The sequence below is a fragment of the Streptomyces sp. NPDC127119 genome (assembly GCF_042677425.1).
GTDB lineage: Bacteria > Actinomycetota > Actinomycetes > Streptomycetales > Streptomycetaceae > Streptomyces.
The window spans coordinates 1-57,671 of record NZ_JBHXTO010000024.1; the positions used below are offsets into that span (position 1 = coordinate 1).

The following is a 57,671-nucleotide window of genomic DNA, read 5'->3' on the forward strand; positions in this document are numbered from 1 at the left end:
ACAGCAAACCGCCCCGCACACAAGCCCCCGGACCAGGCATCCAGCGCCACCGCTCCGCTGACACCCACCCAATGCCACCAACACGCCCACTCACAGGCGGATTGACCCCTCGCAGCGAACGTCGTGCGATTCACAGCAAAGTCTGGTGACGGGCATCCGTTCTCACTGATGGATAGGCGCCCTGCTCAGAGGATTGCTTCGAACTGCGGGAGAGGCAGTTGACCAGATCACCTGCCGACCCACAGACCCCGGCAGGGTGAATGCCATGCATTCCGCCACGCCGGGCTAGCTTCAGTGAGTAGGAAGGGAGGGATATCCCCCTCCCCGAGGACGCCACAACTGCCCATGATGACCACGGACATACGGTGCCGGCGCGACGGCTGGGTCTACTTCAGTCTTGCGCTGGTCGGGACAGCCGGAGCGGTGTGGCTCGCCTACCGGTTCGACCTGCCCGTCGCAAGCACCATTACCGCGTTCCTGCCCTCGCTTGCCGGGATGTACCTGGCATGGGCGACGTTCCGCAACGCCTCGCACGGACAGACCCGAGGTCCCGCAGAGCTGGGCCTGCTCGCCGACCGGCTCGCTGCAGTGGCGGGCGAGCAGTGGAACGCCGAGATCAGGCTCCGCGGAGTCAACAACCCCTACCCGCTGCCGGTCTCATGGGACGCCGCCGACCCCGCCCTGTCCGAACCCTGGGAACTGCTGTGCCAGATCGCACTCGGCTGGCCCGGAGGACCGCCTTCGGACGCGGGCGGCTGGGCGGGCGGCCCGGAGCAATTAGCCGGCCGCGACGGGAAGATCGCTGAGGTCTTCGCGCGGCGCGTACCCACCCGCAGGCTGGTCGTCCTGGGAACGCCAGGTTCGGGCAAGACCGTGCTGCTGATCCGCTGTCTGCTCGGCCTGATGCACGAGCGTGCGGCCGGCGGCCCTGTACCAGTGCTGTTTCCCCTGGCCTCCTGGGACCCCACTGCGCAGCCGCTCGATCGCTGGATGGCCCAGCGGCTCACCCGTGACTACCCGCTTCTTGGCCAGCCCCTTGACGCGCACGACGGGGCTTCGGAGTCCGCTGTCGCCCTGGTGCGGGCGGGCCTTGTCCTTCCGCTACTGGATGGCTTTGACGAACTGCCCGTCACAGCGCGGGCTCTGGCACTCGATCTGATCAACGAGACGCTCGCACTCGGGCAAGCCGTGGTGCTGTCCAGCAGGGCCGACGCCTACCGGGAGACTGCAGCTCCCGGTACAGCTCCCCCGGCCAGGCTGGCCGCCTCGGCAGCTGTCGAACTGCGGCCACTGAACGTCTCGGCAGCCGCCGACTACCTCCTGCGTCACGCCGATACCCCCGGCGACGGCACGGCAGCGCGCTGGCATTCAGTCGCTGCCGACCTCGCGGCCCCCACGCCAACCATGCTCCACGACCTCCTCACCAATCCTCTGATGCTGACGCTCGCCGCCGGCGTGTACAACTCACGCCGCGGAGAACACCCGGCTGAACTGCCCGATCCTGAGCAACTGTGCGACCGCACCCTCCTGCCGGACCGCCGCGCGGCAGAACGCCATCTGCTGGGTGCCTACGTGCCCGCCGCCTACCGGCCGCATCCGCTCCACCCATGCAGGTGGAGCCCGCAGCAAGCAGCACGCACCCTGCGCTTCCTGGCCTGCCATCTCCAGCGCACACTCAGCGGCTCCACCGACCTCGCCTGGTGGCAGCTGCAGTCCGCCCTCCCCCGCCGCCTCTGCCCCCTGATCACAGGCATCATGATCGGACTGAGCGCCTGGGCCACCGCATTCCTCGCCGCCTTCGTCGGCTCCAGCCTCACGCCTGAGGCAAACCTGTGGTGGGTGCTGGGCGCGGAACCCGCAATCGTCGGCGGACTGTCCGCGGGACTCGCCTCCGGAATCACCGCGGGCGTAGCCGCAGGGCTCACCAGCACCTTGATCGACGGTGCCGCCTTCTGGCTGGTCGACCCCGCCTCGGCAGAACCACGCTTTCCCTCCGATTACGTTCCCATCGGTGGAATCGCTCTCGGCTTCGCCAGCGGACTGATCGGCAGCCTCATCACCACCAGCACCGCCCGCCGTGACACAACCAATGCCTCAGCTCGCAGACCCTCGTGGTCCTGGCACTGGAGAACGTGCCTGACAGGCCTGGCAGCAGGCCTGTCGCTATGGTTCCCCTTTGCCTGGTTGGGCAGCACCACAGCTCTGGCAACAGCTGGCGTCAACGCCCTCGTATACGCCTTTGCCGGAGGGCTGCTCGGCTCAGCCACCCGCCGCAGCAGCGAAAATCCCGCACCGGCCAGCGCACTGAAATGGTCCTTCGACGGACGCGCCCTGGCTCTTGGCCTGCTCGCAGGCCCGGCCGTCGGACTCGTCCTGCTCCTCATGGACACCATGCCCGCACTGCTGAACAGCGCGCACTTCTCCCTCGCCGACCACCCTGGCAACTACATCTACTACACCGCCCTGTACGGCCTCGGTGTCGGGCTCGCCGCAAGCCTGCACGTCCGACCTGCTGACGAGGGCACACCGCAAGACCCGGCAACGTCACTCGCCCAGGACCACAGCACGTTTCGCAAGCTGGTCCCGCTCGCAGCCGCCGCAGCCGGTCTCGGATTCGCCGGCATCTACACCGTGTCCGCTCTGGGCTCGGATGGCCCGGTTCTCACCCATGGCGGACCACCTGGTGCGGACCACCCGATGGAACATCTCCCGCTCGCCGTACGGGCACTCGCGTATGCCCTTGCCCTCGGGTCCGCCGGACTCACCGTTGGACTGGCCACGGCCCTCAGCCGCACCGCCTGGTGGCCCCACACCCTCACACGGGCCTACCTCGCCCTCAGATACCGACTCCCCTACGATCTCGCAGCCTTCCTCACCGATGCCCACGAACGGCGCTTCGTGCTGCGCCAGGTCGGGGCCGTCTACCAATTCCGCCACCAAAACCTGCAGCACCATCTCGCCGCGCACCCAAATCTGCCGTGTCAGGCCCATTGCCGAACCGGAGGAACACGGCAATCAGGGGAGCCATGTGGTGCACGGAGCACCTGAGGTCCTTCGGGCCTGACGTTGGGGTCAGCGATCCGCCTCAGGCTGCGGTAGGTCCGAGGAAGACGGGCGCGACGTTCGCCTGCAGACCGACGTCCCGCGTCTTCGGAAGCTGCGCCCCGGGCCCGTCACCGCGGTGGAAGGCAACGGGCCCGATCTGCTGGCGCGGTTTCCCAATGCGACGCAGCCCGGTCCTACGGAATCACCGTCCAGGACCCGGCCATGCATACATGCCAACGAACTCCTTGAGCATCCGTTCTCCAAGTCGGTCCGAGTGTAGGGGACTTGTGTGCGGTCCTGGACGCCGTGGCCGACCCAACCCGACCCGCACGGCAGGGCGGCCGACGACCACCTGACGGCGTGCGCGGGGCCTAGGGACTGTTTCCTGGATCATGTTCGGAGCCAGATGAGGAGGGCTGCGAGGGTGACGGTGCCGAGGTAGATGGCGGCGCGTTTTTCGTATCGGGTGGCGACGGCCCGGAAGCTCTTCAGCCGGTTGATGGCTCGCTCGACGGTGTTGCGTTTCTTGTAGTGCTCGCTGTCGAAGCCGGTGGGACGGCCGCCGCGGGAACCGCGGCTGCGCCGATGTCTTTGCTGGTCGAGGCGTTCGGGGATGGTGTGGGCAATGCCGCGTCGTCGCAGGTAGCGGCGGTTTTCCCGAGCGGTGCATGCCTTGTCTGCCAGCACATGCTCTGGCCTGGTGCGAGGACGTCCGACGCCGGTGCGGGGCACGGAAATCTGCTCCAGGACCCGCATGAGCTGCGGGCCGTCACCGTAGTGTCCCGGTGTCAGGAGGAGGGCGAGGGGCCGGCATCATCCGTCGGCGGCGAGGTGAATCTTGGTGGTGAATCCTCCGCGGGAACGTCCCAGGCATTCGCCGAACCGACCACCTCCTCCAGCCGGTTGACCAACTTTCCCAGGACTGGATCGACCCGGTTCGTCCCCCGCACGACCCCCTTTTTGAGGGGCGGCGTCCGAAGGCGTCTTCCTCGCACCGGCAGCATGCTGGTGAGCCCGCACGGCTGTCGAGTCCACCGACACGTCCCAGTCGATACCGCCCACGGCATCTTCGGCACCCTGAACACGAGACAGCAGCATCTTCCACGTTCCATCAGCTGACCAGCGGCGATGACGTTTATAGACCGTCTCCCACGGCCCGAACCGTTCCGGCAGATCCCGCCACTGCACCCCCGTCCGCACCCGGCACAGCACATCGTTGATCACCCGCCGGTGATCACTCCACCGGCCTCCACGCGCACCACCAAGAGGTAAGAACGACTCCAGCCGATCCCACTCCGCATTCGTCAGATCTCCGCGACCCATGCCACCAGACTGAACCCAACACCCCACACTCGTCGGGAGATCCGAGAAACAGTGCCTAGCGCTGAGTCAGAACCGCGTGGCGTGGGTGTGAGGCGGCGCTGAAGCCTTCGAAACGCAGGGCGCCGCCTCACAGCGCGGGCCTGGACATGCTATGCAACCCCGGCGTCAGCCGGCGTTGGGAAAGACGTCCCGCTTCCTGCGGGGAGATGCAGGTGCAAGGCCTGCCCGCCGCTGCGCAACGCAGCGGCGTATGTCACAGCTACGACCAAGCCTGACCCGTGTGGTTCCGCGGAAAGCCAGCCACGGCTGCCGCGCCCGCGTCCCCGCGTCCAGCACTGCCGCGGTCTCCGGCGGCAGTACGTGGTGACGGATGAAGCAGCCCAGGACACGGGCGGCGTCGGTGGCATCCTGTTCGGGGCGTCCTGGACGATAGTTCCAGGGCGAGGGCGCCGCCGATACGTACGTAGACCTCGGACGAGCCGAGGCGCGTCGTCGACGCACGCGCCGTCGATCTCATACGGCCCCTTCCGCAGGAGCCAGGGCAGCCCGGCCGACAGCGGGGCTGCACCTGCCGCGATGACAGCCCACATGCCCCAATGCCGGGAGCGTCCATCTGCCGAGCACGGCTGCGGCGAAGCCGCAGACGGAATTCGTGATGTGTGCTCCCAACGAACCTGTGACAGCCAGGCGTTCAGCGCGCCAACGTCACGGTACTCAGCGCACGGCAGGCTGCAACCAGGACGCGGGAGCGGCGATGGACGCGGGAGCGGCGATGGACGCGGGAGCGGCGATGGACGCGGGAGCGGCGATGGACGCGGGAGCGGCGATGGACGCGGTGAGGCGCGTTTCGGTATTCCTGCCCGCTGCATGCGTGCGCTATCGGCCTGTTCGGGCCCGAGAGCTCACCGCCGTCCACCCTGAAAGCGGTCACCTTCATGGCGCGGTCCTGGTTCTGTCGGTCAGGGGCGGACCGCGCCCATCTCCCCCATGAAGACGGCCGGATCACTGTCGGATCCACGGATCATCTCGTGCATGGTCCAGTGACCGGAGTCGTCACGGGTGAACTGCGCAAGAGTCGTCGCGGCCGCGTGCGCCACACCGGAGAAGTCGTCAGTAAGCAGTTCCTGATAATCCTTGACGATCAGGATCCCGGCGTTCGACATGTCTGCGAACGTCCTCGCATCCGGCTCCTGATGGATGACCACACCCACGACAACCCTGCTATAGGCGCTCGACAGGCGGTCGAACTCCAGCGACATCTCTTCGACGAACCCGAATCCCTGGCCGGTCTGGCTGTGACGGCTCATGTTGATCGTGCCGTCCGGTGAACGGCTGTTGTAGTGCACCAGATACACCGGCTCCCCGAACGGATCGTCCGCCGCGTACGTCGCCGCCACAATGTCGAGATGCCGCGGAGACTCACCCAGAGGACTCGGGTCCCATTTGAGCCGCACCTCCACCTTGTCCAGTCCACCCACAACAGCTCCCACCTGACACCCCTCACCCGAACCAGAACCACACAGACACGTCAAGTATCCAAAGCATGTCCCCAGACACGCTTCTTGATGCCCGACCTCACCACAAAGATCCACTGCCCCACCAGCACGCGCTACAACCACTCAGTTTCCCCGGGCGGCCCCGTACATCCCCAGCATCATCGTCCGGCCGCAACGGCGATCACAGGGTCCCGGACGGTACATCCCAGTCCCACACTGCGGGCGCGCCCTGCACCTCGTGCCCGCGGTCAAGCGCCGCCCAGGATGGCGCGGTGGTACTGGCCGGGGCCCATATAGGCGGACTGTTGGACTGCAGCGGGGCGCAACTGCACAACTCCGGCGGTCCAGCTCTGAACGCCGACAGCATGCAGGTTGAGGGAGACGCCTTCCTCCGGGAAGACTTCCGGGCGGCAGGCAGCGGCGAGAGCGGCGCGGTGTGCCTGGCCGGCGCTCAGCCATCGGGTGGATCGCGAACACCTTCCGCTACCCGGGCAAGCACGGCCGCTGGGACGGATCTGCATTCCTGGCCGACGGGCACGAGACCCCGATGGAGGAATCGCGCTGGGGGTGCCCCAGTGAAGGGCTGCCGATCGCGTGGGGGCAGCGCTGGCGACGACTGGTGAGCGCGCGCTGACTGGCAACCACGTGCGCCCCGTACAGTCGGGGCTTTCCCGCTGCTCCGGGCCAGTTGAACCTCTCTCCTGGGTCTACACACACTTCAGTGCGATGCCGTGGGCCGAAGCAGCGGCATCGCACTGAAGTACGTTTCAGGCCCGGGATCTTGGGCCGTTCCCCGTGCGGGCCATGTGCCGGCCGAGAACAGTTCTGCGATGGGGTCCACCCCGCAGAGGGCCGCAGGAGTCGGGCGCGGTTCTGGACGTGCCGGGCGGCGCCTCGTCTCGGTTTCCAGGAACGCCCGCCGCCGCTACTGGCAGTTGGTGATCGAGTGAACCACTGTCCAGTTCATCGTGTAGCCCTGAATCGAGGGCGCGGCAGGCATGTCCGCATAGCCCCCGGCTGCGTAGTGCACCCTGGGAACTGTGCCCGTGGTCTGGTTGTTCTGCCACGAACCGTTGTTGTACCAGGGAATGAAGTAGTTGTCGCACGCGTACATGCCGATGGAGTCGCCGTTGCCCCACTCGCGCTCGTAGGCACAGAACCATCCATAGGGCACTGGGCTGTTGGTATCCGCCCAGTTCTTGCAGACAGTCGCCTGCTGACTAGCCTCGGCGGCAGGCACGAGCTGTCGGGGCAGTTCCTCCCCAGGAACGGTGACGTTCAGCATTGCCCCGTTCATGTCGATCTGATTCGGCGAAACCTGCGTTCCACGCCCGCGCAGCTTGTCGAGGTAACCGTCGACCTTGCGCTGCAACGCCTGTGCCTGGTGCGCCGACAGCCCCGCTGCCCGCGCCTGCGCCGTGTACCGCAGGGGGGACGGCTCAGCCGTTGCGGCGCTCTGTCCGGCAGCCGCGAAGAGCAACCCCATCACCACAACGCTTACGAATACTCGGATCTTCGATCTCAGCACACGACTCCCCGTCCAGTTCCTGTTCTTCGATTGCGACCGCTGAAGGCGGAAAGGACATGCGACGCCCTCCGGCCGCAGAACCCGCCGGCGCTCTCGCCTGTTTTCCCTTCCCGGCCCTCTCGGTTCCGTCCTCATGAGGGTGCGTGCCGGGGCCAGGATTGTCGTTGCCTGTGAGTGCACAGGTCTTCAGTCTGCGCGCACTGTCGCGAGTTGCTGGCGGTACTGGCCCGGCGGAACGCCGTAGGCGCTGCGGAAAGCCCGGCTGAAGTGCGCGGGGCTGGAGAACCCCCACCGGGCGGCGATCGCGTGGATCGGGCGAGCGGCCAGCCGGGGGTCCGCGAGGTCGCGCCGGCACTGTTCCAGGCGGCGCTCGCGGACCCATCCTGCGACCGTGTGCCCGTCCTGGTGGAACAGCTTGTGCAGGTAGCGCAGGGAGATGTGGTGGGTGGCGGCAATCGCGTCCGGAGTCAGACCCGGATCGCTGAGGTTGTTCCGGATGAAAGCGTGGATCTGGGCCATCAGCGCGCGCCTCCGTGTGTGGGACGGCACGGATCTTTGGGCATCGAGTGCGTCGGCCAGCGCCGTGGTCAGCACGTCGAGAGTCAGGGTGGACAGCCGGGCCGTGTCGGCCGGGCTCAACTCGTGCATGTGCCGGGCCAGGTGCAGCAGGAACTGTGACGAGATGGCACCGATGCCGTGGGTGCCCGGGATGCGCACGGTGCTCAGACGCCGCAGGTCCTGGGCGGGCAACGGCAGCAGTGAGCGCGGGAAGCGCAGGAGCAGTAGCTGGTGCACAGGAGTGTCCGGCGCAAACTCTGCCAGATAAGGATATGACGGATCGTACAGAGTCATGTCCCCGGCTCGGAAAATCGTATGCCTGCCGTCTTTCGTCATGGTGCCGCCGCCGCGCACGAAGCAGCCCAGCTTGAACACTTCGGGATCGGCCGTGCGAATGAGCCTGGATGTGCGGTGGACCGAATGCGGCATCGTGGTGATCAACGCCGCCTGCACGGGGCCGAACTCGCTGGTGCCGACCTGAGCTGTGAATCCGCTCTCCACCTGCCGATCGCAACGTAAGTCGTAGGGCACCCAGAGCTTCGCGTTCACCTCGCGCCAGAAAGCGAACCGCTCCCCCGCCGGAACTTCTGCCGTGCTGGTCACGTCCATGAGCCCAGTGTTGTCATGGCGAGCCTGACATGGCGTCACCCGCAAGGAGTAGCGGGTGGAAGCCGCCAGCGCTTGTGGCGGTGCGGCGCTCACGGCGATACGGGAACCTGTGGTGGGACGATGCTCCTCAGCACGGGACTCCCAGCCTGGTTACGGCGGGGAAGCGAGACCGGCGCACGTATTCCCCTACTAGTGATGGGGGAATACGTGCGCCGAGTCGGGTCATGGCAGACGAGACGAGCATCAAAGTGAGAACGGCGGCGCGCGACCGGCCGACGCAGCTGGCGGCCGAGCACGGTTGGAGGAGTTCGGCATGCGCGCCGGAGTGCGCGACGATCAGGGACAGTCCGGCGGAACGCTGCAGCAAGCAAGCCGACGAGCGCGACGGACACGGCGGAACGGCGTACGCCCCCACGCACGGGGCGTCCAGGGCGACGTACGGGGCGGAGCGCCGGCTCCGCCCCCGAAGCGCCCGGCGCTGGATGGCAGTCGCCAAGGACGCCGAAGCCCCGATCTTCGACCTGGTCGGCTACGGCGTGGTCGGCGACCTCTTCGAGGTCGTCCCGCAACTCACCGAGGAGATCAAGACCCGCCAGGGCTGACCCTGAATCGGCGCCGGGCAAACTCGTCCACATCGGCGTGCCCACCATCTTCCTCGAACCGTGGCCTACGCCGCACTGAGCGAGCCAGTGCTGGGGGCCGTACTCTGCCGTGCCCAGAGGACGATTCGTCGTGGGTCGTTGATCCAGATCATGGAAGCTCGGAGAGAGGGTCCGGCAACGTAACCTTCGCACGGCTGGGGACGTCACAGTGCCGTCCCAGTCACGGCGAACCGTGCCCATCCGGGCGGCAAACTGCGCGCCGGCTGTCTCGCGGGCCACCCCTCGCGGCCGCAGTCTTACGCCAGGAGGAGAGGTCCTTCAGTTCAACCCCAGCGCACTCGATGCTTCCTCGCCCAGCAGCGCGGCCAGTTCGCCCGAGGTCGGCCCGGTCGCAGGGCCCCGCCGTGTCACCGCCAAAGCCGCTGCCGCGTTCGCTCCGCGCGCCGCGTCGTAGGCGGAAGCTCCCCGCCCCAGCAGCGCCAGGAACGCGCCCACATGCGCGTCCCCAGCCCCGTTGCTGTCCACCGCGTGCACCCGAAACCCGGGGACATGCACGATGTCATGAGAACCCGGTGCCGACAGCCAGCAGCCGTCCCTATCGGCCCGCACGACGATCCCGGCCCCGCTCCGCATGCGCCCGCGCAGCACCTGCGCCGCTTCCCGCGGGTCCGCCACCCCCGTCATCAGCCGGGCCTCCCGCGCATTGCAGCTCAGCCAGTCGGCCCGGGCCAGTACCGGGTTCAGTACCCCGGCCGGGATGTCCGCCACCAGCGGCGCGGGGTCCAGACAGACCCGTACGTCTTCCGCGAGGTTTGCGACCATGCGGGACAGCAGAGGGCCGTTCACCTCCATCACCAGGCTGTAGCCGGAGACCTGCACCAGGTCGCGGCCCCGCACGGACGCGGCGATCGTCGCCGTCTCATCCGGCGTCATCCGTGCGTCGACGCCGAAACTCGTGACGAAGGTCCTCTCGCCTCCTTTGTCGACGAGCGCCACGCAGAACCCGGTGTCGCCGTCCGAGCGTGCCGGAAGGACCAGTCCGATCCCTTCTGCCGTGAGCGAGGAACGCACCAGCTCTCCGTAGGGGCCGGTGCCGTGGAGCCCGGCGTAGACGGCCTCGGCGCCAAGCCGGCGCGCCGCGGTGAGTGTGTTGAAGCCACCGCCCGCGTACAGCTCGGTGCGGGTTCCGATGACATCGCCCCCGCGCTCGGGCAGGCTGGGCACCTCGATGACGAGGTCGACGATGACGTTCCCCGCGAGGACGACACGGTAGTGGTCGTTCATCGGGTGGCCTCCTCGAACGTGGTGGGACCGGGGGCGGAGTCGGGGGCCGATTCGGCGCGCTGCGGTGGGCGCCGTCCGAGCAGCAGGTATGCCGCGCCTGCTGTGACGATCGCGATGAGCCAGCCGAGGCCGTTCGTGCCGAGCCAGGAACCGGCCAACGGCCCCGCGAACCACACGTCGTCGGCGCCCGTCGCGGCCCTGGTGAAGGTCAGCCCGGCGGCGATCGCGGCCAGCCACGCGAGGACGGCGGGCAGATTGAACCCGCCGGTGTACCAGTAGCGGCTGCCGCGTCCCGTGTCCATCAGGCCGGCGGGGTCGTACTGCCGGCCCCGGATCATGTCGACGGCGATGACACCGATCCAGGCGGAGATCGGTACGGCGAGCAGCGTCAGGAAGGTGCTGAACGGGCCGTAGAAGTCGTCTGCGATGAGCATGAAGTAGACGCCGCCGAGGAACATCAGGATGACGTCCAGAACGACCGCCCACGCACGCGGTACCCGGACACCGAGCGTGATCATCGTCAACCCGGCCGAGTAGGTGGAGAGGTGATTGGACATCAGCAGCCCACCGAACGCCGCAATCAGATACGGCACTGCCATCCAGGACGGCAACATCGCGTTGACCGCCGCAACCGGATCGGCGGAGGTGGCGAGTGCGGGATCACCGGCCGTGAGGAGCGAGCCCAAGGAGATCAGCAGCACGAGAGGAATGCCGGCCCCGAACGCCGAGGCGCGCACGAGCCGTATGCCCGGGATCGCCTGCGGCAGGTAACGGGCGTAGTCCGCACCGGCGTTGGCCCATCCGATGCCGGTGCCCGCCGCGATGAATCCGATGCCTGCGATGACGCCGCTGGCAGGACCGGCCGGGTGGTCGAGCACCTTCGACCAGTCGACGGTCGCCACGAGGAAGCCCATCACCACGAGGTTGAGGATTCCGAAGACCACGGTCGCCCACTTGTTGATCCACATGATGGTGGCGTGCCCGAGCCCGCTGATCATCAGCGTGCAGGCAATGAAGACCAGCAGACACAGCAGGGTGAGGACCGTGCCCCGCTCGACGCCGAAGACCGTGTTGAGCAGGGCGAGCAGCGCGTACGCCGCTGTGGTCGTGGTGATCGTCTCCCAGCCGACCCGGCTCAGCCAGGTCACCAGGGTCGGCCCGTGGTTGCCACGCTGCCCGAATACCGCACGGGACAGCGTCAGGGCTGGGGCGCCGCCCTTCTTGCCCGCGATGCTCAACGCACCCACCAGCGCGAACGAGCCCACCGAACCGGCGACCGCGACAAGAACGGCCTGCCAGATGTTCAGGCCGCGGAAGGCGACGAGAGTCGCGCCGAGCGGCAGCCCGAGCAATGAGATGTTGGCGGCGAACCACGTCCAGAACATCTGGCTCGCGTGACCGCGCCGCTCGCTGTCCGGGACCGGTTCGATCCCACGGGTCTCCACGGTGCCGACGCGGTCGTTCTTCGTTGAAGCGGCCATCGCGGGACCTCCTTGCCTGTGCTCGGTACAGAGGGAAAACAGAGGAAAAAAACAGGGAAAACAAAAAGGCGGGGAACTTCAGCGAGTGCGGTAGGTGAGCAACTGCCTGGTCACAGGCTCCAGTTCGAGATCGTTGACCTCTCGCAGGGTGTGAACAGCGTCGACGGGCAGGGCACCGAGCCCTCCCATGGCTCCGGCGATCGCACCCGCGATGGCACCGATCGTGTCGCTGTCACCGCCGAGGTTCGCGGCCAGCAGCGCGGAACGCCACGGGTCACCGTTCGTGAGCGCCAGCACCGCGAACGCGGCCGGGATCGATTCCTGGCTGGCCACGCTGGTGCCGATGAGCGAGTCGATCCGGTCGAGCGCCGTCGCTGTGTCCAGGTCGGCCACGAGGTCGCGTGCCCAGCCGATACGCGCTGAGATGCTGGCGCCCGCTGTCCAGTGCCCGCGCCTGGCACCGGCCACCGACATCGCGACCGCGGCGTCGAAGACGTCGTCGAGTGAGCCGCCGGCCATGCCTGTGGAGACGGCTGCGGCGACGGCCGACGCTCCCGCGATTCCGATGGTCGTGTCGTGTGTGACCTGGCAGGACTCGACGACCCGGTCCAGGAACCGTTCCGTGTCGTTGACGCCGAACGCGATACCGACCGGTGTCACCCGCATCGCGGCGCCGTTCGTCGTGCCGTGCTTGCCGGCTTCCGTGAGGGCGACGCCGCGTGTCACCGCGTCCAGGGCCGCCTTCGTCGACGGACCGAGCAGGTCGAACGACCCCTTGGCCTTCATCTCCTTCTCCCAGGACAGGAGTTCCTCCGCGAACCGCAGAGGATCGACGTGCCCGCCGCCTTCGACCAGGAGCCGCGCCACGATCACCGCCTGTTCGGTGTCGTCCGTGATGGACCCGGCCGGCATTCCGGCGCTCACCGGGTTGTCGGGCCGCGCGGGCTCGAATCCCTTCAGCGTGCCGTAGACCCGTACGACATCGGCGCGGGACATGACCTGCGTCGGCATCCCGAGGGCGTCGCCCAGAGCGAGCCCGTAGAAGGCGCCGAGCGCGCGGTCGAGCAGGGCGGGGTCGGGTGTGGAGGTCACAGGTGGGCTCCTCGGCCAGTCCGTACGTGCAGTTGGAACCTGGACGGATCGAGCAGGCTGGTGACCTGCTCGACGACGTCCCCGTCCGCGCCCCGGAACACCTGGGCGACGCGGAGGAAGGACTCTTCCGGCGAACGGTGCAGGATCGCGGCCTCGTCCGTGGTGAGTCCGACGACGGAGATGTGCGCCTCGCTGGAGTCGGGAACACGCCCCGCTGCGGCGAGGGTGCGGCTCAGGGAACCGTCGTCGAGTCCGCGCTCCGGCAGGTCGAGGAGGGCCGCGACGGCGGGTACGCGGCTGAACTCCAGCGAGACACCGTGTCCGCCGACCAGCCGGCGGACACGGTCGAGAGCGATGAACCGGGGTGACTGCAAGCTCAGCTCGCCGGCCAGAGCCTCGTCCCGTATGCGCTCGAAACGCAGGGTCTCGGTCGTCAGTTCGGTGCCCTGCGCGGCAAGGGCACGGGTCCAGCCGAGCCGCTGGTCAAGGGGCGTGCCGTCGAAGGTGACAAGCGACCCGATACCGGCGTGCGTCTCGATGAGCCCCTGCTCGCCGAGGACGTTGAGAGCCTGCCGCACGGTCGTACGGCTCACTCCGAACCGCTCTCGCAGCGCGTGTTCGCCGGGCAGCTTGCTGCCGTCGGCATGTACCCCCGCTCGGATCTCCTCAGCCAGCACATGAGCGACACGATGATGCTTATAAACCTGTCCAGGCATGTCTGGAACCTAGACCCGGACCACCCGACCTGTCTACACCTGTCCAAAAGCTGAGCCGGACCTCCCGCAACGAAAGCTGAGCCGGACCCTCGACCTCAAGCAGGTCAGCCGCCGTCTCACCGACCCCGACCAGCGCACCGCAACCCTGGCCCGGGTCACCGACCGGATCGGCGAGGACGCACGGGTCGTGGTCGCGCACTCGCTGGGTTCGGCCGTCGCCTACGAGGCGCCGTGTGCGCGTCCGGGGCATCAGGTGCGGGCGCCGGTCACGATCGGATCGCCGCCGGGCATGGGCAAACCGCCAGGTCGCAGTGCGCATCACCCAATGCCGCACGGGTGCGTCGAGGAGATCACCGTCGCGCCCGCCAGCCAGGACGGGGTGACGCTTGCCGCGGGCGTCGAGGTGCTGTCGCCGACCGCCCAGAGCTGGCGGATATATTTCGCAGCTCGATATATGCTCGATGCATGACCAGACAGAATCCGCCCCTGACGGAACCGCAGTACTTCATCCTTGCCGCACTCATGGATGGTCCTTTGCACGGATACGGCATCATCAAGGCTGCCGAGCAGGCCACCGACGGGCGGCTCCGGATCGCTGTCGGCACTCTCTACGGCGCGCTGGAGCGGATGGAGCGGGCCGGGCTGGTGGCCGCCAGCCACGAGGAGATCGTGGACGGACGGGCGCGGCGCTACTACCGGCTCACCGAGGACGGCACCGAGGCGCTCGGCCGGGAGGCGCTCAGGATGCAGCGGGCAGCGGCCGTCGTCATCGGACGCTCGCGGAACACCGGGGCGGCCCCCGCATGAACCGTCTGCTGCTCGCGGCCTATCCCGAGCCCTACCGTTCCCGGCAGGGAGAGGAGGTGCTGGCCTGCCTGTCCGAGGCGTATCCCGGGCGCTCCTGGCCCCCGCCGCGGGAAGTTGCCGCCCTGATGCGCGCCGGGGTGCAGGCCCGCGCCCGCGCCGTCGTCGACGACACGGCCCGGCCGTGGTGGCTGGACGGCATCCATCTGACCGCTCTCGTCCTCGCCGCGCTGGCGCTGGTTCCGTACTTGCAGGATGTGTGGCACTGGGCCCTGCACATCGACCCCGGCCAGAACGCCATCGCCTTCCCCTTCTCCGGCTGGTACCCGTGGGCGCAAGGCCCCGCCGGCCGGACACGACTGCTTCCCTACGGGCTGCTTCCACTGGTCTGCCTGATCGCGCTGCTGCGCGGCAGGGCCTGGATCGCCCTGCCGGCCACAACGGTGATGATGTACGCCGGTGCCACGTTCAACAGCAACACGTTCTTCGGCGACGAGGGCAAGTCAGGCCTGAGCTACTACGGTCTCGGCGCCCCGATAACCGCCCATGACCTGGTGCTCTCGGGATCACTGTGCACCGCGTGCGCCGTACTGGCGCTCTGCCGTCCCGGCCGTCTGCGACGCCGCTCCTACCGCTGGCTGGCCCCTGTGGTGCTCGCCATGTTCGTTGCCGGGAGCCTGCACATCATCTCCGTCAGTCCGGCCTTCCAGCGCGGCCTGTTCGCCATCGAAGCCACCGCGCTGATCGCCGCGTGGGTGGCGACGGCCGCCACCGGCGACCACCGGTGGCTGATCCCCGTCGCGGCGGTCGCGATCGTCCGCACACAGGCGATCGTCGTCCGGCCGGACGCGTTCATGCAGTCCTTTCCAGACCTGGTCGTCCTCCTCCTGCTGATCACACCCCTCCCCGCCCTGGCGATCACCGCCCGGCGCCGACAGGTGCAGGCACCCGCCGAATAGGAGCGGACCCCCGGTGGACCGGCCGAGCCCGGCGGCCCACCACATGCCGCATACCGCACGACGTGCGTGACCGAACTCCCCCAACGGAAGAACCAGAGCGATGACCCAGCGCGACTCTCCGATCATGCCCGTGCACCGTCCGGGGGCCTCACGGCAGGCCCCCGAGGCCCCCAACTTGTCGCGTACGACACGGTCGTGGATGCCGACTCTGCTGTACACCCTGGGATTCCTGACGGTCTACCTGCTCGCCGTCTGCACCCCGTGGGGGCAACGAGCCGAGAACGCCCTGTTCGATCTCGGCAACGGGAACCCCGAAGCTGCGTGGATCTACCCCCTGTCAGGAGCGGCCTACGGCTCAACTCCCCTGCCGCCGATGGAACTGAGCGCCAAGCCCACCCTGATGGCGGGCCTGGCCGTCATCGTGGTCCTCACCCTGGTACGGCGGTGCTGGCGGCAGGGGTGCGCGGCGCTCGGGGTCGTCGTCCTCACGACCGGAGGCAAGGAGGTCCTCAAATCGACCATCCTGCCCCGCCCCGACCTGGTGGGCGCGCCCGAGAATCTCCTTGATCAGGGGTTCCCCAGCGGGCACACGACCATCCCCGCCGCGCTGACCCTCGCCGCCGTCCTCGTGGTCTCCCCCCGCGTCCGCCCCTACGCCGCCACGGTCGGTGTGCTGTGGCTCGCCTGCATCGCCGCCTACAGCACGACCATGGGCGGCCACCGGCCCAGCGAAGTGCTGGGAGCCACGCTGTTGGCCTGTACCTGTTACGGCCTCGCAACCTGGCTGCTGCCGCCGGCAGCCGTACCGGACGCCGCGCAGACCCCCCGTGCGCTGCCCGTCATCACCCTGACGCTGACACTGGCCGTCGCCCTCGTTTCCGGCGCACGGAACGACACCCTCACAAGGTCACTCGTCTCCGCGGCGACGGCCTTCATATGCGCTGCCCTGGTCTGGTACGCCGCAGTCGGGCGGCCCGCGCACACCGGATGCCGCACACGCCCCGACCTGGACTGACCAGATGGTCGGCTCCGGGCTGGAACCGGCGCATGCTGGCAAAGCGGCGGTTCGACGCCACCGGCCAGGCGTAGAAGCCGTCGACGCCCGAGCGGGGATGCGCTAACGCACGGCGTGTCTTCCCGTAGTCCGGTCAACAGGCCGGTGTCGCCCGGCGCGGCAACCGAACGGCCAGAATGATCACACGGCTGAACGAGTGCAGGTCCGGGAGATCGACGATGACGAGGGCCGGCGGCTGCTGCAGATTATCCGCAGGGGCACCGGGTCCGGTGGTGACCTGGCGGCGGGCCCCAATGGTTCTGCCCTTTCCACCTTGAGTCCGTCCAAGCTGGCGGACTTCCTGGTCGCAGAGGGGGTGATCGACGACATCATCCCCGAGGGCCCGCGCATCCTGCTCCGTAAGGAAGGCGTCTTCTCTCACCGCCTGAAGTCCTGGAAGACCTCCCGCGACCCGGACTATGCGGCCAAGAGGGCTCGCGTCGAGCACCTCTACGCGCTCGCCGACAGGGAGGCTCTGCCCGAGGAGGCCGAGCCCGAAGTCATCTTCTGCGTGGCCGAGTTCGGCCCGCTCCACCTCATGCCTCACCCAGGGAAGCAGTTGGCCGAGCGCGGCAGCAAGCACAAGGACTCCGACCGTAGGCCGCGCCGCGAGCCGGGTCGCAGGCAGCGGGCGACCTTCAACGGCTACGTCGGAGTACGGCACTTGCTCGCCACCCTGGACCTGGCCAAGGCCACTCTCCACAGCCACATCAAGCCGGTCGAGTGGCGGACGCCGTTCCTGGAGTTCTGCCGCTGCCTGCGCATCCTCTACCCGAACAAGGTCCATGCCGCGATCGCCTGCGACAACTTTTTTCCCCCCGCTTCTGACCGCGAAGAAGTGCCAGCGGGTCGGCACCTGGATCTCGGCAAACAACGTCGACATCACCTGCACCCCGACGAACTCCGCCTGCCTCAACCACATCGAGGCCCAATTCACCGCGCTAACGTTGTCTACTACGGCACTAACTACTCATTGGGCGACTGCTCTTCGAACGTGGTACTTCCAATGTGCAAGACACCGCACAACAGTCTCGGCCCCGATGGGGTTGGCACTGTGCACGTAGACAATGCCGATCTGGAACGGCAGTCCATGAAAGGCGGTCTCCTCCAGGAGGGTCACCACCGGCATGATGCTGTCATCCCCGCCGAGGTCATGGTCGAGCCAGAGCTCGTCGATGAAGATCGCCCGGTGTTCTTGGAGAAGTTGGATTCCTTCGCGGCTCGTGCGGGCGAGCCGTGTCGCTCGGGGCAACGCCCTGAGGTCGTCAATGGCGAGAATGATCGGTGCTGGTTGAGGAGAAGGCTGCTGCACCCGCCCATCATCCCCGGAGGGCGACGGTGTGCCAGTCAGCACGCCAGCAGCTCTCCCCATGAGCAGACACTCAGCATCTCGTCCCGTTGACGCCCGTCCAACCGCCACCAACGCACCCGCTCGCAGCTGTGTCCGGCACCTGCGGCGCTGAGGCGAAGCCGACGCGCAACCGCCAAGCCGGCGCCTTGGTTCCCGAGGCACGCCGCCTGCCCCGTCCCGCCGTCCCGTCTGGTCGGCACTGGCAGCCAGTACCTCAAAGCAGTGGTCAGTAGCATGGCGTTCGCTGGCTTCACCGACATCACAGCGGGTAACAGGTAGTTCGGTCTACGGGGAGGTCTGGAGGGCACAGAATGACGGGCGGTAAACAGGAGATCGCGCTGGTCACGCCGGTGGCCGCAGAGGTTCAGCAAGAAGCTCTTGCCTTCGTGGCGGACGGACGCGAGGCCAAGGCCGTGAAGTGCCTGCGCAAGGCAACCGATCTCGGCCTGCCTGAGGCGCGGGCTGCACTTCAACTGCTCCGCTCCGGCAAGGCTCTGCCTGTCGGCTACCCCCAGGCTCTGGAAAACCTGGAGGCGCTGGACCCGGAACTGATGAGCGAGTTGGGCTCTCTGCTCGCCGAGGGCGACAGCGTGAAAGCCGTCAAAGTGCTGCGCGAACGGATGGACCTCAGCTTGACCAGCGGCTACCGCCTGGTCAAGCATCTGGAGGACCGCGAAGCCGACTGATGCAGTACAGCGCAAACGTAGTCGTGCGTCTCGAAGGGCCCGGCGGTGCAGGCATCCCCGGGCCCCGGCTCGCGAGCAAGCTGGCGGGATTGAAACCTTCGACCGACTTGACCGGCGTCGTTGGGTAATCGGGCGCACGATGTCCTGGCTGAACGGCTGCCGCCGTCTGCACCGCCGCTTCGAGCGCGAGTCCGAGCACGTCCTTGCCTTCGTCCGGCTTGCCGCGTTCTTCATCTGCTGTCGCCGACTCCATCGGTGAGCAGCCATGACCAGACAGTGCGCTGGAGAAGGATGTGGCCATGGACGCATCGAATCGAGCAGTGGGCGTCGTCGGCGAGCTCTGGAACGAGCACCTGGCCGCGCCATTTCCCACAGCATTACGCGCTGCGGAGCGAGCTGGCATCGACCTGGTGATGCTCGATGCGGACATCGCTGGGTGCGTGTCCACCTGGCGAAGCAGGGGCGGCTCCCTCGACGCAGACCGTCAACGGTTTCTACGAGGCTGCCTCAACGATCTCGACCGGGTCGTGCCACTACTGACCAAGTCGGAAGAGATCCACTACTACCAACGACTCCGCCGTTTGATTGTCCTCACGACAGAGTCTGTCTCCCCTCCCCCGGTACGCCCGTTCTCGCCACGCACACGGGCTGCCTCACCGTGCACTGGACCTATCCCGCCCTTTCGACCATCGGAACCGCTCACGGCGGCGCTCCCGCCTGAAGCCTCCGGTCACGGGCGCTGCTGTGCCGCTACACGGGTAGCCACATCGGTGGTACCGGCGATACCATCGGTACCATGTCCCAGCCCAAAGCGATGAACCTACGTTTCCCCGATCCGGCCCAGCGCGCCGCGATCGAGGCCGCGGCACGGCAGGAGGGCGTCAGCTTGCAGGAGTACATCCTGTCCGCTGCCTACGCCCGTGCCACCGCAGTAGAGATGCACTTCCTCGACGCCTTCGGCGAGTCGATGACCCGCAGTGGCGACGCCTTCGCCGAAGCGGCCGGCGTGGCCGACACCGACGGGGAGCGTCGCGCTGCAGAGCTCGCCGCGCGGCATGATCTTGAGGAGCAGCAGGAGCGGGGCCACGCCGCGTGACGCAGCACGAACCGCTTCACCCTCTTGACGTGGCTTTTCTGCTGCATGCTGCCGAGTTGCTTCCTGGTGATCCGCAGGTGGACGATTACGGTCCTCTGTACGCGGCGGTCGCTCGGGTCAATGCCCGGGCCATGGAGCGCGACGTCTATGGGTCGCTGTATCTCAAGGCGGCGGCGCTCTTGCAGACGCTGGCGCGGCTGCCGTGTCTGGAGCACTCCAACGAGGCGTTCGCGTGGCACTGCGCAGAGGCGTATCTGGTGCTGAACGGGTGCCGTCTGGAGTATCCGCCGAAGGAGGCGGTCGCCCTGGTACGGGACGCGGCTTCCGGTGCGATGGGGGTTGGCCTGGTCGGCCGTCAATTGCGTGCTTGGAACATTTCCTGACCTGTTGGTGTCTTGGGCCTTCTCGCAGTTCGATGGCCGATCGTCACCGAGCCGGTGGCGTAGAGGAGGATGGGCCAACTGGTACTGGTCCGACGCCTTCCCAGAGAGGGACTGTGCCGTCGGTACTCGCCGTCACAAGGAGGCTGCCGTCGGAAGTACTCCAGGGGGTTCGCAGCTTTGATGGCGCGGCGGTGGCATGCCCGGGGGCCGGACCTCGCGGTGGGGGGGGCGGCTCTCGCATCCGCGGGCATGCTCTGCAGCAGTTTTCCCTGGGGCGCGTCGGTTTGCGGCCAAGCGCGGCTTCCTCGGCACGCCCTTGCTGGCCCGCCGCCCGTAGAGACTGACCTGCGAGAACCCTTGAGTGAGTTCGGTCAACGGGCCAGACGCTCATTTCTCACCCTCGATAGCGCAAGCGGATGTCGCTCGTACGTGACATCTCCGTCTGCTCAGCACGACATCTGCCAGCGTTGTGCATCCGCAGGTGAATGCAGAACGAAGGACTCATCGGTTCTAGGCCTGCAGGCAATGACGTTTCAAGCCTGGTGAAGCAAGGCGCGCCGCTGAGCCGGAGTGATGAGACCTTGGCAGGACGGCCTTCAAGCCGGGTGGGTGCGTCAGGCGGGGTGTTCTGCTGCGGTTGGCCAGGCGCCCCGTTCCGAGAGGTGAAGCACGAGGGCCGCGATGTTCCAGGCGTCGTCCTCGCCTCGGTGGTGACGGCCTTCGAGCCGCCGCCCGGCGATCTCCAGGGCACGTGCCATACCGGGACGTTTCCGCAGACCGTGTGCCTTGGTGAAGACCGCCTTGGCGTTGGTATGACGGTGTCCGAAGGGGTAGGGCGCCCCCGTGGCCTGACACTGCCGTGTGAACTGGTGGCGGTCGTAGTCGCCCCAACTGGCCCACGGCCTCACACCTGCGCAGTGCTCGGCCGCCAGGAGCTGGCACGCTTCGGCGAAGGTGACTCCTTGCTCGACCTCGTGCTGAGTGAAGCCGGTCAGTTCCGTGCAGAACTCGCTGACCGTGGACCTGGCGGGCCTCACCAGGATCCGGTGCCGGGCGAGGCGCTCGCCGGCGTGCAGGTCGACGACTGTCAGCCCGATCTCGATGATCTCGCTGACCTCGCCCGCCGGCTGGGAACCGGCCCAGCAGGTTGCTTCGACATCCACGACGTTCACCAGGCCTTCTACCCGAGAGCTGTCCATGGCCGGAAGCGTAGGGAGGCGCAGCCGCGGGCACACCCGGTTTTCGCCGCTGCAGAACGGCCCCGGGGCCGTAGGGCATCCGGCAAAGGACGCCGGGCTACGCGCGGCGCGGACCGCGGAGGGAGGAAGAACGCGCGCAGTTCCGGTCCGGCCATGGCGGCGAGGATGCGGAGGATGCCCCTGGTCCAGACGGCCTCATCGGCGCCGACGAGGCGCTGGAGCACCCTCGCGTTGCCGTCGATGCCCCCTTGGCGGTAGCCAGCACAATGGCGGCCACGAGCGGGCCGTGCTCAGCGGCTGGCTCCAGCAGGTGCTCCTCCGGAGCGACGGCAGTGTGCTGTCGCGGCACCGTTGGCGGCTGCGGGCGGACAGCGGTGCGCGGGTCGGAGGGGTGTCCTGCGGCGGCGCCTGCACGGGCTTCCGCTGGGACTAGCGGGCGTCGCGTCGTCGGCGTGCGCGCTCGAACTCGGTTACGTCCGATATCCAGGGACCGTGTTGTTCGAGTGCGGCGTAGCCGCCGTGGACGAAGACGTTCACCAGGTTGCGGTACCCGCTGATTCCGTCGACCAGGCCGTACTCGACCCCGTATTGCGGATCCGACCCGCCCTCGCCCGCGCGCAGCGTCGTGATCCGGGCGATGGAGTCCGCGTAGAAGTGGAGCTGGATCCCTTCGCCCATCTCCTCGTCCTCGATGGTGAACACTTCGTTGTCCGCGGCAGAGCGGTCCGCGACGAACTCCCAGAACTCCCCGGCGGCACTGCGGGGGCTCTCCCCCAGCCACTTCTTCTCGATGCCCTTGTCGTCGGTGAACGACAGGGCCGTCTTGCTCGCACTCCCGCCCAAGTCGGCGCGGTGGCCGGCGGTCTCGTCGTCCTCCTCCATGGGGGTGTTTCTGGAGCGGTCCGCGGCCTCCGAGCACATCAGGAAGCTCACGGTACGCACCGCGTCATCGACGAGATCGGGGTGTGCATGGCGCACGGCCGCTTCGACCGTCGTCTGCATCCGTTCCCAATCGCGTTTGTCCGTGGCGCGCTTTCCCCGCCGCGGATCGCGGCTGATCCGCATCCCGGCGCACGCCTGCTCCGCGGTGGCGATCACCCGCATGACTTCGGGAAGCAGCGCGTGGTCGACGGCATCGGGCTTTCGTTTCGGAACCGTTGAACCGTGCAGGTACTGGCCCGTGTACCTCAGAATCGCGGCGTCGAGCGGACCGAGCACCGTTCCGCGCTCGGCGCGACGGCGGTTCGCGTGGTACTCCTGAGCTCGTTTGCCGTTCGACGTCTCTGTCGCCGCGCGCATCGCCGCGTATACCTGGCCGCGCTCCAGCAGACCGATGTCGGCCCCGTGGGCGATGAGCCGGCTCCTGTCCCATCGGATGTGCTGGAAGAGCGCGTCGACGTCCGCAGGCTCGGCTAGGAGGATCGGGTCCAGGAGCGCGGCGGCAGCGTTCTCGTCGAGCCGGCCCCGGGTTCCGGCGGCGTCGCACAGCGGAAGGACCGCACTCCACAGCAGCAGGTGTCTGGCCAGGTCCTCCTGGATCACCGCGAGGTGGGCTTCGCCGATCGAGAACGTGAACGTGCGAGGCTCATGGTTGGCGTCAGCCCCGGCGCCGAGTGACAGCTTCAGCTCGCCGTCCTCGCGGATCACGCTCGGGATCCAGCCACTCGCACGCGTGAAAACGATGTCGCTCATGGACCCAGTCTTTCCTGGAACGGTGTACCGACCGGCATCAGGGGGCACCGCCCGGCCTCGGACAACACCGCGCCAGACCGCCTGGCTGTTCCGCTTCACTCGGTCCGGTACTGCCATGTCACGTCAACAGAGTTTGTGCGTACGGGAGTTCAGGTCCTGGTCGGTGGGTCGGGGGCAGGTGGGTTCTAGCGGCGTACCAGGAGGGAGGTCACTCGGAGTCGGCCGCTGTGGATCCAGACGTCGGAGTACTCCACCGGGCGGTCGTCGGCCAGGTAGGTGACCTGCTGGAGGTACTGCACGGGGGCGTTCTCCTCCAGCGAGAGTGCTTCGGCGACCTCTGCTGTGGCGGCTTCCGCGCTGAACGTCCGGCGTGCGGTGGCGATCTTGAGGCCGTAGGTGCCCTCCAGGACGCCGAAGAGGCTGGAGGAGGTGAAGTCCACCTCCTCGATGCCGGGTGTGAGGTCGGTGCGCACGAAGTTGGACAGGAGGGCGACGGGGCCCTGGTCGGTGCTGCGCACGCGGAGCAGCCTCAGTACGGGGGTGTTGGGGGCGAGGTCCAGGAGGGCGGCGACGGGCCGGGGCGGGACGATCAGCGAGCAGTCGCGCACGGTGGTGGCGGTGACGATGCCCTGGCTGGCGAAGTCCTCGGAGAGCGTGCTGAGTTTCTGGGCGATGGCGGGCTCGATGGTCGTCGAGGTGACGAAGGTGCCGCGGCCTCGGACCTGTCGCAGCAGGCCCTCCTCGATGAGCGTGGTCAGGGCGCGTCGCAGGGTGCCGCGGCTGACGCCGAACTCCTGGGCAAGCTCCGGCTCGCTCTTGAGGCGGTAGTGCGCAGGCCACTCGCCGCCGGCGATCCGCAGTCGGATGTGTTCCGAGATCTGGGCATGGATCGCCGTGGGGACATCACGCTGGATGTGCGGAAGTCCCCGTTCGTCGGCCGTCACTGTCGTCGCATCTCCTTGTCGGGTTGCGCCGGAGGCCTCTTACGGCTCCGGCACGGGCGGTCCCGTGCTCCGGCCGCGGAGTGCGACCGGAGCACGGGTGCGGGGCAGGTCAGTAGCTGGTCGTCGAATCGTCCCCGGTGTCGGTGATGATCGACAGACCGGCACTGGTGCCGAGCAGAGAGGCTCCGGCCCGCAGAAGGGCCAGGCCCTGCCGGTACGTCTTGATGGAGCCGGATGCCTTCACCCGGACCCCGTCGCGCGCCCGTTCGACAAGGTAGCCCACGCTCGCCGGGTTCGCCGTCTCGATCTGCCCGCTGCTGGCGTTCTTCAGGAAGGCGACGCCCGCCTCCATGGACAGCTCGACGGCGGCCTCCTTCTCCGCGTCGGTCAGCAGGGGCAGCTCCAGCATGACCTTGACGGGCAGGCCGGAGGCTCGGACGACGCCCGCGATGTCCTCGCGGAAGTCGTCGTAGCGTCCGCTCTTGAGCCAGCCGATCTGGACACCGATGTCGATCTGGTCGGCGCCGAGGCGGGCTATCTCGGCGGCCTCGGCGGCCTTGCCGGGGCTGGTCATCACGCCGACAGTCGGGAAGTCCAGGGCGGAGGCGACCTGGACGCCGGTGCCGCGCAGTTCGGCGACGACGACGGGCAGCCAGGAGGCGGGGACCATGGCCGCGTTGAAGCCGTGCGTGACGGCCTCGCGGGCATGGGCGACCATCTCGTCGAGCGTCGCGTCCGGGTCGATCCTGGTGTGCTGGATGTAGGGCGCCATCTCCGCCGGGGTCAGGCTGAGTTCGGCGTCGGCGACGGTGGTTTCGGACACGGGGGATCTCCCTCGGATTGGATACGGCGGGGCCGGTGGCGGGCCGTGCGGATCGTGATGGTTCAGAGCTTGGACGCGTAGTGGTCGGGTACGACGACGCCCTCGCCGCCGAACCAGCGGGGCACGTCGACCCCGCAGAACAGGCCGATGTTGCCCCAGGGCTCGAACGCCCCGGTGCGGACGACGACCTTGGCCCGGTGGGCGAGTTCGCCGAGTACGTCCGCGTGCGAACGGGTGGTGAACTCGGCGCCGGGGAAGCGGTCGAGCAGCCAGTCGTCGAGGCGGGGGTTGTGGGTGGGGACGTCCTCGGCCCGCACCACGCCCTCCACGACGAGTTCGTCGGCGATGAGGCCGAGCACGGTCCGCAGGTCGGGCAGGTTCTCGGCGAGGGCCAGGTCGACGCGGTGCGCCTCGCGCGGCACGGGGAAGCCCGCGTCCACGACCAGCAGCAGATCGGTGTGGCCGAGGGAGGCGAGGGCGCCGCTGAGTTCGGCGTTGAGGATGCCGGAGCGCTTCATGGTGGGTTCCCTTTCATGGGTCGTGGTGGCCGGCCGGCAGGGGTGTCGGGCACCGGCACCGGTGGAGCGGGGACGGTCAGGCGGCGGCCCGCTTCGTTCCGGTGGCCAGGGCCATGACGGATTCCTCGGTGGCCGTCGCGGTGTCCACGATGTCCACCAGGCGGCCCTCGCTCATGACGGCGATCCGGTCGGTGAGGGTGAGGAGTTCGGGCAGGTCGGAGGAGGAGCAGAGGATCGCCAGCCCCTCCTCGGCGAGGGCGAACAGCCGGGCGTAGATCTCGGCCTTGGCTCCGATGTCGACGCCTCGGGTCGGCTCGTCGAGGATGAGCACGCCGGGGTCGATGGCCAGCCAGCGGCCCAGGACCGCCTTCTGCTGGTTGCCGCCGGACAGGCTGGTGATGGGCTGGCCCATGGTGGCCGTCTTCACCTTCAGCCGGCCGGCCTGTTCGGCGGCGGCGGCATCGAAGGCGCCGCGGCGCAGCAGGCCGAGCCGGCTGAAGGTCTTCGTGGTGAGCGCGCCGACGTTCTCGCCGACGCTCATGGTGGTCAGCAGGCCCTGGGCGCGGCGCTCACCGGGGACGAACGCGAGGCGGCGTTCGACGCTGGCGATCGGGTTGCGCCGGTCGTAGGCGCGGCCGAGCAGTTCCACGCTGCCGCCGGTGCCGCGCTGCCCGCCGAAGAGGTTGTGCAGCAGTTCCACGCGGCCGGAGTCGGGCAGTCCGGCCACGCCGAGGATCTCACCGGGGCGCAGGTCGAAGGAGATGCCTGTGTGTCGGCGTCCGCTCAACTCCCGTACCTTCAGGACGGGTTCGGCCGTGGTGTCGGCGGGTGCCGGTTCGCGGCGGGTGAACTGGCCCAGTTCGCGGCCGACCATCGCGGCGACGGCCTGCTCGGGGGTGGTGTCGGCGCTGCGCCAGGAGGCGACGTGCGTGCCGTCGCGCAGCACCTGGATGTGGTCGGCGAGGCGGAAGACCTCGGGCATGCGGTGGGAGACGTAGAGCATGGTCGCCCCGGCGGCCTTGAGCTTGTCCATCAGGGCGAACAGGCGGTCGGCCTCGGCGGGGGTGAGCATCGCCGTCGGTTCGTCCAGGATGAGCACCCGGCAGCCCCGGGCGACGGACCGGGCCACCACGATGAGCTGCTGCGTGGCGAGGTCCAGGGTACGTACGGAGGCGTTCGGGTCGAGGTCCAGGTCGAGTCCGGCGAGCAGTTCGGCGGTGCGCTCCGCCATCCGGCGGCGGGAGGGGAACCAGCGGCCGCCCGGTTCCACCCCGCTGAGGACGTTCTCCGCCACGCTGCGGTCGGGCAGCAGCGACAGTTCCTGCGGGACGATCGCCACGCCGTGGCGGCTGAGCATCATACTGGGGTCGAAGGAGGTGACCTCCTCGCCGAAGACGCTGACACCGCCGTCGCTGGGCGGCTGGAGGCCGGCCAGGATCTTCAGCAGGGTCGACTTGCCGGCCCCGTTCTCGCCCAGCAGTGCGGTGATCTCACCGGCGGGGACGTCGAAGGAGACGTCACGCAGGGCGCGTACCGGACCGAAGCTGCGGGACAGGCCGCGCACGGAGACGGCGGGGGCGGAAGGAGTGGCCGCCTTGGCGGGGAGGTCGCGGGGGGCGGCGGACATCAGTCCTCCACCGTGGCGTCGGCCAGGTTGGCGCGGGTGATGAACTGGGCGCCGGTGTCGACCCCGGTGATCTCGGTGCCCTTGGTCAGGAAGGTGTGGAGCACCTTCACGGCCTGGAAGCCCTGCTCGGACGGGTTCTGGCTGATGGTGAAGTCCAGAACGCCCTTGTCGACGTACTCGGCGGTCTGGGTCAGCAGGTCGAAGCCGCCCATGGCGATGCCGTCCGCGTTCTTGGACTGGGCGACCCACTTGGCGGCGGCGGTGGTGGAGCAGCAGTCCAGGCCCGCGACGGCGACGACCCCGGACTGGCCGGACATGGTCGACTCGACGGTGTTGTAGGCGGCGTTGGGTTCGTTGCCCACGTTGACGGGGCCGACGATCTTCAGGCCGCTGCCCTTCATGCCGGCCTCGAATCCGGAGAAGCGGTCGTGCGACCAGCCCGCGCCGGTGTCCACGGAGAACACCACGACGGACTTGCCCGCGACGTCGCCCTTGAGCTGCTTGCGCAGTTCCTTGGCCTGGGCCTCGCCCGAGCCCTTGAGGTCCTGGCCGACGAATCCCATCTGCTGCGAGTCGGGGTTGTCGGTGTTGAAGGAGATGATCGGGATGCCGGCCTTGTAGGCCTGGCTGATCACCGGCTTGAGGGCGTCGCTGGAGGCGGAGGAGACGGCGAGTCCGTCCACGGCCTTCTGCTGGATGAGGGTCTGTATCTCGGAGACCTGCTTGGCCGCGTCGCCGCCGGTGGGGCCGATGAGGGCGACATCGGCGCCCAGCTCCTTGCCGGCGCGCTTCATGCCCGCGGAGATCGGGGTGGCGAAGGCGAGCGAGGGGTCGTGGTAGCTCAGCTTGATGCGCATCGGCTTGTCGTCGTCGACCCGCTGCTGGATGTACGGGGCGAGCTTGAAGGAGCCGTCGCCGGAGCCGCCCGAGTCGGCGGCGGTGACGGCACCGCACCCGGTGAGGGCGAGCGCCGCGACGGCGGCCGTGGCGGCGGCGAGCGATCTGAGGAGAGTGCGCGGGGACATGGTGACTCCTTTGTCGTGTCCGTCGGTGGGGCGAGGGCCGGGGAAGAGGGTGTACGGGGTCGCGGGCTGCCGGCGACGCGGCTCGGCGGCCGGGACTGCCCGCGCGGTGCGGCGTGGGGTGCGCGGAGTGTCGTAACGGAGTGGCGTCATGGGCCCGGTGCGGGGCCGGTGCCTGTGCCGGGCAGTGCCGGTACGGGGCGGGGCGGGGCGGTGCCGGTCAGGCGCGGCTCTTGCGCTTGCGCTGCCAGGTGTCGGCCGCGACGGCGGCGACGATGACCAGGCCCGTGACGACGGTCTGCCAGAAGGACGAGATGCCCTTGATGTTGAGGATGTTCTGGAGCAGGCCGATGAAGGCGACGCCGATGACGGTGCCCCACATCGTGCCCGAGCCGCCGAAGAGCGCGGCGCCGCCGATGATGACGGCCGAGATGACGGTCAGTTCCAGGCCCTGGCCGGTCACGCCCTGCACGTAGGAGAGGAAGGACAGGCCGAGGACGCCCGCGAGGCCCGCGGTGAAGCCGGAGAGTACGAACGCGGTGAGCTTGACCCGCTTGACGTTGACGCCGACCAGCCGCGCCGCCTCCTGGTTGCCGCCCACCGCATAGGTGTTGAAGCCGAAGCGGGAGCGGGCCAGCAGCACCACGCCGATGGCCGCGACGGCGGCGAAGAACACGAACTGCATCGGTATGACGCCGAACAGCCGTCCCTGGCCCAGGAGATTGAACTCGGCCACGCCCGGCCGCGACGAACTCAGTGAGATCGGGGCGCCGTCGGAGATGAGCAGGGCGATCCCGCGGAAGACGCTGAGCGTGCCGAGGGTGACGATGAAGGAGGGCACCCCGAGGACCACGACGGCCAGCCCGTTGACGAGGCCGGCCAGCACCCCGACGGCGAGTCCGACGAGCATCGCGGCCGGCCAGCTCCAGCCGTCCGAGATGAGCATGCCGGTGGAGATGGCGGACAGCGCGTACGTGGATCCGACGGAGAGGTCGATCTCGCCGTTGAGGATCACGAAGGTCACGCCGACGGCCATGATGCCGATCTGCGCGATCTGCTGCCCGACCGAGAGCAGGTTGTCGGACTGGGCGAAGGTCGGCGAGAGCACCGTGCCCAGCAGGAAGAGCAGGACCAGTGCGGCGAACACACCGGCTTCGCGTGCGTGCAGGAGTCTGCGCAGCGCCGAGGGGGCCTCCCGGGTGGACTTCGGGCCGGGTGACGCCGCCGGGGCGGGTGAGGTGGAGGTGGTCAGAGTCACGAGGTTCTCCCGATCCGGGCGTCGAGCTGGTCTCTGGTGGGCAGGGCGGGGACGACCCCCGCGACGGAGACGGTGTGGGCGCCCGCCACCGCGGCGAAGTCGGCCGCCCGGGCGGCAGGCAGCCCTTCGGCCAGGCCGACGGCCAGGGCGGCGGTGAAGGAGTCGCCCGCGCCGGTGGTGTCGACGACGGCGGCCGGCGGGTGCGGCGGCACGGAGGTGACGCCCGACTCCTCGGCGACGAGCGCTCCCTGGCCGCCCCGGGTGAGCACCGCGATCCCGCCCGTACGCTCCCGCAGGGCCCGGACCAGGTCTTCGTCACCGAGTCCGTGCTCCTCGCCGAGCCCGAGGAGGACGGGCGCCTCCGTCTGGTTCGGGGTGATCACGTCGATCAGCGGCCAGCACTCCTCGGGCAGCGGCCGGGCCGGCGCCGGGTTGAGGAGGGTGCGGGTGCCGGTCTCGCGGCCGGTCCGCAGGGCCGCTGCCACGGCCTCCTCCGGGATCTCCATCGAGACGACCAGGACGTCGGCGGCGGCGATCTCGCCTCGGAAGCGCTCCACCGCCGCCGCGTCCAGCTCGTCGAGGGCGCCGGGAGCGATGACGATGCGGTTCTCCCCGGACGGCTCGACCAGGATGAACCCGACCATGGTGGGTGCCAGTGCGGTCACCACGTGCTCGGCGCCGACTCCCTCCGTGCGCCACAACTCCCGTGCCGCGCGGCCGAAGTCGTCGTCACCGACAGCCGTGAGGAGTGCGACCTCGGCACCCAGCCGGGCGGCGGCGACGGCCTGGTTGCTGCCCTTGCCGCCGGGACCGGGATCGAAGGTCCCACCGGACACCGTCTCCCCCGCGGAGGGCGCCCTGGGGACCCGCATGGTCAGGCCGGCCCCGTAACTTCCGACTACCGCGATCTTCATCGACACACCACTTTGTGTATGGACAACCATGGACAAGCGAGAGCGTAGGTACAGGGATGTCCATAGTCAACGGTTGCGCGGGAAGTGATTTTCCGGACGTCGTCCGCCTACTTCACGCCATAGCGCGCAACGGGAACCACACGGCTCCGGATCCGGCGCGACCGCCGCGCCGACCCCGGAAGCGGTACTGGGCTCAACTCACCTTGTACGGGTAGTTGGTGACGGGTTCTCAGGCGCGCCTGCGCGATCACGTACGGTCACGCCCTCGGCAGAATCCGCCGGGCCCACCTCCCTGAGAGGACGGCGAGTGGCGTGGCGTCCGCGAACAGCCACAGGTGCGGTCGACGGCCCCGGCAGCGGGCGTGGGGCAGGCACGTCAGGTCCGGGCCGGTCTGTACCGCCACTACCTCGTTCTTCGGGGCAGGGAACGCGGCGAGGTGCCCGATCCGCTTTCCGACGGTTCGGGTGTCACCCCGGGAGGGTGATGCCCGAACCGCCGGGCCGGGGCAGTTTTCGGTGGACGGCGGTGTATGCCGCGCCAGCTCGCGAGCACGGAGGTTCGCCGTGGCGGACAGTCCGGACATGAGCACCCGGTGTCGTGCTGGCCGGTCGTCCGGGGCTGTGCGTGGTGGGCCGGAAGAGGCTCTTCTAGGTGGTTACGAGGTGTCGCATGAAGGACAAGCGTGCGAAGCGGATAGCCGAGTTCATCGCCCCGCTGCGGGTGGAACCCGGGCGCAAGGTGCGCCTGGCCGAGGACTTCGATCCGGGCGACCGTGCCGGCATCGCGCACAAGAAGCAGGGCCGGGAGCTGCTGCGCAACGGTGTCGAGCTGCTCGCCGACCACCAGCGCAGGCTGGCCGCGCAGGGCAGCCACGGGGTGCTGTTGTGTCTGCAGGCGCTGGACGCCGGCGGCAAGGACGGGACCATCCGGCACGTCATGAGCGGTGTGAACCCGCAGGGTGTGCGGGTGTCGAGCTTCAAGGTGCCCTCGGCCGAGGAGCTGGGCCACGACTACTTGTGGCGTTACGCCTGCCGGCTCCCGAGCCGCGGGGAGATCGGCATCTTCAACCGGTCCTACTACGAGGAGGTCCTCGTCGTACGGGTGCACCCGGAGCTGCTGGCGCGGCAGCACCTGCCGGACCGTCCGGGCAAGGCGCTGTGGCGCCGGCGCTATCGTGAGATCAACGACTGGGAGCGGTATCTGACGGACAACGGCTTCCGGATCGTCAAGCTGTTCCTGAACCTCTCCCGGGAGGAGCAGCGGATCAGGTTCCTGAAGCGGATCGATGTGCCGGAGCGGAACTGGAAGTTCTCGGCTGCGGATGTCAGGGAGCGCGCCTCCTGGGACGCGTACCAGTCGGCGTTCTCCGCGCTGCTCTCCGCCACGAGCACCGCGTGGGCGCCCTGGTACGTGGTGCCCGCGGACCACAAGTGGTTCGCCCGGACCTGCGCGGCGGCGGTGCTCGCCCACACGCTGATCGAACTCGACCCGCGGTATCCGGAGATCGATGACGCCGCCCGGCACGAACTGCAGTTGGCGCGCAAGCAGTTGGAGAGTGACGGGCCGGACGGGAGTTCCGCCCGATGACCGCGCGGGCGCCGGGGACCGCCGCGTCCGCCACGACGGCGGTGGCGGGGGCGTCGGGGGCGGACTGGTGGGCGCGGACGGCCGACGAGGTGGCCGCGGCGCTGGACGTCGATCCGGCCGTGGGGCTGAGCGGTGAGCGGGTGGAGCGGCGGCTGGCCGAGGACGGGCCCAACACGCTGCCGGAGGAGCGGGCGGTGCCCGGGTGGCGCCGGTTCGCCGGCCAGTACACCTCGTACATGCAGATCATCCTGGTGGCCTCCGCCGTCGTGTCGCTGCTCGTGCAGGAGTGGGGCACGGCCGTGGTGCTGCTGGCGCTGACGTTGCTCAACGCCGTCATCGGGCTGCGCCAGGAGGGCAAGGCGGAGAGCGCCATGAACGCCCTGAAGGCGATGGCGAAGGTGACCGCGCGGGTGCGGCGGGACGGGACGGAACGGGAGGTCCCCGCCGAGGAGGTCGTGGTCGGCGACGTGGTGCTGCTGAGCGCGGGGGACGAAGTGCCCGCGGACGGACGGCTGGTGGGGGCGGTGGCGCTGCAGGTCGACGAGTCGGCGCTGACCGGGGAGAGCGTGCCCGCCGCCAAGGACACCGTCGTGGTGCGGAGCGCTGCCCCGGGGCCCGGCGAGCAGTCGGACATGGCGTTCATGAACACCCCGGTCACCCACGGCAGCGGGGTTCTCCTGGTCACCGCGACCGGGGCCGGCACCGAGCTGGGCCGGATCTCCGGGATGCTGTCGGCGACCCGGCGCGCGCCCTCGCCGCTCACCCGGGAGCTGGACCGGCTGACCCTGTGGATCGTGGGCGCGGCCGGCCTCACCATGATCATGATGTTCTGGCTGGGCCGGGAGCGGGGCGAGGCGTGGGACGTGCTGTTCGTGAGCGCGGTGTCCCTGGCGATCGCCGCCGTGCCGGAGGCCCTGCCGACGGTGACGCAGACGATCCTGTCGCTCGGCGGACTGGACCTCGCCCGGCGGCACGCGATCGTCAAGGACCTGCCGTCGGTCGAGACCCTGGGTTTCGTCTCGGCGATCAACTCCGACAAGACCGGCACGCTGACGATGAACCAGGTGACGGTCGTGGAGGTGGTGGACCCCTACGACCGGTACACCGTCTCCGGCTCCGGGTACGGCCTGGAGGGCCGGGTCCGGCGCGCGGCGGGCAGCGCCACGGAGATCGAGGGGGCGATCCTGCCGTACCTGGTGGCCAACGACGCGGTCCTCACCGGCGACGGCCGGGTGGTCGGGGATCCCACGGAGGGCGCTCTGATCGTGCTCGGGCACAAGGCCGGTCTGGACGTGAACGAGACCCGTGCGCGGCTGCCGCGGCTCGCGACGCTGCCCTTCGACCCCGCGTACAAGCTGATGGCGACCTTCCACGCGGCCCGGGACGCCAAGGGCCGGGACGTGGTGCGCTGCTTTGTCAAGGGCGCGGCGCCCGCCGTGCTGGAACGCACGGAGACGGCCCTGTCGGCCGGGGAGAGCGTCCCGTTCGACGCGGCGCTGCGCCGGCGCGCGCAGGAGGAGGTGGAGCGGATGGGGCGGGCCGGGCTCCGGGTGATGGCCGCCGCCGCGCGGGACCTGGACCCGGCGGAGTTCCACGCGGACGGCGATCTCCTGGCGTACGTCGCCGGGTTGCGGGTGACCTCCCTGGTGGGCATGGTCGACCCGCCGCGCGCCAACTCGCGGGAGGCGGTCGCCGCCGCCCAGGCCGCAGGTGTACGGGTGCGCATGGTGACCGGTGACGACGTCGTCACCGGTGCCGCCGTGGCCCGGCAGGTCGGCATCGACGGCGAGGCGATGCTGGGCGCCGACTTCGCGGCCCTGAGCGAGGAGGACCGGCAGGCTCGCATCGACCGCATCGGGGTGCTCGGCCGGGTGGCGCCCGAGCACAAGGTGCTGTTGGCGGACACGCTGAAGCAGCGCGGCGACGTGGTCGCGATGACGGGCGACGGTGTCAACGACGCCCCGGCCATCAAGGCCGCCGACATCGGCATCGCGATGGGCTCCGGCACGGACGTCGCGAAGAACGCGGGGCGGATGATCCTCTCCGACGACGACTTCGCCACGATCGTGTTCGCCGTGGAGCAGGGCCGCAAGATCTACGACAACCTCACCAAGTACATCCGGTTCGTGCTGATCCTGCTCGTCGTGTTCGTGCTGGTGTTCCTCGGCGCAGTGCTGTTCGACATCGCGGACGGGGAACCGTTCGCCCCCGCCCAGGTGCTGTGGATCCACTTCTTCGTCAACGCGGCCTTCGGCTTCTCGCTGGGCTTCGACCGGGTGAGCCCCGGGCTGATGACGCGTCGTCCGCGGCCGCGCGGCGAACCGGTGATGACGCGTCCGCTGATGGTGACCGTCGGCCTCGCGGGGACGTTCACGGCCGCCGCGCTGCTGGGGGTGCTCGTCCTCGGCGAGAAGCGCTACGACTCCCCCGCCGTGGGCAACTCGATCGCCCTGACCGCGTTCGCGCTCTGTCTGATCGTGTCCGCGCTGGAGTGCCGCAGCCCGCTCGGGACGGTGCTGAGCGCGGACACCTTCGACAGCAGGCAGCTCAACCGGACACTGCTGGCCGAGGGCGTCCTCGCCGTACTGGTGGTGCAGACCGACGTCTTCAACCGGATCCTCGGCACCACGCCGCTCCACCTCGGCCAGTTCGGCTGGGCACTGCTGCCACCGCTGGCCCTGCTCGTGCTGTGGGAGGTGGGGAAGTTCGCCGTCCGCCGCCGACGGCCAGCCGGGGCCGGGTGAGGACCGTGACCGGGGCATAGGGGCTGGCGGTGCGCACGGTCGAGGAGGCAGGCGCGGTCGATCCGTACGATCACGTGGCGACCGCCGCCTTACGGTCGGCCCTGCCCGGGTGCCCGAACTCGTCGGCGAAGCTCCGGCCCGGGCATCGGCGACGTGCGCGCCCGTGGCGAGGAAGCGGTGCCGCAGATCGTTGGTCTCGTCGGCGTGCAGTTGCTTGGCATAAGCCGAGCCCATGCCCGCGCGGACCCGCGGTTCGACAGCACCCTGGGGTGTGGCCGCCGCCCTGCGGGAGCAGCCTGCCGATTTCTCAGCTGTTCCGTTTGCTTGGAGTGCACGCCAAGGCCCTAGCGTTGAGGGCATTCCGCTATCACCAGGGTCTCGCCGGTTTCTCGGAAGACTTTCTTCTCAACCGGCTCCCGGCCAAGCGAGCCACTACGCCCCTGGCCTGCTCCTGCTTAAAGAACCGAAAGCCGAACCGAACACCCGACGCGTCGACGCGTCATTTCTCACGACCGATAAGAAGGACAGCACGTGGTAAAGAATCAATTCACAACGCATGCAGAACTTTTTGATCTGCGGGGGAAGCGCGCGCTCGTCACCGGTGGCACCAGAGGCATCGGGATGATGATCACGCGTGGTCTTCTCCAGGCGGGCGCCCGCGTGGTCATCAGCTCGCGCGACGCAGAAGCGTGCACTCGGGCACAGGAACAGCTGTCCGCATTCGGTGAGGTGCGGGCCATCCCCGCCGACCTGTCCCGCCACGACGAGTGCCGGCGGCTGTCCGAGCTCGTCACCGCCGACTCGGAGCGTCTCGACATCCTCGTCAACAACGCGGGCGCCCTGTGGGACGAGCCGCTGGAGACGTTCCCGGACGAGGCCTGGGACACCGTCGTCGACCTCAACCTGAAGTCGCCGTTCTGGCTGGTCCAGGCGCTGCTGCCCGCACTGCGCAAGGCGGGCACCGCCGACGATCCCGCGCGGATCATCAACATCGGCAGCATCGCCGCCATCCACATCCCCCAGCGGCCCAACTACTCGTACTCCAGCAGCAAGGCAGCGCTGCATCAGCTCACCAGGGTGCTCGCCAAGGAACTGGGACCGCAGCACGTCACCGTCAACGCCGTGGCGCCTGGACCGTTCCCGTCGACGATGATGGCCGCAACCCTCGACGAGCACGGCGAGGCGATCGCGGCGGCGGCCCCACTGCGCCGGATCGGCCGCGACGACGACATGGCCGGTGTCGCGGTGTTCCTCGCCGGCCGGGCAGGCGCATACCTCACAGGCACCGTGATCCCCGTCGACGGCGGCATCGCCACGACCGCATAAGCCGCCCAAGAGTTCCTGCGGGCAGTCGAGTCTCCGCCACATCCGGTCGTCGTCCGGCTGCGAATACCCCATGGCAACGACGTTCGCCGCAACCCGGTTCGGAACCAGCCCAAGGCATCTGCACAGAACGCATCTGCACAGGAGGTTCGCCAGTGACTCTTCATGCCCATCCGCGCCCGCTCAAGCTCACACTCAGCCTGCTGGCCTGCGCCGCGCTGACGGTTGCCGTCCCCGCAGGGGTGGCCACGCCCGCGCAGGCCGCGGACCGGTGCAACACCGCCGGCCACGCCTACCTGACCCAGCCCGGAAAGATCTACTTCTCCGGCTACAACGGGGACCAGAGCCTCGGCGTCCCGACCTTCAGCACCTTCCGCGGCGACACCTTCCGCCTGGGCGGCAACGGCATTCTGCCCGGCACGACGATCCGGTTCCAGGCCGTGAACGTCGACACCGGCGCACAGATCAACTTCTACCGCGGCCAGCCCGTCTACACCACCCGCGGAGCCGGAGGCAACTGCGTCGTCAACGAAGAAGGCCCGCTCACCGTCACCGCACCCTCCGGCACCTACCGGGTCACAGCATTCTACGACCCGGGGAACACCCCACCCGTCACCCCAGGAGACATCATCGACCAAGTGGTCAACGTGGTGGTCTCCTGACCCCGCCTCACGTGCGGCCGCCCTCGGACGGCCGCACACCGAACAAGGCGTCAACGAAGAGGGGTGGAGCTCGTGGCGGGTCTCAGGCGAGGCGCTTGCGGCCCCAGAAGAAGAGGAACACCGTGACGGCGGCCGTCAGGGCCAGCAGGATCGACGCGCCGAGCCACTGCATGCCGTTCATCTGGGAGATCGGCAGGTAGTCGACCGACCAGCCCACGACATCCGCCTTCTGCAGGCACACCTCCCGCGCCTGTTCCGTCGGTGCGTCCCCACAGGTGTTCCAGTCGAGGAGTTTCCCGTCGCCGGTGAGGAACGACGGGCGCGACCCGTCCATCTGGTGCGCGCCCGTGGGCAGCGTCTGGATCGCGGCTTCGGCCAGGACGCCCTTGCTCGATGTGCCCGTGACGACGTTGCCGAGCGACAGCAGGAAGTGGGACCAGACGAGTTGGACGGCCACGGTGAATCCGAGGGTGACCACCATGGCGATCAGCGTGCGGCGCAGCACCACGCCGATCGCCACCCCGCCGAAGACGCAGAAGAGGGAGAGGGCGACGGGCACGGGTCCCGTGTTGTTGAAGGTGGGTTCGGAGATCCACTCCATGGCCGTGACCTCGGACTTGTAGAGGTTCCACCACCAGCCGAACGCGGCCGACAGCGCGACCGTGCTCACGATGACCACCAGCGCGGTCAGAGCCAGTTTCGTGGTCAGCCAGCGGGTGCGGTCCACCGACTGGGTGACGACCAGCTTGGCGGTGCCGTTCTCCAAGTCGCCGGCGAACAGCGGGGCGCCGAGAAAGACACCGAGCAGGATCGGTAGCAGCCGCAGTCCCGTGGACAGCGGGGTGTAACCGGCGATGTGCAGCTGGGAGCGCTGGAAGACGATGAACGCCACGGCGAGTGCGGAGGCGCCGAGGACGGTCCAGAACACGGCCCGGTGCTGGCGCCAGACCAGCCACGGCATGCCCTTGAGGAGCGGAGGGAGTTGGCCCATGCCCGTGGTGCCCGTGGCCTTGGACCCGCTCGTCGTCGGGGTGCTGGTGAGAGAGCTCATGCCGCCACCGTCCGGGTGTCGTACGCCTGGCCCTGAGCCTGGGCGGTGGGGGTGATCAGAGGTGGTGCGTCGGGTGAGCGGAGATAGGCGAGCAGGAGTTCTTCCAGGCTCGGGCTGTCCGTCTCCCCCGGGCCGGCGACCGGGCCGTCCGGGCGGATCAGTGCGGTGAACTGCCGTCCGCTGATCCGGGACTCGACCACGGAGTGGTGCGCGAGGGAGGCGGGCAGCCCCTCGCCCTCCTTGGCACCGGTGACCATGGTGTGCACCGAAAGCAGCTCGTCCACGTCACCGGCGAGGCGTACCCCGCCGTCGGAGAGGACCACGAGGTAGTCGCACAGGTTCTCCAGTTCGGCCAGGACGTGGGTGGATATCAGGACGGTGGTGCCGCGCTCGGCAGTTTCGGCGAGGAGGGTGCCCATCAGTTCTTTACGCGCGACCGGGTCCAGGTTCGACATCGGCTCGTCGAGGAGCAGCAGGTCGGGGCGCTTGCCGAGGGCGAGGGCAAGGGCGACGCGGGTGCGCTGGCCGCCGGAAAGGGTGTTGATCTTCGCGCCGAAGGGCACATCGCCCGCTCTGACGATGTCCTCGGCGGCGCGCTGGTCCCAGCCCGGGTTCAGTTCTCGCCCCAGCCGCAGGGTCTCCGCCACGGTGAACCGGGGGAACAGGGGCTTCTCCTGGGCGAGTAACGCGATGCGCCCCGAGTCCACCGAGCCCGCTGCCGCGCCGAACAGGCTGAGCGTGCCCTGCGTCGGCTCCAGGACGTGGGCCGCGATGCTCAGCAGCGTGCTCTTGCCCGCGCCGTTGGGGCCGACCAGACCGCAGACGCGTCCCGCCGGGAGCCGGAAGGAACAGTCCTTCAGCGCCCATCCCCGCCGGTAGCGCATCCCCAGGCCGTGCGCCTCGAGCGCCGGCTCCCCTGCCTGTATGCCGTTACTCACCAGTGCTCCTAGTTGTCGTGGCCGCCGTCGCCGTACCGGTGGCGTACTGCTTCTCCATGGCCGACGCGACCAGTGCGGCCACGTCCTCCTGCTCCAGGCCCGCCTCGGCCGCCCGGGACATCCACGCCACCAGCTCCCCGTACAGCGGTGAGTCGATGCCCGCCGAGGGGCGGGCCAGCGTGCGGCGTACGAACGTGCCCCGGCCGGGTCGGGGTTCGACCAGGCCCTCGCGCTCCAGCTCGCGGTATGCCTTGAGGGTGGTGTTCGGGTTGACCGCGCTGACCTCGGCGACTTCCTTGGCGGTCGGCAGCCGGTCGCCCGGCACCAGTACGCCCAGCCGAAGGGCCTGCTTGGTCTGCTGCACGATCTGCTGGAAGGCGGGGACTCCGTTCCGCCTGTCGATGCGGAACTCCATGACTACCACCACCATTCAACTACTCGATTAGTGGAATGATGATGGAGGAGTGTGCGAGCGGTTGTCAACGCCAATCGGAGGGGCTTTCGTGCTGCGCCGCACGCCGAGTTGCCGTGCGGTCTCGACGGTCGGTCGGCCTAGCCTCGCGCTTTCACGAGTTGGGGCGCCGAGGCTTGATCAGATAAGCCGAGAGCACCCCTGAACTGCAGCGATTGGACCTTCCTAGGGTCCTGTTGGCTGCACGGAAAGAGGCGCTCTCTAGGTGAAGCAGCCAATCGGGTTGTACCCACGTGGTCCTTGTGAAGGAGGGGGTTCCGTCACCGGGTCGGTGTTGTTCGCGAGTGGCTGCTCGGAACCGGTGTCTGGCTCAGACGGTTGGAACTGTGCCGCCGTCGATGACGTACTCCGCGCCCACAATGGATGAGGCTCGGTCCGACACGAGGAAGCCGACCAGGTCCGCGATCTCTTCCGTCGTTGCGAACCTTCCGATGGGAACCCCTCCGAGGGAATCCATCAGGCTCTGCTCCGCCTCTTCGCGGGTTAGTCCGTTGCCCTTGGCGAGCCGGTCGATGAAGCCGGCATACGCTCCGGTCTGAATCCCCCCGGGGCTGACGGCGTTTACTCGCACGCCTCGTGGGGCCAGTTCGTTCGCGAGACCCTTGCTGTACGTACGCAGGGCACCCTTCGCTGACGCGTACGGCAACGTCGCGTCGTGCAGCGGCATCTGACGCTGGATCGACGTGACGTGGACAACCACTCCTGATCCCGTCTCCACCATGGCCGGCAGCAGTGCTCGATCCAGGCGGACAGCCCCCAGGAAGTTCAGGTTGAGCTCCGCCAGCCAGTGCTCCTCGGTCGCGGCAGCGAACCCGCCGGCCGGGGTTGACGATCCTCCGACAACGTGCACCAGGATGTCCAGCGCACCTCCCTCAGAGATCTTCGACACCACAGCCTCTACACCGCCCACCGTGGAGGTGTCCGCCTCGATGAACCGGTCGGGGCGCTCGTAGCCGTCGGGCATCGTGCGTGCCGTAGTCCACACGTCGGCACCCATCTCTCGCAGTCTCTCCACGACGGCCTTGCCCGAGCCCTTCGAACCGCCTGTGACAAGTGCCCGGCGTCCGTTGAGACGATCGCGGTCTGAATCAGACATTTTTCTCTCCACTGAAGATTGAGGTGGTGCGGGTTGGGTCAGGCCGGGTGGTTGGCGATGACGAGTTCGGCGATGAGGTCGTCCCGCAGCGCGAACCGGTAGTCGAGCTCGGCGACGCCTCCCGGGAAGGTGCCTTCGAGCCGCACGGTTACCACCCAGTGGGTGTCATCGACGCGGTGAGCGCCGACCTGCTCGGTCGTGTATTTGAACTCGGACCCGGCGTCCCGCAGGAATGCGTGGGTCTCCTCCCGGCCGCGGAAGGTCTCGTCCTGGTCGACGATCACCGCGTCCTCGGTGAGAAACGACGAGGCGGTGTCGGCGTCGTGGACGATGTGGGCGGCCAAGAACTGGCGCACGGTGGTCGGGAGCAGATCGGACGGAAGATCGGTGTGCTGTGTCATGAGCCCACCGTGTGACCTCGCGGCGCGGGAGAGTCAAGCCATGGACTCTCCCCCTGGGGGAGAGTCCAGAATGAGGGGATGCTGACCATTGGCGAGTTCTCGCGGCTGACCCACCTGAGCGTGCGGACCCTGCGCCGATATCACGAGGCGGCCCTGCTGGAACCCGCAGTGGTGGACGAGACCACCGGTTACCGCTACTACGGCGTCGACCAAATCCCGACCGCGCAGGTCATCCACCGGCTCCGCGAGCTCGACGTCCCCCTGAACGATGTGCAGCAGATCCTCCGCACCCCCGACCCCGGTGTCCGGGCGGCGCTGGTCGCAGACCACCTGCAACGCCTCGAGGATGCGCTCGACCGCACCCGGGCCGCAGTCGTCTCGCTGCGCCGCCTGCTGCGGCCCGACCCCGCGCCCATCGACGTCGAGCTACGCGCAGAGACTGCCCGGACGGTCGCGGCGGTGGAAGCCGTAGTCGGGCATCGCGACATCGAGACCTGGTACGCAGGCGCGATGGCCGAACTGGAGGCGGCCGTCGGCACCGCCGTGACCGGACCGCCAGGCGGCATGTACGACAACGCCCTCTTCGAGCAGGAGCGCGGGCCCGCGCTCGTCTACCTGCCGACCGCTGCGCCACCTCGCACCGGACGCGTGCACCCCGTGAGTCTGCCGGCCGCGGAACTTGCGGTCACCACCCATGTCGGCGAGCACGACGGCATCGAGGTCACGTACGGCGAACTCGGGACCTGGGTGGTGGAGAACGCGATGTCGGTGGCCGGGCCGGTGCGGGAGGTCTACGTCGTCGGCCCTCGTGACACGAGCGATCCCGCTGCGTGGCGCACTGAGATCGGCTGGCCGGTCTTCCGCGTCACCTGACGCGGTCAGTACGGTGCGCAGTCTTGGAACGACGGGGCGCACACGTTGAGCCTCACGCTCTCACGAGGTGGAGCACCCAGGCTTGATCAATAAGCAGAGAGCACTCCTGAACTGCAACGATTGGACTCTTCTAGGGTCCTGTTGGCTGCACAGAATGAGGTACTCCCGGTGGAGAAGCGTATCGGGTCGTACCCGCGTGTCCGCATCGAGAGCGGCGGTCGGACGGTGGTCTCGCAGGCCGGGGGCGTGCTGTTGGTCGAGACCGTACGCAAGACCGGCTTGGACACCGCGATATCAGCGGCGCTGATGCCGTGGCAGAAGCCGAGGGCCGTCCACGATCCGGGCAAGGTCCTCCTGGACGTGGCCCTGGCGGTCGCGTTGGGCGGTGACTGCCTCGCGGATGCCAGCATGCTGCGGGCGGAGCCGGCTGTGTTCGGGCCGGTGGCCTCCGACCCGACGGTCTCCCGCCTCATCGACACCCTCGCCGCCTCCGAGGAGAAGGCTCTGGCGGCGGTCCGTGCTGCCCGGGCCGAAGCGCGCGCCCGCGTCTGGACGGTGGCCGGCGAGCGGGCGCCGAATGCGGACGGGGCGGTGACCGTGGACCTCGACGGGGTGCTGGTGATCGCGCACTCGGACAAGGAGGACGCCGCACCCACCTGGAAGCGAACCTACGGCCACCACCCGCTGATGGGGTTCGTCGACCACGGGCCGGGCGGTACCGGTGAGCCGGTCGCGGCTCTACTCAGACCGGGTAACGCGGGCTCGAACACCGCGGACGACCACGTCACCGCCACCCAACTGGCCCTGGCTCAGCTGCCGAAGGAGTACCGGCGCGGGCGCCGGACCCTGATCCGCACCGACTCCGCCGGCGGCACCCACACCTTCGTCACCTGGCTCGCCCAGCGGGGACGGTGGCTGTCCTACTCCGTCGGCATGACCGTCACCGAGCAGATCCACAGCCACGTGCTGAAGGTTCCGGCATCCGCCTGGACGCCGGCGGTCGAGACCGGCGGCGGGATCCGCGACGGCGCCTGGGTCGCCGAACTCACCGGCGACGTCCTGACCGGCTGGCCGAAGGGGATGCGGCTGATCGTCCGCAAGGAACGACCGCACCCCGGTGCCCAGTTGCGGATCACCGATGCGGACGGCCTGCGGCTGACGTGCTTTGCCACAAACACCGCCAATCTCCCGATCGCCGAGCTCGAACTGCGTCACCGGCTGCGGGCTCGCGCCGAGGACCGCATCCGAAACGCCCGCGCCACCGGCCTACGCAACCTGCCTCTGCACCGCACCGCCCAAAACCGCATCTGGCTGGAGATCGTGCAGGTCGCCCTCGACCTGCTGGCCTGGATGCCGATGCTCGCCCTCACCGGCACCGCCCGGCTCTGGGAACCCCGCCGCCTGCGACTCCGCCTGTTCGCCGCAGCCGGACAGCTCGTCACCACCGGGCGCAGGCGGGTCCTCCGCCTCGCCCGGCACTGGCCCTGGACCGACGTGATCACCGACGCCCTCAACCAGCTCGCAATCCTGCCGAACCCCGACTGACCAGCAACCTTCACACCCCTACGACAGCAGCCCGCCACCGGAGCAGTGGAACCCGGCGTCACCCCGAGACGAGACTCGGGCCCCCCGCCTGTCCACTCGCAATCAATGGCACGAAACGGCCCACCGACTCCGTCGGCGGACCGTCATGAAACTTTGAGGCTAGGTGGTGGTCCGCGCTGCGCCGACGCGAGGTCAGTTGCGTACGGGGTGTTCGATGGAGACCTTGGGCAGTTTTCGGGCCAGCGGGGCAGGGAGCCACCACGCCCATGTGCCGGGCAGCCGCATGACGGCGGGGACGATGAGGCATCGGATGACCACGGCGTCGAGGAGGATGGCGACGAACAGGGGCAGTCGGCGCGCGAGTGTCTCGGACAAGCCGGGGCCGAAGCCCTCGGCGAGCAGGTCGCAGGCACGACGGGAGGTGGTCTCCTCGGAGACCTTGCCGGAGTCGGCGAATCCCAGGCGCATGCTCAGGGCCGGTGCGGACAGGGCCAGGAGCACGATCCCGCCGGCCAACAGGGTCGGGATCGGTCGTCGTTGCACGGCGCGTGCCATGGCCCGCCAGCCGTTGCCCTCCGCCTTGCCCTTCTGGGCGTTCCTGGCCTGCTGTTTGAGTACGTGGCGCTGGGTGCGCTTGCCGAACAGTGCCAGCAGGACAGGCAGCAGCACCAGGGAGGCGACCATGGCGACCAGGACGGTGACGGCCACCGCGAGGGCGATGCCCCGCAGCGAGCCGAGCCCGAGGGCGACCAGGCCGAGGAGGGCGACGACGACGGTGCAGCCGGCGAAGAAGGCCGTGCGGCCGACGGAGAAGGCCGTGCGGCCGACGGAGAAGGCCGTGCGGCCGACGGAGTCGAGGGCCTTGCGGCCGGCCTCCACGGGCTGGATGCCCGTCAGGAGTTCATGGCGGTAGCGGTAGAAGATCAGCAGGGCGCAGTCGACGCCGACGCCGAGGCCGACCAGCATCAGGATGGGTGGGGCGAAGTCGGCGACGGTGAAGAGGTGCGAGGTCAGGGCGATCAGGACGATGGCACCGCCGACGGTGAACAGCGCGGTGATCAGTGGCAGTGATGCCGCCAGCAGTGAGCCGAACAGCAGCACCAGAAGGACCAGGGCCGCCGCGATACCGGCGAGTTCGGCGGTCGGGCCCGCCTTGTCCTCCGCGTCGCGCGCGTCCTCGCCGCCCACCTCGACCTGGAGGCGACCGGTGGCGATGCTCTGCGCGGTGTCGATGGTCTTCGCGACGTCGCCCTTGGGGACGTCCTCCGTCTTGCCGTCCAGCGTGACGGACGCGTAAGCGATCGTGCCGTCCTCGGACAGCGCTGACGCGTCACTGAACGGGCTGCGCACGTCGTCGTCCGGATCCACTGCGGCGACCGGGAACTGACGCTCAGCGTCCAGGACGATGGGCACGGTGCGACCCGTTCCGGACACGGGCGCGGCAGCGGGATCGCGGGCATGACGGAACGGGCCCGCGCACTGGGCGGAACACTGAGCGCCGGGACCGGCAGTGCGGGCGGGTACGTCGTCCGAGCCCGGCTACCGTTCTCAGACCACCATGAGCCGATCGGCGGAGCAGTTGATGATCAGGATCCTGCTGGCGGATGACCAGCGCCTCGTGCGCGCCGGGATTCGCGGCATCCTCGACGCCGAGGACGACCTGCGGGTGGTCGCCTAGGCCGCCGACGGGCAGGCCGCGCTCATCGGCTGTCGTGAACTGCGGCCCGACGTGGTGCTGATGGACATCCGCATGCCCTGCCCGTCATGGACGGGCTCGAAGCCGCCCGTCGCACGAGTACCGCATGGTCAGCCCCGGCTGGCTCACGGACTGAACTCCCAGCTGTGCGTAACGACTGGACTCGCTGTACGAGGACACCCTCAGCCAGCGATACGGCCAGCCGCCCGGCTTCTTGGGACGTAGGTCAAAAGCCGTGCGTCGGTGCGCTTCTGTAGTGCGTTTCTGTGGCGAGAAAGCCTCGCGCCACGGAGGTGACCCGGTCGCGGATGTGCTGCTGATCCGGAGGTTGATCGTTCGGCAGGTCGAGCGCTCTCGCCAGATCAACGATGGGTTGCAGCAGGTCGGGGTAGTCGAGTTCGGCTGCAGCTTGCTCGTAGATCAGCTTCGCTCCGTACACGGGATCGAGTCGGCACGCCACGATCTGACCGGCCCACCACCGGGCCGCGGTCCATCGCGCCTTGGCGAGATCGTCCGAGGACAGCGGCAGCAGACTCAGCTCTTCCACCACAAGGGCGAACAGCTCTCGGGCCTGGGGATACTCACCATGCGCGAGGCCGGCCAGCAAGGGGAGCGACGGAGCCTCGACGTCGGCCGTCAGGGCGTCCAGGCCCAACTGGACCAGGTAGGCGGCCGAGGGGCGCTGCCAGGGTTCCATGGCCAAGTCCGCAGCGGCCATGCGGATCAGGCTGATCGCCACCACTGCGTCCATGCTGTCGCTGCCTCATCGGGCCGTAGCGTTCGAGCAGTTCACGCCAGGAGATCCCGGTCCGACTCTTGTCGACCATGCCGATGAGTTCGGCCAGCTCGCCGTGCCGCAGGGGGCGTCGCTTAAAGTACGCCCGGGTCCGGCGCATGCGTTCTCGGTGATTTCTCGGGCCGAGAACGCATGGTGACGCCGCCTCAGATGGTCGGGGTGTCGTCGACAACCGGCTTGTGGATCTCCACGACCGGCTTCCACCCCTCGGAGAACTCGATGAAGTCCGCACGGGTGGGGTAGGTGTCGATCGCGCGACGGTCACGCTTGGGAGTGTCGCCCCCCTTGCGTCCCCGGGGAATCTGCTCCTCGAAGATGTCGACCTTCACGTCGGGAACCTCCTTGAGGCCCTGGCGCCAGATCTGCACGACGTCGGCGCCGAACGCCTGCCGGGCCGCAGCGTAAAGAGCCGAGAGGGCCCCCTTGTCCCCACCGGGGACGAAAAGCGCCAGATCCAGCACGACACCGGCGGACTGGAGGACCTCGATGGTCACCGAGCCTTTTTCGTCGGCAACGTAGATACCGGCTTCGTTCTCGTCGTCAGGAAGGCAGGAAACCTCTTCCTGGAATACGGTTCGCGCCGTGACCGAACCGCCCTCGAAATCCTCACCGGACTTGGTCAGAAAAGCAGAAACATAGCAGTCGGGAATCTTGAGTTCTGCCGTACCGGCGGAAACGAAGATCCTGTCCTTCACGCCGAGCTTCGTCACCTCTTCCAGCGAGAGGCGGCGAGCGGCGATCTTCTCCGTGTTCACGATTTCCCTTTCAGGTTGCACTGTCCCTGCGAGCAAGGACGCTACCACGAAACCGTGAGGTCAACTGCCCAGTAGCTCCTGGGTACATGGCCTCCGACGACCCTCACTGGAGGCTACCGAAGCGAAGCCATTCGGTCGCTAACACGCGTCCGCCGGATAGCTGCCCTCGCCATGGTTGGGGATCAACCGACGGTTGCATTCCGGTGCGTCGGGTGGCGCAGAGGAACTAAAACTGGGCTTACGGCAGATATCACCCATACCGTCTTCGGGGAGGCGTTGGCAGGGTAAGGCGAACCATTCGTCGTACATCTCGAAGAACGCAGCGGAAACCAGCCGGATGGTTCGACAACGCGACAACGGAGACCCCCACCGGCGACATCCGGATGGAGCGCGAAGTAGAAGTCGCGTACTACCCAGCCCTCTTCGGCCTCGACTTCGGCGCAGTCGGCTGACGCCCGGTTGCCGACGTCTCGTCCTGTTGGACGGGGTCCGGTACAACCCCCGGTCACCTCCGCGTCGCGAGGGGCGAGTCTCCGTGTCGAGCCGGGCGCGACGCCGACCCGATGCTCCGGCAGAAGCCGGGCATCGGGTCGGCCGCTCTCAGGGGCGAACGCCGCAGCGGGACAGCAGGCACAGATTGAAGCCCTGGGTGTTGCTGGGGCCGGAGCTCTGCTCACCCGTGGAGGATCCGACCGAGCAGTCGGACAGCAGGCAGAGGTTGCCTCCCTGCACGCCGCGATAGGCGGTTGAGTACATCCCCTGCGCCGAGGGCGCGCCGCCGTACCGGTTCGACAGTGCGGAGTGTGTCTGTCGGCCGGTCGTCTCCTCGGGTGTGGCCGCTCCGGCGGATGTCGCGCCGGCTATCAACAGTGCGCCGGCGGCGGTGGACACAGCACCCCATCGCAGGACAGTGGCAGGCAAGTTCATGGACTCTCCAAGACCTCGTACGGCAGACGGTTCGTCATGAGGTCTCCGATGCCATGGGGCCGGGCGGCTTGGTCGACGCGGGAACATTCTTCGGCGTACGGCTGTACGCGTCGGCGAACTGCAAAAGAAAAGCCTCCGCGGACGTGTCGTGCGTCACAGCACCAATCCGGCATCTCTGTGGCCCCGGACCATTCCTGTGAAGAACTTTCCGGGCCACACCGACGCTTTAGGGATCGACGGCACGCAGGTGCATCCCTGCGAGTAGCCGTTCGCAATCGTGACGCAGAACGAAAGGCCGGGGTGGGCGGACACCTGCATCGGCGCAGCTCGCAGCACGCGCTCACCAGGTGCCGCCAACCGCAGATCGGCTCGCTCAGCGCACCCGTACGTACCGAATTCGGACCCGTCACCGGCTTTCGGCGGCGGGACCTGCGCAGGACTTCCACAGAGGTGAAAACACGTGACCGACGCACCGCACACCGACCCTTCGACGGGGCATCTGCCCTTGACAGCGGCGCAGCGGGGGCTCTGGTTCGCCCAGCGGATCGACGTGGAGAATCCGTCGTTCAACGTGGCCGAGTACGCGGATGTCCACGGGCCGGTCGACCCCGCGATTCTGCGGGCCGCGGTCGGGCGGGTGGCGGTGGAGGCCGAAGCGCTGCGGGTGACGTTCGGCGACGACGACGGAGTTCCCTTCCAGCGGATCGGCTCCCGAGCGGACGCGGACATCGACGTTCCGCTGGTCGATCTGTCCGGGGCCGAGGACCCGCGAGGTGAGGCGTTGCGGCGCATGGAGTCGGCTCTTCGGCAGCCCGCCGACATCGTCACGGGCCCGTTGGTGAGCATGACCCTGTACCGGCTGGCGCCGGGGCGTCACCTCTTCCACCAGCAGGTGCACCACCTCGCGCTCGACGGATTCGGGGCCGCGCTCGCGCTCGCGCGGATCGCCGAGGTCTACACCGCGCTGGTCTCCGACGCCGACCCGTCGCCCGGCCCGGGCGGCACCCTTGAGGCAGTCGTCGAGCAGGAGAGCGCGTACCGGGACTCGCCACAACTGCGTCTCGACCAGGAGTTCTGGGCGCGCTACCTGGCCGGCGCTCCCACTCCGACCGGCCTCGGCGATGCCCGGCGCCGCCCCGGGCACTCGGCGCTGCGTGTCAGCCGGGACTTCGACGGCATCCGGACGGAGCGGCTGCGCGCGGCGGCCAAACGCGCCGGTGTCGGCTGGCCGACGTTCTTCATGGCGGCCATGGCCGTCTATCTCCACCGCAGTCGCGGACTGGGCGAGGTCGTGCTCGGTCTGCCGGTGACCGGCCGGCGGACCGCTCTGGCCCGCACGACACCGGCCATGCTCAGCAACGTCCTGCCGATGCGGCTGCGCATATCACCGGCGGACCGGGTGGCCGACGTGGCGAAGCGTGCCTCCGCGCAGGCGCGTGAGGTCCTGCGCCACCAGCGCTATCCGTCGGAGGACCTGCGCCGCGATCTCGGGCTCATCGGTACGGACGTGCCGTTGACCGGACCGACCGTGAACATACTGGCGTTCGACGACACGCTCGCTTTCGGGCCGCATCGCGCGACACTGCACAACCTGTCGATCGGCCCGGTCGAGGATCTGGCCGTCGCCGTGCACGCCTCGTACGCCGATGGTGGTCTGCGCGTCGATCTGCTGGGCAATCCGGGGCTGCACAGCCCTCGGGAACTGGCGGATCATCACGAACGCCTCTGCCGGCTGCTCGACGCCTTCGCGCAGGACCCCGACCGTGCGATCGGCTCCCTGCAGTTCGTCGGCGCGGACGAACGCCGTGAGGTCCTTGGCCTCGCCGCGCAGAGTCCCTCTGACACCACCGGGCAGGCCGTCGACCGCTCGCCCCTGCCCGAGCAACTCGCGGCGCAGGCCAGGACCTCCCCCGACGAGACCGCCGTCGTCTGCGGTGCGACGCGGCTGACCTTCGCGCAGCTCGACGTCAAGGTCGACGCGCTGGCCGGTGCGCTGGCAGCCGCGGGTGCCGGGCCCGGCACCCGGGTGGCCGTGGGGCTGCCCAGGTCCACCAACCTCGTGGTGGCGATGCTGGCGGTGATGCGCACCGGTGCCGCCTATCTGCCGCTGGACCCGTCGTATCCCGCGGACCGGCTCGCCTTCATGATCGAGGACTCACGGCCCGTCGCGCTGGTCGCGACGGCGCACACCGTCGACATCATGGACCCGCAGCGCGAGTTGCCCGTCGTCGATCCGGCTCTCGCCGAACAGGAACCGGATGTCGGCGCGCTGTGCCGTCCGGGCGGCCGCGACGCCGCGTACGTCATCTACACCTCGGGATCCACCGGCCGGCCCAAAGGTGTCGTCGTGGAGCACCGTTCGCTCAGCAACCTGCTCGACCATCACCGCATGGAGGCGTACGCGCTGGCCGAGGGGATTCTGGGGCGCAGGCTGCGGGTCGCGCTGACCGCCGCCACCTCCTTCGACGCCTCGTGGGACCCGGTGCTGTGGATGGTCGCGGGCCACGAACTGCACATCGTGGAGGACGGCGTACGCCGTGACCCCGAGGCGCTGGTGGACTTCCTCGTGACGCAGCGCATCGACGCCATCGAGACGACACCCGCCTACCTGCGCCACATGCTCGGCGCCGGTCTGCTCACCTCGCCCGACCACCGGCCCCGGGTCATCGCCCTGGGCGGCGAAGCGGTCGACGAAGACCTGTGGGACGAACTGGCAGGCCAGGCCGATCTGCTCGTCTTCAACTTCTACGGGCCCACGGAGACCACCGTCGACGCGGTGACCACCCGGATCACCGGCGGCAGCCCGGTCATCGGCCGGCCGATCGCGGGCGCCCGCGTCTACGTGCTCGACCCGTCCCTGCATCCGCTCCCCCACGGAGCCGTGGGCGAGCTGTACGTCTCCGGCGAGGGCGTGGCACGTGGGTACACGGGCCGCCCGGGGCTCACGGCGGAGCGGTTCCTTCCTGACCCCTTCGGCCCGCCCGGCGAGCGTATGTACCGCACCGGGGACCTCGCCCGCTGGAGCGAGAGCGGGTCCCTGGAATTCCTCGGACGCAGCGACCGTCAGATCAAGATCCGTGGCCATCGTGTGGAAACCGGGGAGATCGAGTCCGCGCTGCGGGCGCTGCCCGGCGTCACCGGGGCAGCGGTCACGGTGGCCTCGTCCGACGACGGAGTGGAGCGTCTCGCCGCCTATCTCGTACGCGACGGTGCGACCCGGGCAGACACCCGTCTCGCCGACGTCCGTGACGCGCTCGCGGGAACGCTGCCCGAGCACATGGTGCCCTCCGCCTACGCGGTGGTACCGGTGCTGCCGTTGACCCCGAACGGAAAGCTGGATGCCGACCGGCTGCCGCGGGCGCGGCCCGTCTCCTCCGACGGCGGCGATCCACTCACCCCGGACGAATCGCGGATGTGCGAGGTCTTCGCCGCGTGTCTGGATCTGCCCCGGGTCGGCCGGGACGACAGCTTCTTCCTGCTCGGCGGGCACTCTCTGCTGGCGACACAGCTGGTGGGCCGGATTCGCCGCGCCTTCGGTGTGGAGCTCCCGATCCGCTCCCTGTTCGAGGCGCCGACCCCGGCGGGGCTCGTCCGGCAGTTGGCCACCGCCTCGGTCGCCAGGCCGCCGGTACGAGCGGTACGGCCGCGTCCCGACCGGCTGCCGCTGTCCTTCGGGCAGCAGCGGCTGTGGGTCCTCCACGAGGTGGACGGGGAATCGGACGCGTATCACCTGCCGGTCGCCCTGCGTCTGTCGGGCCCTTTGGACGCGGACGCACTCGCCCTGGCGCTGTCCGACCTCACGGAGCGTCATGAGACTCTCCGTACGGTGTTCGCCGAGGACGAGGACGGCGCTCATCAGCGCGTCCTGTCGCCGGAATCCGCCCGCCCGCCGCTCGTGGTGATGCCCGCGTCGGGAACCGTGACGCCGGAGCCCGACCGTGCCCCGTTCGACCTGGGCCGGGATCTGCCGCTGCGTGCCCAGTTGTTCCCGGCCGCGTCCCATGAGCACATGCTCGTACTGACGCTGCATCACATAGCGGTGGACGGGTGGTCGTTGGGACCGTTGATGCGCGACCTGTCGGTTGCCTACGACGCCCGCTCCGCCGGCACACCGCCGGACTGGAAGCCGCTGACCGTCCAGTACGCCGACTACGCCTTGTGGCAGCGAGCCCTGCTCGGAGATCCCCGTCGGGCGGACAGTGTCGCCGGGCGCCAGCTCGCGCACTGGTCGACGGTCCTCGACGGGCTGCCGCAGGAGCTGACGTTCCCCCTGGACCGGCCGCGGCCGACCCACGGTTCGGGCCGCGGCGGGAAGGTGCCGGTCGCGATCGACGCGGCGGCGCACCGCGCCCTGGTGGGATTGGCGGCCGAGTGCGGTGCCAGCGGGTTCATGGTGCTGCACGCCGCGCTGGCCGCCCTGATGTCCCGGCTGGGCGCGGGTGAGGACATCGCGATCGGGACACCGGTGGCGGGCCGCGCCGACGAGAGCCTCGCCGATGTGGTGGGCTTCTTCGTCAACACCCTGGTGCTGAGGACCGATACGTCGCAGTCCCCCACCTTCCGCGAGCTGGTCGCGCGGGTCCGGCACGCCGACCTGGCGGCCTACGCCCACCAGGACCTGCCCTTCGAGCGCATCGTGGAGGAGATGACGCCGGAGCGTTCCCTCTCCCGGCACCCTCTCTTCCAGGTCATGCTCAGCCTGAACAACACGCCTCCGCCCTCTCTTTCCCTCGACGGGCTCACCGTCCGCCACGAGATGGCGATCGGCGGCGCCGGGGCCAAGTTCGACCTCACCTGGGACCTGACGGAGCGGCACGACAGTGACGGGGTGCCAGCCGGCATCGAGGGCGAACTGGAGTTCAGCCAGGACCTCTTCGACCGTGACACGGCCGTCCGCTTCGCCGAGCACTTCTCCCGGCTGGTCGGTGCCGTGCTCGCCGCTCCCGACCGTCCCGCGGCCGACGTCGAGTTCCTGACCCCGACGCAGCGAGCCGCTGCCCTGGGTGCTCTGCCGTCGGCCTCCCCGGCACCCACGAGTTCTTCCTCGACCCACTTCCATCCCGCTCCCGGAGTAGAGGGCTCCGTGGACGAGGACATCACCGTCGTCGACATGTTCACCACCTGTGCCACCCTGCAGCCGAACCGCACGGCCGTGGTCGCCGAGGACGGCCGGCTGACCTTCGGCGAGTTGCTGGAGCGCAGCAAGCAACTCGCCCGCGTCCTCGGGGATTTCGGCATCTCCGCCGGGGACCGCGTGGCGGTCGCGCTGCCTCGTGACACCTCCCACATCGTGGCGCTCATGGGTGTGCTGCGTTCCGGAGCGGCGTACGTACCGCTGGATCTCTCGCACCCCCTCGCCCGCAACCAACTGATCCTCGACTCGGCGGCTCCGCGACTGCTGCTGACCACGACGGCCGCCGACAGCGGCCTGCCCGGCACGACGGAGCGTCTCTTCCTCGACGATCCTCGGATCTGGCTCCCCGCCCACGGCACTCCCGCCGCGGCCGGGCCGCGGCCGCACGACGTCGCCTATGTGCTCCACACATCGGGATCCACCGGCCTGCCCAAGGGCGTGGCCGTGGAGCACCGCGCGCTGCTGAACCTGTTCACCGGACATCGCGAGCGGTTGATGGGTCCGGCGGAGGCGGAGAACAACGGCCTGCCGCTGCGTGTCGCGCTCACCGCGGCCATGACCTTCGACGCGTCCTGGGACCCGCTGCTCTGGATGATCGCCGGGCACGAGCTCCATCTGGTGGACGACGCCACGCGCCGCGATGCCGAGGCGCTGACCACGCTGATCCACGACAGCTCCGTCGACGTCGTCGAGACCACTCCATCCTTCCTCGAACAGCTCAGGGCCTGTGGGCTGTTCGCTCCCGGCCGCCCCCGTCCGCGCGTACTGGCCCTCGGCGGTGAACCTCTCAACGAGGCGCTGTGGCGGGAGTTGGGCACTCTGCACGACGTCGCCGTCTGGAACCTCTACGGGCCGACGGAGACCACGGTGGACAGTGTGATGGGGCGCGTCACCTACGGCACCCGCCCGCATCTGGGGAGTGCCGTCGCGGGGATGTGGGCCCGCGTCCTCGACGCACGGCTGCTTCCCGTCGCCCCCGGCGCGACCGGCGAGCTCTACCTCAGTGGCGCGGGCCTCGCCCGCGGGTACGAGAACCGCTTCTCCGAAACGGCGGGCCGTTTCCTCCCCGACCCCTACGGGCCGACAGGAACGCGCATGTACCGCACCGGTGACCTCGTGCGGCGTCGGCAAGGGCTCCTCGAATACGTCGGTCGCGCCGACGGCCAGGTCAAGGTGCGGGGTTTTCGTGTCGAGACCGGGGAGGTCGAAACGGTGCTCGGCGGCCACCCGGAGGTGGCGCAGTCAGCGGTCGCCGTACGGCCCGACCGGCACGGCGACGGACGTCTGACCTGCTGGGTCGTCGCCTGTGACGGGCAGAAGCTCTCCTCCCGGACTCTGCGCGCCTTCATGGCCGACCGGCTCCCGGCCCACATGGTGCCCACCAGCATCGTCCCCGTGGCCGCGCTGCCGCTGACCGCGCACGGAAAGGTCGACTTCAACGCCCTGCCGCTCGAAGCGCTGCCCGCGCAGGGAGACGAACTGGCCGGCACGGGCCCGGGGGCGGAGGGCGGCGCCGGCGATCCGCCGCGTTCCGCGCAGGAGGAGATCCTGTGCGCCCTGTTCGCCGAAAGCCTTGAGCAGCCGCGCGTCGGCCGCGACGACGACTTCTTCGAACTCGGCGGCCACTCGCTCCTCGCGACCCGCGTCATCAGCCGGATCCGTTCGGCCTTCGGCGTCGAGCTTCCGGTACGGGCCCTCTTCGAATCCACCACCCCGGCGGCACTGGCCGAGCGTCTGGACCTGGCCGGTACCGCACGACCGGTCCTGCGCCGCACCCACAGGCCCGCCCGTCCTCCGCTGTCACCGGCACAGCAACGGCTGTGGTTCCTGCACGAGATGGACCCCGACGCCTCCGCGTACCACATATGCGTCGCCGTACGGCTGCGGGGCACCGTGGACCGCCCCGCCCTGCACCGCGCCCTCGCGGACGTGGTGGCCCGGCACGAGAGCCTGCGCACGCTCATCGACTCCGACGGGGACGAGCCCCACCAGGCCGTCCTCGCCCCCGGTGACGCGCGCCCCGACATGACGGTCACCGACCTGCCCGAGGCGGACCTTCCCCAGGCCCTGCGGGACGCGGCACGCAGGCCCTTCGACCTGGCGCGCGAGATCCCGCTGCGCGCGGACCTGTTCCAGGCCGCCGAGGACCGGCACACGCTGCTGATCACCGTGCACCACATCGCCGCCGACGGCTGGTCGATGGGTCCGCTGGCCCAGGACCTGGCCGGCGCCTACGCGGCGCGGTCGGCGGGACGCGCGCCCGACTGGGCCCCTCTCCCGGTCCAATACACGGACTACACCCTCTGGCAGCGCGACCTGCTGGGCAGTTCCGACGATCCGGAATCCCTGGCGACCGAGCAACTCGCCTACTGGAAGGCCGAGATGGCGGGGGCGCCCGAGGAGACCGCGTTGCCCGTCGACCGGTCCCGGCCGGCCGTGTCCACCGGGCGGGGCGCCACCGTGGCCTTCCAGTTGCCGGCCGCCACGACCGCGGCGCTGTCCCGGCTGGCCAGGGAATCGTCCACCAGCACCTTCATGGTGCTGCACGCCGCACTCACCGCTCTTCTGCATCGCGTCGGCGCCGGGGACGACATCACCATCGGTACGCCGGTCGCCGGCCGCACGGACGACGCCCTCGACCCCGTCGTCGGATTCTTCGTCAACACGCTCGCGCTGCGCGCCGACGCCGCCGGCGATCCGACCTTCGGTGAACTGCTCGCCCGGGTGCGCGACACCGACCTCGCCGCCTACGCCCATCAGGAACTTCCCTTCGAGCGCCTGGTGGAGGAACTGCGGCCCGGCCGATCCCTCAGCCGTCATCCCCTGTTCCAGGTGATGCTCACCCTCAACAACACCCGTCAGCCCCGGCTCGATCTCCCCGGACTCCAGGCCGAGATCGAAGGAGTCGACACCGCGGGTGCCAAGTTCGACCTCTCCTTCAGTTTCACCCAGCGTCAGGGTGCCGCCCCGGGCAACGACGTCATCGACGCCACCCTGGAGTTCAGCCAGGACCTCTTCGACACCGTCACCGCGCAGCGGATGACGGACTGGTTCCGCCGGCTGACGGCACAGGCCGTGACCACGCCCACCACCCGGTTGTCCGACCTCGAACTGATCGGCACGGAGGAACGGTCACACCTGCTCGCCCTCGGCCGCTCGGGTACCGCCGCGAGCGGCGCCGCGACCGTCCTCGACCGTTTCGCCGAAACCGTCTCCCACTCCCGCAGCGGCGACATCGCACTCACCGCGCCCGACGGCCGGGTGTCGTTCACGGAACTCGACACCCGCTCCGACCGTATCGCCGCACTGCTCAGGGCGTCCGGGGTGGGCCCCGGCGACCCCGTGGCCGTCCTGCTGCCCCGCTCCGTCGACTCCGTGGCGACGCTGCTCGGGGTGTTCAAGGCCGGCGCGATCTGCGCTCCCCTGGACGCCGGACTCCCGTCGGGTCGTATCGAGGCCGTGCTGGACGACATCCGCCCCGCCCTGGTCGTCACCGCCGACGCCACCCGGCAGCTGATCCCCGGGACGTGGCCGCGCCTGATCCTCGACCACCCGGAGACCGCCCAGCTCCTCCGGTCACCCGCCCCCTGCGCTCCGACGACACCACCCGTGCCGGGCGCCGCCGCCTACCTGATCCACACCTCGGGTTCGACCGGCAGGCCCAAGGGCGTACGCGTCGGACACGCCTCGCTCGCCCGGCTCCTGGACCACCATCGCAGGCACACCTTCGCCGCGGCCGTACGAGCCGGCGGACGCAAGCGGCTGAGGGTGGCCCTCAGCGCCTCCCTGTCCTTCGACGCGTCCCTCGATCCGCTGCTCTGGATGATCGACGGGCATCACCTGCATCTGCTCGACGACCTCACCCGGCGCGACAGCGAAGCGTTCGTCGACGCGGTGCGCGCCCAGCGCCTGGACGTCCTGGAATCGACCCCGACCCACGTCCGCCAGCTCCTGGACGCGGGACTGCTCGCCCCGGGCGGCTCCCACCGGCCGGCCGTCGTGATCCTGGGTGGTGAAGCCGTCCCGGCCACGCTGTGGACCACGCTGCGTGCGGTCCCTGACGTCCAGAGCTGGAACTTCTACGGCCCCACGGAAGCCACCGTGGACACCCTGATCGCAGCCGTGCACGACACCGACCGTCCCGTGCTCGGTTCCCCGGTCACCGGCACCCGCGTGGCCCTGCTCGACACACGGCTCCGCCCGGTACCTGTGGGCGTCACAGGTGACCTGTACCTGTCCGGCGAGAGTCTGGCCCACGGCTACCACAACAGGTCGGCGGAGACCGCGACCAGCTTCGTACCGGACCCGTACGGACCTGCAGGATCGCGTATGTACCGCACCGGCGACCGCGCGCTGCGCACCTCCGACGGCTCACTGGAATTCGCCGGCCGCTCCGACGGCCAGACGAAGATCCGGGGCTTCCGGGTGGAACCCGACGAAGTCACCGCCGTTCTCGAGACACACCCCGACGTCCGCCGGGCCGCCGTACTGCCCCATCAGAGCGGCCCCGCCGGCACCCAACTCGCCGCGTACGTCGTCCTCCGCGACCATCCGGACCAGGCAGGAAACGCCGCCGAACGACTCGCGGTCGTACGCGAGCACGCCGCCCGGCAGCTGCCCGCCTACATGGTTCCCTCCGGATGGCTGTCCCTGGATCAACTGCCCCTGACAGCGAGCGGAAAGCTCGACCGGAAGTCCCTGCCGGATCCGGCGCCCCTGAACCGGACCGACGCCGCGGGGCGCAGCCCGCGCAACCCCCGCGAAGACGTGCTGTGCACGCTGTTCGCCGAAGTCCTGGGCGTCGACCAGGTCCTCATCGACGACGACTTCTTCGACCTGGGCGGCCACTCCCTCCTCGCGACCCGGCTCATCGGGCGCATCCGCGCCACGCTCGGCATCGAGATCAGCATCCGAAGCCTCTTCGAGGCACCCACCGTGGCACTCCTCGCGGAACGCCTCCTCGACCCGGCCCAGGACAACCCGCTGGCGACCCTCCTGCCGCTGCGCACCACCGGCAGCCGCCCGCCGCTCTTCTGCGTCCACCCCGCGGGCGGTCTCGCCTGGTCCTACGGCGGGCTGCTGCCCCATCTCGATCCCGACCAGCCGTTGTACGGACTGCAGACCCCGAACCTCGACGGCAACGCCCCGTTCCCCGACAGCATCGAGGCCATGGCGGCCGTCTACGTCGACGAACTGCGCACCGTCCAACCCCAGGGCCCCTACCATCTGTTCGGCTGGTCCTTCGGCGGCAACGTCGTCCAGGAGGTCGCCGTCCAGCTCCAGGAGGCCGGCGAACAGGTCGCCCTGCTGACCATCCTGGACGCGTTCCCGCTCGCGCCGCTCGACGACCTCGACAACGCCGGCCGGGACACGGTCTTCCGTGCCCTGCTGTCCAACATGGGAGTCGGCGCGGACCGCCTCGACTCCGAAGGCCCCGTACAGGCCTCCTCGGTCCGCGAGGAGTTCCGGCGCGTCGGCAGCCCGCTCGGCTCGCTGGAACCGGCCGTCATCGACGCGATGGTCGACAACTTCGCCGGCCAGTCCCGGCTCATGAGGAAGTACACACCACGTACCTTCCACGGCCCGGCCCTGTTCTTCACAGCCGT

At 69.2% G+C, this 57,671-nt stretch carries 41 protein-coding genes and 5 pseudogenes (1 of these 46 running past the window's edge); 19 read left to right on the forward strand and 27 right to left on the reverse strand.

Going from position 1 to position 57,671, the window contains the following annotated elements; all coding sequences use genetic code 11:
- Positions 1 to 345 precede the first annotated feature (345 nt).
- Positions 346 to 3,048 carry an NACHT domain-containing protein gene (locus tag ACFVH5_RS13870; protein ID WP_385833801.1) on the forward strand — a complete coding sequence of 901 codons (2,703 nt, stop codon included), beginning with the start codon at positions 346 to 348 and terminating at the stop codon, positions 3,046 to 3,048.
- A gap of 387 nt (positions 3,049 to 3,435) precedes the next feature.
- Here ACFVH5_RS13870 and ACFVH5_RS13875 read toward each other — a convergent pair.
- The 4 genes and pseudogenes from ACFVH5_RS13875 to ACFVH5_RS13890 all read right to left on the reverse strand — a co-directional run bounded on the left by ACFVH5_RS13875 (position 3,436) and on the right by ACFVH5_RS13890 (position 8,559).
- Positions 3,436 to 4,368, reverse strand: a pseudogene (locus ACFVH5_RS13875) (IS5 family transposase).
- Positions 4,369 to 5,327: 959 nt separating this feature from the next.
- Positions 5,328 to 5,846, reverse strand: a complete 519-nt coding sequence (locus tag ACFVH5_RS13880) for a TerD family protein (protein WP_385833802.1) — start codon at positions 5,844 to 5,846, stop codon at positions 5,328 to 5,330.
- Positions 5,847 to 6,789: 943 nt separating this feature from the next.
- Positions 6,790 to 7,350 (reverse strand): hypothetical protein, encoded by a 561-nt coding sequence (locus ACFVH5_RS13885; RefSeq protein ID WP_385833804.1) that lies wholly within the window; start codon positions 7,348 to 7,350, stop codon positions 6,790 to 6,792.
- A 228-nt stretch (positions 7,351 to 7,578) separates the two neighbouring features.
- Entirely contained in the window at positions 7,579 to 8,559 is a 981-nt protein-coding gene (locus tag ACFVH5_RS13890; RefSeq protein WP_385833806.1) for a helix-turn-helix domain-containing protein, read from the reverse strand.
- Between the two features lie 485 nt (positions 8,560 to 9,044).
- Here ACFVH5_RS13890 and ACFVH5_RS13895 point away from each other — a divergent pair.
- Positions 9,045 to 9,161, forward strand: a pseudogene (locus ACFVH5_RS13895) (electron transfer flavoprotein subunit alpha/FixB family protein); the annotation flags it as partial.
- Positions 9,162 to 9,479: 318 nt separating this feature from the next.
- Here the strand turns inward: ACFVH5_RS13895 and ACFVH5_RS13900 are convergent.
- The 4 genes from ACFVH5_RS13900 to ACFVH5_RS13915 form a co-directional block, all read right to left on the reverse strand.
- Positions 9,480 to 10,445: a PfkB family carbohydrate kinase gene (locus ACFVH5_RS13900; RefSeq protein ID WP_385833807.1), complete on the reverse strand. Its 966-nt coding sequence runs from the start codon at positions 10,443 to 10,445 to the stop codon at positions 9,480 to 9,482.
- Positions 10,442 to 11,926, reverse strand: a complete 1,485-nt coding sequence (locus tag ACFVH5_RS13905; protein WP_385833808.1) for a purine-cytosine permease family protein — start codon at positions 11,924 to 11,926, stop codon at positions 10,442 to 10,444. Before ACFVH5_RS13905 ends, ACFVH5_RS13900 begins: the two co-directional genes overlap by 4 nt.
- Positions 11,927 to 12,004: 78 nt before the next feature.
- Positions 12,005 to 13,018: an ADP-ribosylglycohydrolase family protein gene (locus ACFVH5_RS13910; RefSeq protein WP_385833810.1), complete on the reverse strand. Its 1,014-nt coding sequence runs from the start codon at positions 13,016 to 13,018 to the stop codon at positions 12,005 to 12,007.
- Positions 13,015 to 13,734 (reverse strand): GntR family transcriptional regulator, encoded by a 720-nt coding sequence (locus tag ACFVH5_RS13915; protein WP_384808743.1) that lies wholly within the window; start codon positions 13,732 to 13,734, stop codon positions 13,015 to 13,017. The genes ACFVH5_RS13910 and ACFVH5_RS13915 overlap by 4 nt, the downstream gene beginning before the upstream one ends.
- Positions 13,735 to 13,921: 187 nt before the next feature.
- On the opposite strand from ACFVH5_RS13915, the gene ACFVH5_RS13920 reads away from it, so the two are divergent.
- The 5 genes and pseudogenes from ACFVH5_RS13920 to ACFVH5_RS13940 form a co-directional block, all read left to right on the forward strand.
- Positions 13,922 to 14,203 carry a hypothetical protein gene (locus ACFVH5_RS13920; protein WP_385833811.1) on the forward strand — a complete coding sequence of 94 codons (282 nt, stop codon included), beginning with the start codon at positions 13,922 to 13,924 and terminating at the stop codon, positions 14,201 to 14,203.
- A complete protein-coding gene (locus ACFVH5_RS13925; protein WP_385833813.1) occupies positions 14,200 to 14,541 on the forward strand; it encodes a PadR family transcriptional regulator in 342 nt (113 codons plus the stop codon). The genes ACFVH5_RS13920 and ACFVH5_RS13925 overlap by 4 nt, the downstream gene beginning before the upstream one ends.
- Positions 14,538 to 15,497 carry a hypothetical protein gene (locus ACFVH5_RS13930; protein ID WP_385833814.1) on the forward strand — a complete coding sequence of 320 codons (960 nt, stop codon included), beginning with the start codon at positions 14,538 to 14,540 and terminating at the stop codon, positions 15,495 to 15,497. Before ACFVH5_RS13925 ends, ACFVH5_RS13930 begins: the two co-directional genes overlap by 4 nt.
- Before the next feature lie 199 nt (positions 15,498 to 15,696).
- Positions 15,697 to 16,512 carry a phosphatase PAP2 family protein gene (locus tag ACFVH5_RS13935; protein ID WP_385833815.1) on the forward strand — a complete coding sequence of 272 codons (816 nt, stop codon included), beginning with the start codon at positions 15,697 to 15,699 and terminating at the stop codon, positions 16,510 to 16,512.
- Between the two features lie 196 nt (positions 16,513 to 16,708).
- Positions 16,709 to 17,525, forward strand: a pseudogene (locus ACFVH5_RS13940) (IS630 family transposase); the annotation flags it as partial.
- On the opposite strand, the gene ACFVH5_RS13945 reads toward ACFVH5_RS13940, so the two are convergent.
- Entirely contained in the window at positions 17,522 to 17,923 is a 402-nt protein-coding gene (locus ACFVH5_RS13945; RefSeq protein ID WP_385833817.1) for a cyclic-phosphate processing receiver domain-containing protein, read from the reverse strand. The pseudogene ACFVH5_RS13940 and the gene ACFVH5_RS13945 sit on opposite strands and share 4 nt — an antisense overlap.
- A gap of 290 nt (positions 17,924 to 18,213) precedes the next feature.
- Here ACFVH5_RS13945 and ACFVH5_RS13950 point away from each other — a divergent pair, with 290 nt between their 5' ends.
- The 4 genes and pseudogenes from ACFVH5_RS13950 to ACFVH5_RS13965 all read left to right on the forward strand — a co-directional run bounded on the left by ACFVH5_RS13950 (position 18,214) and on the right by ACFVH5_RS13965 (position 20,067).
- Positions 18,214 to 18,588 (forward strand): hypothetical protein, encoded by a 375-nt coding sequence (locus tag ACFVH5_RS13950; RefSeq protein ID WP_385833818.1) that lies wholly within the window; start codon positions 18,214 to 18,216, stop codon positions 18,586 to 18,588.
- Between the two features lie 106 nt (positions 18,589 to 18,694).
- Positions 18,695 to 18,847 (forward strand): annotated as a pseudogene (locus tag ACFVH5_RS13955) (IS5/IS1182 family transposase); the annotation flags it as partial.
- Positions 18,848 to 19,384: 537 nt separating this feature from the next.
- Positions 19,385 to 19,684, forward strand: a complete 300-nt coding sequence (locus tag ACFVH5_RS13960) for a DUF1778 domain-containing protein (RefSeq protein ID WP_385833819.1) — start codon at positions 19,385 to 19,387, stop codon at positions 19,682 to 19,684.
- The gene (locus ACFVH5_RS13965; RefSeq protein WP_385833820.1) at positions 19,681 to 20,067 is read left to right on the forward strand and encodes a fic family toxin-antitoxin system, toxin component; all 387 of its coding nucleotides are present in this window, start codon (positions 19,681 to 19,683) and stop codon (positions 20,065 to 20,067) included. Before ACFVH5_RS13960 ends, ACFVH5_RS13965 begins: the two co-directional genes overlap by 4 nt.
- A gap of 614 nt (positions 20,068 to 20,681) precedes the next feature.
- Here the strand turns inward: ACFVH5_RS13965 and ACFVH5_RS13970 are convergent.
- The 9 genes from ACFVH5_RS13970 to ACFVH5_RS14010 form a co-directional block, all read right to left on the reverse strand.
- A complete protein-coding gene (locus ACFVH5_RS13970) occupies positions 20,682 to 21,266 on the reverse strand; it encodes an exonuclease domain-containing protein (RefSeq protein ID WP_385833821.1) in 585 nt (194 codons plus the stop codon).
- 429 nt (positions 21,267 to 21,695) lie between these two features.
- Positions 21,696 to 22,958: a DUF6357 family protein gene (locus ACFVH5_RS13975; RefSeq protein WP_385833823.1), complete on the reverse strand. Its 1,263-nt coding sequence runs from the start codon at positions 22,956 to 22,958 to the stop codon at positions 21,696 to 21,698.
- Between the two features lie 185 nt (positions 22,959 to 23,143).
- Complete coding sequence (locus ACFVH5_RS13980) at positions 23,144 to 23,902, reverse strand: GntR family transcriptional regulator (RefSeq protein WP_385833824.1); 759 nt, start codon at positions 23,900 to 23,902, stop codon at positions 23,144 to 23,146.
- 109 nt (positions 23,903 to 24,011) lie between these two features.
- On the reverse strand, positions 24,012 to 24,725 hold the full coding sequence (gene deoC, locus ACFVH5_RS13985; protein ID WP_384808770.1) for a deoxyribose-phosphate aldolase: 714 nt from the start codon (positions 24,723 to 24,725) through the stop codon (positions 24,012 to 24,014).
- Positions 24,726 to 24,787: 62 nt separating this feature from the next.
- Complete coding sequence (gene rbsD, locus ACFVH5_RS13990; RefSeq protein ID WP_385833825.1) at positions 24,788 to 25,243, reverse strand: D-ribose pyranase; 456 nt, start codon at positions 25,241 to 25,243, stop codon at positions 24,788 to 24,790.
- 76 nt (positions 25,244 to 25,319) lie between these two features.
- Positions 25,320 to 26,870: a sugar ABC transporter ATP-binding protein gene (locus ACFVH5_RS13995; RefSeq protein WP_385833826.1), complete on the reverse strand. Its 1,551-nt coding sequence runs from the start codon at positions 26,868 to 26,870 to the stop codon at positions 25,320 to 25,322.
- Positions 26,870 to 27,895, reverse strand: a complete 1,026-nt coding sequence (locus tag ACFVH5_RS14000) for a substrate-binding domain-containing protein (protein WP_385833827.1) — start codon at positions 27,893 to 27,895, stop codon at positions 26,870 to 26,872. Before ACFVH5_RS14000 ends, ACFVH5_RS13995 begins: the two co-directional genes overlap by 1 nt.
- Before the next feature lie 217 nt (positions 27,896 to 28,112).
- The gene (locus tag ACFVH5_RS14005) at positions 28,113 to 29,150 is read right to left on the reverse strand and encodes an ABC transporter permease (RefSeq protein WP_385833829.1); all 1,038 of its coding nucleotides are present in this window, start codon (positions 29,148 to 29,150) and stop codon (positions 28,113 to 28,115) included.
- Positions 29,147 to 30,064 (reverse strand): ribokinase, encoded by a 918-nt coding sequence (locus ACFVH5_RS14010; protein ID WP_385833830.1) that lies wholly within the window; start codon positions 30,062 to 30,064, stop codon positions 29,147 to 29,149. Before ACFVH5_RS14010 ends, ACFVH5_RS14005 begins: the two co-directional genes overlap by 4 nt.
- Positions 30,065 to 30,734: 670 nt before the next feature.
- On the opposite strand from ACFVH5_RS14010, the gene ACFVH5_RS14015 reads away from it, so the two are divergent.
- The 4 genes from ACFVH5_RS14015 to ACFVH5_RS14030 all read left to right on the forward strand — a co-directional run bounded on the left by ACFVH5_RS14015 (position 30,735) and on the right by ACFVH5_RS14030 (position 36,381).
- Entirely contained in the window at positions 30,735 to 31,652 is a 918-nt protein-coding gene (locus tag ACFVH5_RS14015) for a polyphosphate kinase 2 family protein (RefSeq protein WP_385833831.1), read from the forward strand.
- Complete coding sequence (locus ACFVH5_RS14020; RefSeq protein WP_385833833.1) at positions 31,649 to 34,396, forward strand: cation-translocating P-type ATPase; 2,748 nt, start codon at positions 31,649 to 31,651, stop codon at positions 34,394 to 34,396. The genes ACFVH5_RS14015 and ACFVH5_RS14020 overlap by 4 nt, the downstream gene beginning before the upstream one ends.
- A gap of 531 nt (positions 34,397 to 34,927) precedes the next feature.
- Positions 34,928 to 35,722 carry an SDR family oxidoreductase gene (locus tag ACFVH5_RS14025; RefSeq protein WP_385833834.1) on the forward strand — a complete coding sequence of 265 codons (795 nt, stop codon included), beginning with the start codon at positions 34,928 to 34,930 and terminating at the stop codon, positions 35,720 to 35,722.
- Positions 35,723 to 35,874: 152 nt separating this feature from the next.
- Positions 35,875 to 36,381, forward strand: a complete 507-nt coding sequence (locus ACFVH5_RS14030) for a hypothetical protein (protein WP_385833836.1) — start codon at positions 35,875 to 35,877, stop codon at positions 36,379 to 36,381.
- A gap of 82 nt (positions 36,382 to 36,463) precedes the next feature.
- On the opposite strand, the gene ACFVH5_RS14035 is transcribed toward ACFVH5_RS14030, so the two are convergent.
- The 5 genes from ACFVH5_RS14035 to ACFVH5_RS14055 all read right to left on the reverse strand — a co-directional run bounded on the left by ACFVH5_RS14035 (position 36,464) and on the right by ACFVH5_RS14055 (position 40,339).
- Positions 36,464 to 37,432, reverse strand: coding sequence for an ABC transporter (locus ACFVH5_RS14035; protein ID WP_385833837.1), 969 nt, complete (start codon positions 37,430 to 37,432; stop codon positions 36,464 to 36,466).
- The gene (locus tag ACFVH5_RS14040; RefSeq protein WP_385833888.1) at positions 37,429 to 38,316 is read right to left on the reverse strand and encodes an ABC transporter ATP-binding protein; all 888 of its coding nucleotides are present in this window, start codon (positions 38,314 to 38,316) and stop codon (positions 37,429 to 37,431) included. The genes ACFVH5_RS14035 and ACFVH5_RS14040 overlap by 4 nt, the downstream gene beginning before the upstream one ends.
- A 46-nt stretch (positions 38,317 to 38,362) precedes the next feature.
- Positions 38,363 to 38,800 carry a GntR family transcriptional regulator gene (locus tag ACFVH5_RS14045; protein WP_384808817.1) on the reverse strand — a complete coding sequence of 146 codons (438 nt, stop codon included), beginning with the start codon at positions 38,798 to 38,800 and terminating at the stop codon, positions 38,363 to 38,365.
- A 352-nt stretch (positions 38,801 to 39,152) separates the two neighbouring features.
- Positions 39,153 to 39,938: an SDR family oxidoreductase gene (locus tag ACFVH5_RS14050; protein WP_385833838.1), complete on the reverse strand. Its 786-nt coding sequence runs from the start codon at positions 39,936 to 39,938 to the stop codon at positions 39,153 to 39,155.
- 38 nt (positions 39,939 to 39,976) lie between these two features.
- Positions 39,977 to 40,339, reverse strand: coding sequence for a nuclear transport factor 2 family protein (locus ACFVH5_RS14055; RefSeq protein WP_385833839.1), 363 nt, complete (start codon positions 40,337 to 40,339; stop codon positions 39,977 to 39,979).
- Positions 40,340 to 40,417: 78 nt separating this feature from the next.
- On the opposite strand from ACFVH5_RS14055, the gene ACFVH5_RS14060 reads away from it, so the two are divergent.
- On the forward strand, positions 40,418 to 41,212 hold the full coding sequence (locus ACFVH5_RS14060) for a MerR family transcriptional regulator (protein ID WP_191856574.1): 795 nt from the start codon (positions 40,418 to 40,420) through the stop codon (positions 41,210 to 41,212).
- Positions 41,213 to 41,380: 168 nt separating this feature from the next.
- A complete protein-coding gene (locus ACFVH5_RS14065; RefSeq protein WP_385833840.1) occupies positions 41,381 to 42,757 on the forward strand; it encodes an IS1380 family transposase in 1,377 nt (458 codons plus the stop codon).
- Between the two features lie 192 nt (positions 42,758 to 42,949).
- On the opposite strand, the gene ACFVH5_RS14070 is transcribed toward ACFVH5_RS14065, so the two are convergent.
- Positions 42,950 to 44,170 carry an MMPL family transporter gene (locus tag ACFVH5_RS14070; RefSeq protein ID WP_385833841.1) on the reverse strand — a complete coding sequence of 407 codons (1,221 nt, stop codon included), beginning with the start codon at positions 44,168 to 44,170 and terminating at the stop codon, positions 42,950 to 42,952.
- 169 nt (positions 44,171 to 44,339) lie between these two features.
- Here ACFVH5_RS14070 and ACFVH5_RS14075 point away from each other — a divergent pair.
- Positions 44,340 to 44,548, forward strand: a pseudogene (locus ACFVH5_RS14075) (response regulator transcription factor); the annotation flags it as partial.
- A gap of 131 nt (positions 44,549 to 44,679) precedes the next feature.
- Here the strand turns inward: ACFVH5_RS14075 and ACFVH5_RS14080 are convergent.
- From ACFVH5_RS14080 to ACFVH5_RS14090, 3 genes are all read right to left on the reverse strand, one after another.
- Positions 44,680 to 45,204, reverse strand: a complete 525-nt coding sequence (locus tag ACFVH5_RS14080) for a hypothetical protein (protein WP_385833842.1) — start codon at positions 45,202 to 45,204, stop codon at positions 44,680 to 44,682.
- 191 nt (positions 45,205 to 45,395) lie between these two features.
- Positions 45,396 to 46,004, reverse strand: coding sequence for a hypothetical protein (locus tag ACFVH5_RS14085; protein ID WP_385833844.1), 609 nt, complete (start codon positions 46,002 to 46,004; stop codon positions 45,396 to 45,398).
- A gap of 600 nt (positions 46,005 to 46,604) precedes the next feature.
- On the reverse strand, positions 46,605 to 46,931 hold the full coding sequence (locus ACFVH5_RS14090) for a hypothetical protein (protein WP_385833846.1): 327 nt from the start codon (positions 46,929 to 46,931) through the stop codon (positions 46,605 to 46,607).
- A gap of 460 nt (positions 46,932 to 47,391) precedes the next feature.
- Between ACFVH5_RS14090 and ACFVH5_RS14095 the strand changes: the two genes are divergently transcribed.
- On the forward strand, positions 47,392 to 57,671 hold the 5' portion of the coding sequence (locus ACFVH5_RS14095) for an amino acid adenylation domain-containing protein (protein ID WP_385833848.1). Its footprint extends 190 nt past the window's final position; the window shows 10,280 of its 10,470 coding nt (coding positions 1-10,280); it begins with the start codon at positions 47,392 to 47,394; the stop codon falls past the right edge of the window.

What these genes read in the sequence shown, in the direction of transcription:
- ACFVH5_RS14000 (WP_385833827.1), bottom strand. Translation starts at nt 27,895, where the DNA reads ATGTCCCCGCGCACTCTCCTCAGATCGCTCGCCGCCGCCACGGCCGCC.
- ACFVH5_RS14090 (WP_385833846.1), bottom strand. Translation starts at nt 46,931, where the DNA reads ATGAACTTGCCTGCCACTGTCCTGCGATGGGGTGCTGTGTCCACCGCC.
- ACFVH5_RS13870 (WP_385833801.1), top strand. Translation starts at nt 346, where the DNA reads ATGATGACCACGGACATACGGTGCCGGCGCGACGGCTGGGTCTACTTC.
- ACFVH5_RS13935 (WP_385833815.1), top strand. Translation starts at nt 15,697, where the DNA reads ATGCCGACTCTGCTGTACACCCTGGGATTCCTGACGGTCTACCTGCTC.
- ACFVH5_RS13900 (WP_385833807.1), bottom strand. Translation starts at nt 10,445, where the DNA reads ATGAACGACCACTACCGTGTCGTCCTCGCGGGGAACGTCATCGTCGAC.
- ACFVH5_RS13950 (WP_385833818.1), top strand. Translation starts at nt 18,214, where the DNA reads ATGACGGGCGGTAAACAGGAGATCGCGCTGGTCACGCCGGTGGCCGCA.
- ACFVH5_RS13915 (WP_384808743.1), bottom strand. Translation starts at nt 13,734, where the DNA reads ATGCCTGGACAGGTTTATAAGCATCATCGTGTCGCTCATGTGCTGGCT.
- ACFVH5_RS14050 (WP_385833838.1), bottom strand. Translation starts at nt 39,938, where the DNA reads ATGTCTGATTCAGACCGCGATCGTCTCAACGGACGCCGGGCACTTGTC.
- ACFVH5_RS14045 (WP_384808817.1), bottom strand. Translation starts at nt 38,800, where the DNA reads ATGGTGGTGGTAGTCATGGAGTTCCGCATCGACAGGCGGAACGGAGTC.
- ACFVH5_RS13930 (WP_385833814.1), top strand. Translation starts at nt 14,538, where the DNA reads ATGAACCGTCTGCTGCTCGCGGCCTATCCCGAGCCCTACCGTTCCCGG.
- ACFVH5_RS13905 (WP_385833808.1), bottom strand. Translation starts at nt 11,926, where the DNA reads ATGGCCGCTTCAACGAAGAACGACCGCGTCGGCACCGTGGAGACCCGT.
- ACFVH5_RS13885 (WP_385833804.1), bottom strand. Translation starts at nt 7,350, where the DNA reads ATGGGGTTGCTCTTCGCGGCTGCCGGACAGAGCGCCGCAACGGCTGAG.
- ACFVH5_RS14040 (WP_385833888.1), bottom strand. Translation starts at nt 38,316, where the DNA reads ATGCGCTACCGGCGGGGATGGGCGCTGAAGGACTGTTCCTTCCGGCTC.
- ACFVH5_RS14020 (WP_385833833.1), top strand. Translation starts at nt 31,649, where the DNA reads ATGACCGCGCGGGCGCCGGGGACCGCCGCGTCCGCCACGACGGCGGTG.
- ACFVH5_RS13960 (WP_385833819.1), top strand. Translation starts at nt 19,385, where the DNA reads ATGTCCCAGCCCAAAGCGATGAACCTACGTTTCCCCGATCCGGCCCAG.
- ACFVH5_RS14010 (WP_385833830.1), bottom strand. Translation starts at nt 30,064, where the DNA reads ATGAAGATCGCGGTAGTCGGAAGTTACGGGGCCGGCCTGACCATGCGG.
- ACFVH5_RS13890 (WP_385833806.1), bottom strand. Translation starts at nt 8,559, where the DNA reads ATGGACGTGACCAGCACGGCAGAAGTTCCGGCGGGGGAGCGGTTCGCT.
- rbsD (WP_385833825.1), bottom strand. Translation starts at nt 25,243, where the DNA reads ATGAAGCGCTCCGGCATCCTCAACGCCGAACTCAGCGGCGCCCTCGCC.
- ACFVH5_RS13945 (WP_385833817.1), bottom strand. Translation starts at nt 17,923, where the DNA reads ATGGGGAGAGCTGCTGGCGTGCTGACTGGCACACCGTCGCCCTCCGGG.
- ACFVH5_RS14015 (WP_385833831.1), top strand. Translation starts at nt 30,735, where the DNA reads ATGAAGGACAAGCGTGCGAAGCGGATAGCCGAGTTCATCGCCCCGCTG.
- ACFVH5_RS13925 (WP_385833813.1), top strand. Translation starts at nt 14,200, where the DNA reads ATGACCAGACAGAATCCGCCCCTGACGGAACCGCAGTACTTCATCCTT.
- ACFVH5_RS13995 (WP_385833826.1), bottom strand. Translation starts at nt 26,870, where the DNA reads ATGTCCGCCGCCCCCCGCGACCTCCCCGCCAAGGCGGCCACTCCTTCC.
- ACFVH5_RS14060 (WP_191856574.1), top strand. Translation starts at nt 40,418, where the DNA reads ATGCTGACCATTGGCGAGTTCTCGCGGCTGACCCACCTGAGCGTGCGG.
- ACFVH5_RS14080 (WP_385833842.1), bottom strand. Translation starts at nt 45,204, where the DNA reads ATGGACGCAGTGGTGGCGATCAGCCTGATCCGCATGGCCGCTGCGGAC.
- ACFVH5_RS14055 (WP_385833839.1), bottom strand. Translation starts at nt 40,339, where the DNA reads ATGACACAGCACACCGATCTTCCGTCCGATCTGCTCCCGACCACCGTG.
- ACFVH5_RS14035 (WP_385833837.1), bottom strand. Translation starts at nt 37,432, where the DNA reads ATGAGCTCTCTCACCAGCACCCCGACGACGAGCGGGTCCAAGGCCACG.
- ACFVH5_RS13975 (WP_385833823.1), bottom strand. Translation starts at nt 22,958, where the DNA reads ATGAGCGACATCGTTTTCACGCGTGCGAGTGGCTGGATCCCGAGCGTG.
- ACFVH5_RS13970 (WP_385833821.1), bottom strand. Translation starts at nt 21,266, where the DNA reads ATGGACAGCTCTCGGGTAGAAGGCCTGGTGAACGTCGTGGATGTCGAA.